42 protein-coding genes and 1 pseudogene (1 of these 43 only partly in view) are annotated in these 44,433 nt (G+C 65.3%); 23 read left to right on the plus strand and 20 right to left on the minus strand.

Translation table 11 applies throughout. The features are described 5' to 3' along the window. On the plus strand, positions 1-33 hold the 3' end of the coding sequence (locus A3M7_RS0118450) for a MarR family winged helix-turn-helix transcriptional regulator (RefSeq protein ID WP_027545257.1). Its footprint begins 411 nt before the window's first position; 33 of the gene's 444 nt are visible here — the last part of the coding sequence; the start codon falls outside the window, past its left edge; its stop codon occupies positions 31-33. A gap of 321 nt (positions 34-354) precedes the next feature. Here A3M7_RS0118450 and secA read toward each other — a convergent pair whose 3' ends face one another. Continuing rightward, positions 355-3,195, minus strand: coding sequence for a preprotein translocase subunit SecA (gene secA / locus A3M7_RS0118460; protein ID WP_027545258.1), 2,841 nt, complete (start codon positions 3,193-3,195; stop codon positions 355-357). 354 nt (positions 3,196-3,549) lie between these two features. On the opposite strand from secA, the gene A3M7_RS0118465 reads away from it, so the two are divergent. From A3M7_RS0118465 to mutT, 3 genes are all read left to right on the plus strand, one after another. Continuing rightward, positions 3,550-4,458, plus strand: a complete 909-nt coding sequence (locus A3M7_RS0118465) for a peptidylprolyl isomerase (protein WP_027545259.1) — start codon at positions 3,550-3,552, stop codon at positions 4,456-4,458. 102 nt (positions 4,459-4,560) lie between these two features. Then, positions 4,561-5,802 (plus strand): bifunctional glutamate N-acetyltransferase/amino-acid acetyltransferase ArgJ, encoded by a 1,242-nt coding sequence (gene argJ, locus A3M7_RS0118470; protein ID WP_027545260.1) that lies wholly within the window; start codon positions 4,561-4,563, stop codon positions 5,800-5,802. A 5-nt stretch (positions 5,803-5,807) separates the two neighbouring features. Further along, complete coding sequence (mutT, locus tag A3M7_RS0118475; RefSeq protein WP_027545261.1) at positions 5,808-6,218, plus strand: 8-oxo-dGTP diphosphatase MutT; 411 nt, start codon at positions 5,808-5,810, stop codon at positions 6,216-6,218. Between the two features lie 141 nt (positions 6,219-6,359). Here mutT and A3M7_RS0118480 read toward each other — a convergent pair whose 3' ends face one another. Beyond that, positions 6,360-7,226, minus strand: a complete 867-nt coding sequence (locus A3M7_RS0118480; protein WP_084302268.1) for a methyltransferase domain-containing protein — start codon at positions 7,224-7,226, stop codon at positions 6,360-6,362. Between the two features lie 90 nt (positions 7,227-7,316). On the opposite strand from A3M7_RS0118480, the gene A3M7_RS44450 reads away from it, so the two are divergent. From A3M7_RS44450 to A3M7_RS0118505, 5 genes are read left to right on the plus strand one after another with little or no spacing between them, the layout of a single operon-like run. Then, the gene (locus A3M7_RS44450) at positions 7,317-7,904 is read left to right on the plus strand and encodes a macro domain-containing protein (RefSeq protein ID WP_063629446.1); all 588 of its coding nucleotides are present in this window, start codon (positions 7,317-7,319) and stop codon (positions 7,902-7,904) included. 59 nt (positions 7,905-7,963) lie between these two features. Then, positions 7,964-8,761 (plus strand): ComF family protein, encoded by a 798-nt coding sequence (locus A3M7_RS0118490; protein ID WP_027545263.1) that lies wholly within the window; start codon positions 7,964-7,966, stop codon positions 8,759-8,761. A gap of 47 nt (positions 8,762-8,808) precedes the next feature. Continuing rightward, positions 8,809-9,084: a glutaredoxin 3 gene (gene grxC, locus A3M7_RS0118495; RefSeq protein WP_027545264.1), complete on the plus strand. Its 276-nt coding sequence runs from the start codon at positions 8,809-8,811 to the stop codon at positions 9,082-9,084. Further along, positions 9,081-9,959, plus strand: coding sequence for a carbon-nitrogen hydrolase family protein (locus A3M7_RS0118500; RefSeq protein WP_027545265.1), 879 nt, complete (start codon positions 9,081-9,083; stop codon positions 9,957-9,959). Before grxC ends, A3M7_RS0118500 begins: the two co-directional genes overlap by 4 nt. After that, positions 9,956-10,441 (plus strand): DUF1178 family protein, encoded by a 486-nt coding sequence (locus A3M7_RS0118505; RefSeq protein ID WP_027545266.1) that lies wholly within the window; start codon positions 9,956-9,958, stop codon positions 10,439-10,441. The genes A3M7_RS0118500 and A3M7_RS0118505 overlap by 4 nt, the downstream gene beginning before the upstream one ends. Here the strand turns inward: A3M7_RS0118505 and A3M7_RS0118510 are convergent. From A3M7_RS0118510 to A3M7_RS0118525, 3 genes are all read right to left on the minus strand, one after another. After that, positions 10,438-11,337 carry an EamA family transporter gene (locus tag A3M7_RS0118510; protein ID WP_027545267.1) on the minus strand — a complete coding sequence of 300 codons (900 nt, stop codon included), beginning with the start codon at positions 11,335-11,337 and terminating at the stop codon, positions 10,438-10,440. The genes A3M7_RS0118505 and A3M7_RS0118510 overlap by 4 nt on opposite strands. Positions 11,338-11,620: 283 nt before the next feature. Then, complete coding sequence (ubiG, locus tag A3M7_RS0118520) at positions 11,621-12,394, minus strand: bifunctional 2-polyprenyl-6-hydroxyphenol methylase/3-demethylubiquinol 3-O-methyltransferase UbiG (protein ID WP_027545268.1); 774 nt, start codon at positions 12,392-12,394, stop codon at positions 11,621-11,623. A gap of 14 nt (positions 12,395-12,408) precedes the next feature. Further along, positions 12,409-12,876, minus strand: coding sequence for a PH domain-containing protein (locus A3M7_RS0118525; protein ID WP_027545269.1), 468 nt, complete (start codon positions 12,874-12,876; stop codon positions 12,409-12,411). Between the two features lie 163 nt (positions 12,877-13,039). Here A3M7_RS0118525 and A3M7_RS0118530 point away from each other — a divergent pair, with 163 nt between their 5' ends. The 5 genes from A3M7_RS0118530 (at position 13,040) to A3M7_RS0118550 (ending at position 20,140) form a co-directional block, all read left to right on the plus strand. Then, complete coding sequence (locus tag A3M7_RS0118530) at positions 13,040-14,296, plus strand: aspartate kinase (RefSeq protein WP_027545270.1); 1,257 nt, start codon at positions 13,040-13,042, stop codon at positions 14,294-14,296. A 287-nt stretch (positions 14,297-14,583) separates the two neighbouring features. Next, complete coding sequence (gene ptsP, locus A3M7_RS0118535) at positions 14,584-16,851, plus strand: phosphoenolpyruvate--protein phosphotransferase (protein ID WP_027545271.1); 2,268 nt, start codon at positions 14,584-14,586, stop codon at positions 16,849-16,851. A gap of 58 nt (positions 16,852-16,909) precedes the next feature. Then, positions 16,910-17,995: a peptide chain release factor 1 gene (gene prfA, locus A3M7_RS0118540; protein ID WP_027545272.1), complete on the plus strand. Its 1,086-nt coding sequence runs from the start codon at positions 16,910-16,912 to the stop codon at positions 17,993-17,995. Beyond that, positions 17,992-18,885, plus strand: coding sequence for a peptide chain release factor N(5)-glutamine methyltransferase (prmC, locus tag A3M7_RS0118545; RefSeq protein ID WP_027545273.1), 894 nt, complete (start codon positions 17,992-17,994; stop codon positions 18,883-18,885). The genes prfA and prmC overlap by 4 nt, the downstream gene beginning before the upstream one ends. A gap of 463 nt (positions 18,886-19,348) precedes the next feature. Then, positions 19,349-20,140 carry a DUF4167 domain-containing protein gene (locus A3M7_RS0118550; protein ID WP_027545274.1) on the plus strand — a complete coding sequence of 264 codons (792 nt, stop codon included), beginning with the start codon at positions 19,349-19,351 and terminating at the stop codon, positions 20,138-20,140. 58 nt (positions 20,141-20,198) lie between these two features. Here the strand turns inward: A3M7_RS0118550 and A3M7_RS0118555 are convergent, their stop codons facing one another. Further along, positions 20,199-20,939 (minus strand): methyltransferase domain-containing protein, encoded by a 741-nt coding sequence (locus tag A3M7_RS0118555; RefSeq protein WP_027545275.1) that lies wholly within the window; start codon positions 20,937-20,939, stop codon positions 20,199-20,201. Positions 20,940-21,047: 108 nt separating this feature from the next. Between A3M7_RS0118555 and gloB the strand changes: the two genes are divergently transcribed. Both gloB and A3M7_RS0118565 read left to right on the plus strand, forming a co-directional pair. Beyond that, positions 21,048-21,815: a hydroxyacylglutathione hydrolase gene (gene gloB / locus A3M7_RS0118560; RefSeq protein WP_027545276.1), complete on the plus strand. Its 768-nt coding sequence runs from the start codon at positions 21,048-21,050 to the stop codon at positions 21,813-21,815. A gap of 51 nt (positions 21,816-21,866) precedes the next feature. After that, complete coding sequence (locus A3M7_RS0118565) at positions 21,867-22,289, plus strand: cupin domain-containing protein (RefSeq protein WP_011083055.1); 423 nt, start codon at positions 21,867-21,869, stop codon at positions 22,287-22,289. 115 nt (positions 22,290-22,404) lie between these two features. On the opposite strand, the gene A3M7_RS0118570 is transcribed toward A3M7_RS0118565, so the two are convergent. The 3 genes from A3M7_RS0118570 to A3M7_RS0118580 all read right to left on the minus strand — a co-directional run bounded on the left by A3M7_RS0118570 (position 22,405) and on the right by A3M7_RS0118580 (position 25,597). After that, positions 22,405-23,274, minus strand: coding sequence for a DMT family transporter (locus tag A3M7_RS0118570; protein ID WP_027545277.1), 870 nt, complete (start codon positions 23,272-23,274; stop codon positions 22,405-22,407). Between the two features lie 169 nt (positions 23,275-23,443). Continuing rightward, a complete protein-coding gene (gene phbB / locus A3M7_RS0118575; RefSeq protein ID WP_027545278.1) occupies positions 23,444-24,169 on the minus strand; it encodes an acetoacetyl-CoA reductase in 726 nt (241 codons plus the stop codon). Between the two features lie 249 nt (positions 24,170-24,418). Next, complete coding sequence (locus A3M7_RS0118580) at positions 24,419-25,597, minus strand: acetyl-CoA C-acetyltransferase (RefSeq protein WP_027545279.1); 1,179 nt, start codon at positions 25,595-25,597, stop codon at positions 24,419-24,421. Positions 25,598-25,903: 306 nt separating this feature from the next. Between A3M7_RS0118580 and phaR the strand changes: the two genes are divergently transcribed. After that, the gene (gene phaR, locus A3M7_RS0118585; protein ID WP_027545280.1) at positions 25,904-26,500 is read left to right on the plus strand and encodes a polyhydroxyalkanoate synthesis repressor PhaR; all 597 of its coding nucleotides are present in this window, start codon (positions 25,904-25,906) and stop codon (positions 26,498-26,500) included. Positions 26,501-26,799: 299 nt separating this feature from the next. Here phaR and A3M7_RS0118590 read toward each other — a convergent pair whose 3' ends face one another. Continuing rightward, positions 26,800-27,687 carry a branched-chain amino acid aminotransferase gene (locus tag A3M7_RS0118590; protein ID WP_027545281.1) on the minus strand — a complete coding sequence of 296 codons (888 nt, stop codon included), beginning with the start codon at positions 27,685-27,687 and terminating at the stop codon, positions 26,800-26,802. Positions 27,688-27,916: 229 nt separating this feature from the next. On the opposite strand from A3M7_RS0118590, the gene A3M7_RS0118595 reads away from it, so the two are divergent. Beyond that, entirely contained in the window at positions 27,917-28,855 is a 939-nt protein-coding gene (locus A3M7_RS0118595) for an alpha/beta hydrolase (protein WP_027545282.1), read from the plus strand. Positions 28,856-28,864: 9 nt separating this feature from the next. On the opposite strand, the gene A3M7_RS0118600 is transcribed toward A3M7_RS0118595, so the two are convergent. Beyond that, complete coding sequence (locus A3M7_RS0118600) at positions 28,865-29,113, minus strand: hypothetical protein (protein WP_027545283.1); 249 nt, start codon at positions 29,111-29,113, stop codon at positions 28,865-28,867. A 215-nt stretch (positions 29,114-29,328) separates the two neighbouring features. Between A3M7_RS0118600 and A3M7_RS0118605 the strand changes: the two genes are divergently transcribed. Continuing rightward, a complete protein-coding gene (locus tag A3M7_RS0118605) occupies positions 29,329-30,198 on the plus strand; it encodes a hypothetical protein (RefSeq protein ID WP_027545284.1) in 870 nt (289 codons plus the stop codon). 66 nt (positions 30,199-30,264) lie between these two features. On the opposite strand, the pseudogene A3M7_RS0118610 reads toward A3M7_RS0118605, so the two are convergent. The 4 genes and pseudogenes from A3M7_RS0118610 to A3M7_RS0118625 all read right to left on the minus strand — a co-directional run bounded on the left by A3M7_RS0118610 (position 30,265) and on the right by A3M7_RS0118625 (position 33,164). Further along, positions 30,265-30,824: pseudogene (locus A3M7_RS0118610) on the minus strand (carboxymuconolactone decarboxylase family protein). 110 nt (positions 30,825-30,934) lie between these two features. Then, entirely contained in the window at positions 30,935-31,522 is a 588-nt protein-coding gene (locus tag A3M7_RS0118615; RefSeq protein ID WP_027545285.1) for a peroxidase-related enzyme, read from the minus strand. Continuing rightward, a complete protein-coding gene (locus tag A3M7_RS0118620) occupies positions 31,519-32,010 on the minus strand; it encodes a CMD domain-containing protein (protein WP_027545286.1) in 492 nt (163 codons plus the stop codon). Before A3M7_RS0118620 ends, A3M7_RS0118615 begins: the two co-directional genes overlap by 4 nt. Beyond that, positions 32,007-33,164 carry a PLP-dependent cysteine synthase family protein gene (locus A3M7_RS0118625; RefSeq protein ID WP_049823521.1) on the minus strand — a complete coding sequence of 386 codons (1,158 nt, stop codon included), beginning with the start codon at positions 33,162-33,164 and terminating at the stop codon, positions 32,007-32,009. The genes A3M7_RS0118620 and A3M7_RS0118625 overlap by 4 nt, the downstream gene beginning before the upstream one ends. Before the next feature lie 87 nt (positions 33,165-33,251). Here A3M7_RS0118625 and A3M7_RS0118630 point away from each other — a divergent pair, with 87 nt between their 5' ends. The 3 genes from A3M7_RS0118630 to A3M7_RS0118640 are packed head-to-tail and all read left to right on the plus strand — an operon-like array spanning position 33,252 to position 37,019. Next, complete coding sequence (locus A3M7_RS0118630) at positions 33,252-34,232, plus strand: LysR family transcriptional regulator (protein ID WP_027545288.1); 981 nt, start codon at positions 33,252-33,254, stop codon at positions 34,230-34,232. Next, on the plus strand, positions 34,229-35,689 hold the full coding sequence (locus A3M7_RS0118635; protein WP_027545289.1) for an NAD(P)-binding domain-containing protein: 1,461 nt from the start codon (positions 34,229-34,231) through the stop codon (positions 35,687-35,689). Before A3M7_RS0118630 ends, A3M7_RS0118635 begins: the two co-directional genes overlap by 4 nt. A gap of 25 nt (positions 35,690-35,714) precedes the next feature. Next, positions 35,715-37,019: a citrate-proton symporter gene (locus tag A3M7_RS0118640; protein WP_027545290.1), complete on the plus strand. Its 1,305-nt coding sequence runs from the start codon at positions 35,715-35,717 to the stop codon at positions 37,017-37,019. A gap of 6 nt (positions 37,020-37,025) precedes the next feature. Here the strand turns inward: A3M7_RS0118640 and A3M7_RS0118645 are convergent, their stop codons facing one another. Further along, complete coding sequence (locus A3M7_RS0118645) at positions 37,026-37,490, minus strand: Lrp/AsnC family transcriptional regulator (protein WP_027545291.1); 465 nt, start codon at positions 37,488-37,490, stop codon at positions 37,026-37,028. 163 nt (positions 37,491-37,653) lie between these two features. Here A3M7_RS0118645 and A3M7_RS0118650 point away from each other — a divergent pair, with 163 nt between their 5' ends. Further along, positions 37,654-38,667, plus strand: coding sequence for a 1-aminocyclopropane-1-carboxylate deaminase (locus A3M7_RS0118650; RefSeq protein ID WP_027545292.1), 1,014 nt, complete (start codon positions 37,654-37,656; stop codon positions 38,665-38,667). A gap of 190 nt (positions 38,668-38,857) precedes the next feature. On the opposite strand, the gene recQ is transcribed toward A3M7_RS0118650, so the two are convergent. The 4 genes from recQ to A3M7_RS0118670 all read right to left on the minus strand — a co-directional run bounded on the left by recQ (position 38,858) and on the right by A3M7_RS0118670 (position 44,142). Then, on the minus strand, positions 38,858-40,723 hold the full coding sequence (gene recQ, locus A3M7_RS0118655) for a DNA helicase RecQ (protein WP_027545293.1): 1,866 nt from the start codon (positions 40,721-40,723) through the stop codon (positions 38,858-38,860). Between the two features lie 246 nt (positions 40,724-40,969). Then, a complete protein-coding gene (locus tag A3M7_RS0118660) occupies positions 40,970-41,713 on the minus strand; it encodes a polysaccharide deacetylase family protein (protein WP_027545294.1) in 744 nt (247 codons plus the stop codon). Between the two features lie 71 nt (positions 41,714-41,784). Next, positions 41,785-42,828 (minus strand): homoserine O-succinyltransferase, encoded by a 1,044-nt coding sequence (locus A3M7_RS44455; RefSeq protein ID WP_049823518.1) that lies wholly within the window; start codon positions 42,826-42,828, stop codon positions 41,785-41,787. A 12-nt stretch (positions 42,829-42,840) separates the two neighbouring features. Further along, positions 42,841-44,142, minus strand: coding sequence for an O-acetylhomoserine aminocarboxypropyltransferase/cysteine synthase family protein (locus A3M7_RS0118670; protein ID WP_027545295.1), 1,302 nt, complete (start codon positions 44,140-44,142; stop codon positions 42,841-42,843). Between the last annotated feature and the right edge of the window lie 291 nt (positions 44,143-44,433).

A 44,433-nucleotide genomic window follows, 5' to 3' on the forward strand; every position in this document is an offset into this window, starting at 1 on the left:
CTGCTGGAGAGCTTGATCGACAGCTCGAATTGAGTGTTGGTCTAGCGCACCCTCTCAACGTCGTCCCGGCCTAGTGCGCAATTGCGCACGGGGGCCGGGACCCATACCGCGAAATCTATCGAAGGCGCGCGGAGTCGTACCGCGCAGAGACGCGCAACTATCAGTCTTCGCCAAACTCAATCCTGTGGTTATGGGTCCCGGCCCCCGTGCGCAATTGCGCACTAGGCCGGAACGACGATGTGGAGAGATGCGCGCCACGCACTCGGCCGTCATCGCCCGGCTTGACCGGGCGACGACAGTGGAGATTGAGGCGGGAATGTCGCCCCTCACGCGCGCATGACGGCGAGCTAGCGGTTACGCATACCGCCCGTGGCAGTGCTTGTACTTCTTGCCCGAGCCGCACGGGCAGTCCTCGTTGCGGCCGATCTTGCCCCAGGAGGCCGGGTTCTTCGGATCGCGCTGGGCGGCGTCGGAGGCCGGCGCGCCGAGCGTGACGCTGGCGAGCGCCATCTCGTCCTCGCCGGTGTTGGGGTCGAACTTGTGCGCTTCCATCGGCGGCAGCACGGGCGCTTCCTGCTCCGGCGGGACGATCTCGACGCGCATCAGCTGCGCGGTGACGGCCTCGCGCAGGTGCGCGCTCATCTCCTGGAAGAGATTGAAGGCCTCGGTCTTGTACTCCTGGAGCGGATCACGCTGGCCGTAGCCGCGCAGGCCGATGACCTGGCGCAGATGGTCCAGCATGATCAGGTGCTCGCGCCAGAGATGGTCGAGCGTCTGGAGCAAGATGGTCTTCTCGACGTAGCGCATCACGTCGGGGCCCCATTGCGCGACCTTGGCGGCCATGTGCTCGTCGGCGCGGTTCTCGATGCGGTTGAGCAGCTCCTCGTCGGCGATGCCCTCTTCCTTGGCCCATTCATCGACCGGCAGGTCGAGATCGAGCACGCGCTTGAGCTCTTCCTTCAGGCCGGCAACGTCCCACTGCTCGGCATAGGCATGCTCGGGCACGTGCTTGGCGACGAGGTCGTCGATGAAGGCGTGGCGCATGTCGGTGACGGTCTCGGCGACGCTGTCGTCCTTCATCAGGTCGACGCGCTGGTCGAAGATCACCTTGCGCTGGTCGTTCTGGACGTTGTCGAACTTGAGCAGGTTCTTGCGGATGTCGAAGTTGCGGGCCTCGACCTTCTGCTGCGCCTTCTCCAGGGCCTTGTTGATCCAGGGATGGATGATGGCCTCGCCCTCTTGCAGGCCGAGACGCTGGAGCATGCTGTCGAGGCGATCCGAGCCGAAGATGCGCATCAGATCGTCTTCCAGCGACAGGAAGAACTTTGAGCGGCCGGGGTCGCCCTGACGACCGGAACGGCCGCGCAGCTGGTTGTCGATGCGGCGGGATTCGTGACGCTCGGAGCCCATGATGTAGAGGCCACCCGGCTTCGTCACGGTCTTGGCCGGCTTTGAGCCCTTCGCCGGCTCGATCTCGACGACCTCTTCCGCCTTCAGCACGATCTCGCGGAAGCGCTCGACGTCGGCCTTGATCTGCTCGATCTTCCTAGCCTTCTCGGCCTCGTCCTCGATGCCCGCGGTCTCCTTCGGGATGCGCATATCGAGCGAGCCGCCGAGCTTGATGTCGGTGCCGCGGCCGGCCATGTTGGTCGCGATCGTGATCGCGCCGGGAACGCCGGCTTCGGCGACGATATAGGCTTCCTGCTCGTGGAAGCGCGCGTTCAGCACCGCAAACAGCTTTGCCGGCTTGCCCGCGCGGGCCGCTGCGTAAAGCTTGTCGAGCGCGTTCTCCTTGCCGAAATCGATCTGCTTGTAGCCGTTCTTCTTGAGGAACTCGGCAAGCACTTCCGACTTCTCGATCGACGCCGTGCCGACCAGCACCGGCTGCAGCCGCGAATTGGCGCGCTCGATCTCGGCGAGGATGGCCGAATATTTTTCCTGGTGGGTGCGATAGACCTCGTCGTCCTCATCCAGGCGGCCGACCGGCACGTTGGTCGGGATCTCGACGACTTCGAGCTTGTAGATGTCGAAGAGTTCGTCGGCCTCGGTCAACGCCGTACCGGTCATGCCCGCAAGCTTCTCGTACATGCGGAAGTAATTCTGGAACGTGATCGAGGCCAGCGTCTGGTTCTCGGGTTGAACCTGGACGTGCTCCTTGGCTTCCAGCGCCTGATGCAGGCCTTCCGAATAGCGCCGGCCGGCCATCATGCGGCCGGTGAACTCGTCGATGATGACGACCTCGTCGTCGCGGACGATGTAGTCCTTGTCGCGAGTGAACAGCGTGTGGGCGCGCAGCGCCTGGTTGATGTGATGCACGACGGAGACGTTCTCGACGTCGTAGAGCGACTCGCCCTTGAGCTGGCCAGCGTCGCGCAGCAGCGTCTCGATCTTCTCCATGCCGGCTTCGGTCAGCGTCACCGTGCGCTGCTTCTCGTCGACGTCGTAGTCGGTCTTGTCGAGCTTGGGCAGGAACCCGTCGATGGTGTTGTAGAAGTCGGAGCGGTCATCGAGCGGACCGGAGATGATCAGCGGCGTGCGCGCCTCGTCGATCAGGATGGAGTCGACTTCGTCGACGATCGCGTAGAAGTGCGGTCGCTGGACCATGTCCTCGAGCCGGTACTTCATGTTGTCGCGCAGATAGTCGAAGCCGTATTCGTTGTTGGTGCCGTAGGTGATGTCGCAGGCATAGGCCGCCTTGCGCTCGGCATCGTCGAGGCCATGGACGATCACGCCGGTGGTCATGCCGAGGAAGCTGTAGATCTGGCCCATCCAGCCGGAGTCGCGGCGGGCGAGATAGTCGTTGACCGTGACGACGTGGATGCCCTTGCCGGCGAGCGCGTTGAGATAGACCGCCAGCGTCGCCACCAGCGTCTTGCCTTCACCGGTCTTCATCTCGGCGATATCGCCCTCGTGCAGCACCATGCCGCCGATCAGCTGGACGTCGAAATGGCGCTGGCCGAGCGTGCGCTTGGCGGCCTCACGCACGGTGGCGAAGGCGGGCACCAGCAGGTCGTCCAAGGTCTTGCCCTCGGCGAGCTGCTTCTTGAAGTCCGCGGTGCGAGCCTTGAGCTCCTCGTCGGAGAGCTTGATGAGCTCGGGCTCCAGCGCGTTGATCGCGTTGACGCGGGATTGATATCCCTTCACCCGCCGGTCGTTGGCGGAGCCGAAAAACTTGCGGGCGAGCGCGCCGATCATGCCTAGTTCCTGTGTTCGCGATTTAACCGCGTTGCAGCCAAGAAGTTGTCACCTGTCTGCCTATCAACTCACCGTGACGCCCGATGGCGCCAGAGCCCGGACTGCGGGGGGTCATCCGCCATATGGGTGGGAATTGGGCAAGTCTGGGTTCAACGGCCAAAAACGCAGCAAAATAAACGCCATCGCCATGGTCGCGACCGGGCAGAGATATGGCCCGGTCAGGGCCTTGTCAACGGCGGGCGCATTGCGGCTAATTCATCATTTTGACAGACTTTTCGCGTTGCCAAGCCCCCCTGAATTGGGCGAGTGTCCGCCCCGCTCGAGCAGCCCCCTGCTTCAACATAAGGATTTTCCATGACCACCTCGTTCCCGGTAACCAAAACCGGCCTGCGCTTCGGGCTTGCCACTGCCCTCGTGGGCTGCCTTGCGCTGGCGCTGATCGCGGGTCCCGGCCGGGCTGCCGACGATCCGGTCCTGGCGAAGGTCAATGGCGCGGAAATCAAGAAGAGCGACGTGGCCATGGCCGAGGAGGAACTCGGGCCGAGCCTCGCCCAGATGGACCCGGCGACCAAGGACGAGAACGTCCTGTCCTTCCTGATCGACATGAAAATCGTCAGCAAGGCTGCCGAAGACAAGAAGGTCGCCGACAGCGAGGAGTTCAAGAAGCGCCTGGCGTTCGCCCGCAACCGCCTCCTGATGGACAGCCTGCTCGCCAACGAGGGCAAGGCCGCCACCACCCCCGACGCCATGAAGAAGGTCTACGAGGAGGCCTCCAAGCAGATCACCGGCGAGCAGGAGGTGCGCGCCCGCCACATCCTGGTCGAGACCGAGGACGAAGCCAAGGCGGTGAAGGCCGAACTCGACAAGGGCGCCGATTTCGCCGAGCTCGCCAAGAAGAAGTCGAAGGATCCGGGCTCCGCCGACGGCGGCGACCTCGGCTTCTTCACCAAGGAGCAGATGGTGCCGGAATTCTCGACGGTGGCCTTCGCGCTGGAGCCGGGCAAGATCTCCGACCCCGTGAAGTCGCAGTTCGGCTGGCACATCATCAAGGTCGAGGAAAAGCGCAGCCGCAAGGCGCCGGACTTCGAGCAGGTCAAGGCCCAGATCGAGCAGTACGTCACCCGCAAGGCCCAGGCCGACTACGTCGCCAAGCTGCGCACGGAAGCCAAGGTCGAGCGGCTGGACCAGCCGGCGGCGGATGCCAAGCCGGCCGACGCGGCGAAGCCCTCCGACAGCAAGATGGCGCCCCCTGCGAAGAAGTAAGAATTCGCTGTCACTTCACGGACGCCAATAGTATCTAACGTCGCAATGGCCGGGCAAATGCCCGGCCATCTGCATATCCAGACCTCACCAAGGCGCCCCGCGATGTCCTCCTCCGTCTCTCCCCTCGCCCCGAAACACGTTCCCGACATGCCCGTGATCGCGGGCGTCCGCCTTGCGACGGCCGAGGCCGGCATCCGCTACAAGAACCGCACCGATGTGCTGCTGGCGGTGATGGACAAGGGCACCGCGGTGGCCGGCGTCTTCACCAGGTCGAAATGCCCGTCCGCACCGGTGGAATGGTGCCGCGCGAAGCTGAAAGGCGGCAAGGCGCGCGCGCTCGTGGTGAATTCCGGCAATGCCAACGCCTTCACCGGCAAGACCGGCCGCAGCTCCACCGCGCTGACCGCCAAGATCGCGGCCAAGGCCGTCGGATGCAGCGAGAGCGAGATCTTCCTGGCGTCGACCGGCGTGATCGGCGAGCCGCTGGACGCGACCAAGTTCGATGGCGTGCTGGGCCGGCTGGCCGAGACCGCCGAGCCCGGCGACTATCTCGCCGCGGCCAAGGCGATCATGACCACCGACACCTTCCCCAAGGTCGCGACCGCGACCGTCAAGCTCGGCAAGGCCAAGGTCACAATCAACGGCATGGCCAAGGGCGCCGGCATGATCGCGCCCGATATGGCGACGATGCTGTCCTTCATCTTCACCGACGCGCCGATCGCGCCGGCCGCCCTGCAAGCGTTGCTCAAGAGCGGTGTCGAGGACACCTTCAACGCGGTGACGATCGACGGCGACACCTCGACCTCGGACACGCTGCTGGCCTTCGCGACGGGCGCTGCCGCCGAGCACGGTGCGCCGAAGATCAGCCGCGCCAGCGATCCCAGGCTGAAGGCCTTCGTCAAGGCCTTCAACCAGGTGCTCGCCAACCTCGCCGAGCAGGTCGCCCGCGACGGCGAAGGCGCGCGCAAGCTGGTCGAGATCACGGTCGAAGGCGCCAAGTCCAAGGCGTCGGCGCGCAAGATCGCGATGTCGATTGCGAACTCGCCGCTGGTGAAGACCGCGATCGCCGGCGAGGACGCCAACTGGGGCCGCGTGGTGATGGCCGTCGGCAAGGCCGGCGAGCCGGCCGACCGCGACAAGCTCTCGATCTCCTTCAACGGCATCCGCGTCGCCAAGAGCGGCGCGCGCGATCCTGACTACGACGAAGCGCAGGTGTCGGAGGCGATGAAGGCGCCGGAGATCGCGATCAAGGTCGCGCTCGGCCTCGGCAAGGGCCGCGACCGCGTCATGACCTGCGACCTCACCAAGGAGTATGTCGCGATCAACGGGGATTACAGGTCATAGTCTCCATGACCACTCTCAAGCTCACACTGGTAGTGGCCTGCGCGCTTGTCGACGCCGACAAGCGCGTCCTGATCGCGCAGCGCCCCGAAGGCAAGGCGCTGGCCGGCCTCTGGGAATTTCCCGGCGGCAAGCTCGAGCCCGGCGAGCGGCCGGAGCAGAGCCTGATCCGCGAGCTGCATGAAGAGCTCGGCATTACCGTTGCCGAGCCGTGCCTGGCGCCGCTGACCTTTGCGAGCTACGGCTACGAGACCTTCCACCTGTTGATGCCGCTCTATATCTGCCGGCGCTGGGAGGGGCAGGTCACGCCGCGCGAGGGCCAGACTCTCGCCTGGGTCCGTGCCAACAAGCTGCGCGACTACCCGATGCCACCCGCGGACATTCCGCTGATCCCGCATTTGATTGATTTGCTGATGTGAGGCTTCAGCGGCGGCGCCAGGTGCTCAATCGTCATTCCGGGGCGCGCAAAGCGCGAACTATGGTGCGCAATTGCGCACCTGAGAATCTCGAGATTCCGGGTTCGATGCTACGCATCGCCCCGGAATGACGGTGGGAGTGACCTACGTCTCCCCCGCCTTCTTCACCGCCTCCGCCAGACTCGCCTTCGCCGACCCCGGCTTGAGCGGCTGCTGCTGGCTTGCATGCGGGGCCCAGCCTGAGAGCCAGATGATGTCGAACGTCGCGCGGATGCGGCCGTCGGCATCGGCGAAGCGCTCGGCATAGATCTCGGCCATCCGCAGCAGCGTCGCGCGCCGGCTCGGCGTGCGGCGGCGTTCGATCAGCACATTGGCCGCGCCCATGCGCCTGATATCCTGCATCAGCGCAAAGGCATTGGCATAGCGCACCACGACCCGATCGACGTCGGTGACCGGCAGCGCAAAGCCCGCGCGCTGCAACAGCGCGCCGATGTCGCGCAGATCGGCGAACGGCACCACGCGCGGCGACACCCCGCCCTCGCATTCGGCTTCGGCGGCAGCAAAAGCCTGGCGCAGCTCGGTCAGGCTGTCGCCGCCGATCATCGCGGCCAGCAGCAAGCCATCCGGCTTCAGCGCGCGACGGATCTGCGCCAGCACGCCCGGCAGATCGTTGACGAATTGCAGCGCCAGCGCCGAGACGACGAGATCGAGGCTGTCGGGCGTGAAAGGCAGCGCCTCCTCGCCGGTTTCGCCAAGTGCAATCCGCTGAAGTGACGGCAGCCGCGCGCGCAAGGCCGCGAGGCCCTCACCGGGCGTCCAGAGATCGGCCGGAGCGTGAAACTCCCGCATCACCGCGGCGAGCCGGTCGGACATGTCCTCGGCGACCCGGTCGAGCAGGAACCTCACGGCGCCTTGCCCCTGCGCACGGCGTTGCCGCGCGTGCAGCAAGGCACGATCGAACAAGGCGGGCGGGGTTTGCGGGGGCTGAGCCATGCCGCTGGTTACGCTCATGACCGCCACTCTGGCAACCCACGCAACAGCGAGGCAGGTGGAACAGCCAGACGCGCCATCGTATAGTCGAGCATCACTGAGGCACGGACCGTGTTCAGCATTCATCTTCGCGATATCAGCGCCGACGTTGTCGAAGCGTGGAGAGCCGCGTTTGCCGACGTGGCAAACGTCGAGGTTTCGCTCGGCGACATTTTTGCGCACGAGGCCGACGCCATCCTGAGCCCAGCCAACAGCTTTGGGCACATGGATGGCGGGGTCGACCTGCTCTATTCGCGTTATTTCGGCTGGGACCTCCAGACCAATCTGCAAGCCGTATTGGCGGAGCACCATTATGGAGAACTCCCGGTCGGCCAGGCGATCGTGCTTGCCACAGGCCACGCGCGCTTCCCGTTCCTCGTGAGTGCGCCCACGATGCGAGTCCCGGCGCGCATCGATCAGACCGTGAATGTGTACCTCGCGTTCCGGGCAGCACTAATCGCTGTCCTCACGCACAATGCCGGTGCCAACGAGGCAATCCAGTCCTTGCTGGTCCCGGGTCTGGGGACAGGCATAGGCGCGATGCCCCCTGAGCGGGCTGCCCGCCAGATGCGGCTTGCTTATGACTCGATCCTGGCGCCGGCCCCGGAGCGGCGAAGCGCCCGTACCATCCTGAGAGAGCACCACGACCTGCTTTCCTGACGCCCCCTTTTTGGCCACGGCCGCTTGAGCGCCATCGGGCGTAACGCTAGCCTTCCCCCATGGAAGCCGACGCTGCCCCTTCCCGTTCGATCACTGCCCCTCTGCGTGCCGCATGGACGGCCGGCCGTCACGCGCTGGCGCGCGCGGCACGGCTCGCGCTCGACATTGCGCTGCCGACCTTGTGCGTGTCCTGCCGTGAGCCGGTCGATGGCGAGGGCGTTTGCGCGGCCTGCTGGGCGCGACTGTCGTTCATTGAACGGCCCTATTGCCCGCGCCTTGGCATCCCCTTCGTCTACGACCCCGGCCCGGACATGCTGTCGATGGAGGCGATCGCGAGCCCGCCGGCCTACCAGCGCGCGCGAGCAGCCGTGCGTTATGACGACGTCGCACGCACGCTGGTGCATGCGCTGAAATACCAGGACCGCACCGATCTGGCGCCCGCCATGGGCCGCTGGATGGCGCGTGCGGGCGGCGAGCTGCTCACCGGGGCCGACATGCTGATTCCCGTGCCCTTGCATTGGCGAAGGGCCTGGCGGCGACGCTACAACCAGTCCGGAGCGCTGGCGCGCAGCATCGAGCGGCAGAGCGGGGTGAAAGTGCGGGGCGAGGTGCTGCGCCGGGTGCGCGCCACCGAGCAGCAGATCGGCCTGTCGCGGGCCCAGCGCGCCACCAATGTGCAGGGCGCATTCCAGGTATCTCCCGACCGTCAGGCCGAGGTGCAGGGCCGCCGTATCGTCCTGATCGACGACGTCCTGACGTCGGGGGCGACGCTGGATGCCTGCGCCCGTGCCTTGCTGCGCGCCAAAGCGGCCCAGGTGGACGTGCTGGTCTTTGCCCGGGTTGTGGAGGTCAGGTAAAGTCCCATATAATTCAATGAATTCATGACATGAGAGCGCCAGACAAGATGACCGACGCTGTCGAGATCTACACCAGGCCGGGCTGCGGCTATTGTTCCGCGGCCAAATCGCTGCTGACCCGCAAGAAGGCGACCTTCACGGAGTTCGACATCGCCAAGAACCCGTCCTGGCGCGACGAGATGTACGACCGCGCCGGCGAGGGCTCGACCTTCCCGCAGATCTGGATCGGCGGCAGCCATGTCGGCGGCTGCGACGACCTCTACGCGCTCGATCGCGAGGGCAAGCTCGACGGCATGCTCGAAAGTGTGAAGGCTGAATCATGAGCGACAACAGGACCTTCACCGCCGCGATGGTGCAGATGCGCACCGGCCTGATGCCCGAGCCCAGCCTCGCGCAGGCCACCAGGCTGATCCGGCAGGCTGCGGCCAACGGCGCCGACTACGTGCAGACGCCCGAAGTCAGCAACATGATGCAGCTCAACCGCAAGGCGCTGTTCGAGCACCTCCAGAGCGAAGAGAACGACACCTCGCTGAAGGCTTATCGCGCGCTCGCGGCGGAACTGAAGATCCACATCCATGTCGGCTCGCTGGCATTGCGTTTCTCGGACGAAAAAGCGGTCAACCGCTCGTTCCTGATCGGGCCCGAGGGCGATGTGCTCGCGAGCTACGACAAGATCCACATGTTCGACATAGAGCTGCCGGACGGCGAGAGCTATCGCGAATCCGCCAACTACCAGCCGGGCGAGACCGCCGTGATCTCTGACCTGCCCTGGGGCCGGGTCGGGCTGACGATCTGCTACGACGTGCGCTTCCCCGCGCTCTACCGCGCGCTGGCCGAGAGCGGCGCGTACTTCATCACCGTGCCCTCAGCCTTCACCCGCAAGACCGGCGAGGCGCATTGGCACGTGCTGCTGCGTTCGCGCGCGATCGAGACCGGCTGCTTCATCTTCGCCGCCGCACAGGCCGGCCTGCACGAGAACAAGCGCGAGACCTATGGCCACTCGCTGATCATCGACCCCTGGGGCGAGATCCTCGCCGAAGGCGATGTCGAGCCCGGCATCATCATGGCCAAGATCGATCCGGCCAAGGTCGAGACCGCCCGCCGCGCGATCCCCTCGCTCCAGCACGGCCGTCGCTTCGGCGTCGCCGACCCCAAGGCCGGGCCGGATCATCTGCATCTGGTACGGGGATCGGCATGATCCGCTACGCGCTTCACTGCGACCGCAACCACGCATTCGAAAGCTGGTTCCAGAGCTCGTCGGCCTACGATTCGCAGGTGAAGCGCAAGCTCGTGACCTGCCCGATCTGCGGCTCGGCCAAGGTCGAGAAAGCGATCATGGCCCCGCGCATCGTCGGCAAGAAAGGCCGCGGGCCCGCCACGCCTCCGCCGGAGCCCGCCGCCGCAACCACCACGCCCGAGGCTGCGCCATCGGGACCGACCTCGCTGATGATGGCGCAGGAGCGCGAGCTGCGCGCCAAGCTCAAGGAGCTGCGCGACCACATTGTCAAGAACGCCGACAATGTCGGCGAGCGCTTCCCCAACGAAGCCCGCGCGATGCATTACGGCGACAAGGAGCACCGCCCGATCTACGGCGAGGCCTCGCCCGAAGAGGCGAAGTCGCTGATCGACGAAGGTATCGAGGTCTCGCCGCTGCCGACGCTGCCGGAAGACAGGAATTAGGCTCCCACCAGCACCGCCACGCCGACCACGATCAGCGCGATGCCAAAGATCTCGCGTGGCGCGATCGGCTGCTTGAACGAGTAATACGCCACGCCTTGTGCGAACAGCACCTCGATGAGGGCGAGCGTGCGGACATTCGCGGCCGCGGTCAGCGCGAACGCCAGGAACCAGAACTGTGAGGAGAAGGCGCCCATGAAGCCGGCGAACAGCGACGGCTTCCACAGGCCAAGGATCGCCTGCAGGATCTTGGGCGCGCGCCAGAGCAGGTAGATCGTCAGAATCAGAGTCTGCACGAACAGGCCCAGTACCAGCGTGAAGGACGCCGCCGTCACGAAGGACACGTTCGGCACCGTGATGATGGCGCCGCGGAAGCCGACCGCGGACAGCGCGAACGCCGCGGCCGCCACAAGCCCCAAAATGGTCGGCTTCAGCTCGGCAAAACTTTTCTCACCGCCGGGCCGCAGCGCCGTGATGACGACGCCGACGGTCGCGATCACGATCGCCAGCACTTTCAGCCATGTCAGGTGATCGCCAAGAAAGACGAAGCCGAAGATCGCGGTCTGGATCGCCTCGGTCTTGAGGTATGCCGTCGTCACCACGAAGGAGCGGTCGTTCATCGCCAGCAGCATCAACCCGGTGGCGACGATCTGGCTGAGCGCCCCGAGCAGCAGCCACGGCCAGAACGCCGACGGCGGCATGCCGAGATGATCGCCGGTCGCGACCAGCACCACGCCGAGAAACAGCAGCGAGAACGGGAAGCCGAACAGGAAGCGGATATTGGTCGCACCCCACGTCCCCAGCGGCTTCGTCAGCGACCGCTGCATCGCATTGCGCGCGACCTGCCCGGACGCGGCAATGACGGTGAAGGGAATCCAGAGGCTGGTGATGGTGAGCATGGGGTGGGCGGGTGGGTGGAAGCTGGAGGGAGGTGAGATCGCGGCCAACCTGCCGATAGCGCTCAAGCAGGTCAATCACGCCCACGTCATGGGTGCGATGCTCGTGCCACAAACACGGTGTCGTCCCGGCGAAGGCCGGGACCCATAGCCACAGGAAGTAGTTTGGTGAAGACTCGTGGTTACCAGCTTCGCGCCACAACTTCTCCCTGGGGGTATGGGTCCCGGCCTACGCCGGGACGACAGCGGAGTTGTGGACACAGCTCGCGCCCTATTCGCGCCCGCTTCACACCATCGCTTCCGCCACCACCATGTAGTTCACGTCCATGTCGGAGGAGAGGGTCCATTTGTCGGCGAAGGGGCTGTAGACGACGCCGGTCTGCTCGGTGATGACGAGGCGGTTGTCGAGCAGGTATTTCGTCAGCTCGTCGGGGGTGACGAACTTGTTCCATTCGTGGGTGCCGCGCGGCAGCCAGCGCAGGACGTATTCGGCGCCGACGATGGCGAGCGCAAAGCTCTTCCAGTTCCGGTTCAGCGTCGAGACCACCATCAGCCCGTTCGGCTTCAGCATCGCGGTGCAGCGCTTGAGGAAAACGCCGACATCGACGACGTGCTCGACCACCTCCATCGCCAGCACGATGTCGAAGCGCTCGCGCGGGTCGATCTCCTCCACCGTGGTGCAGCGGTAGTCGATCGCAAGATGGCTCTTGTCGGCATGCAGTTTTGCAGCCGCAATATTGCTCTGCGAGGGATCGACGCCGATGACCTGGGCCCCTAGCCGTGACAGCGGCTCACAGAGCAGGCCGGCGCCGCAGCCGATGTCGAGCACGCGCAGGCCGCCGAGACAGTTGAGGCTGCGCACATTGCGCTCGAACTTGCGGCAGGCGGCGTCGCGGATGTAGCCGAGCCGCAGCGGGTTGATCCGGTGCAGCGGCGCCATCTTGCCCTTGGGGTCCCACCATTCCGCCGAGAGTTTTGAGAATTTCGCGATCTCGGCGGCGTCGACGGTCGAGCCCGGCTGGGCCGTGGCGGATGCGGAAGTATTTTGCTGCATGCTCATTGTTACGCGCGGTCCTACCGCGTGGTGATCGAACTACGGAAGGCGAGCGGCGAGGCGATGGTCCTGATCGTCTCGATCCCCTCGCCGACACCGCGAATGGTCACGTCGCCGTAGTTGAGAATTCGTCCAAGAATCGTCTGATCGACGTCGACGCTCTCGACCTTGTCCAGCGCCATCTCGAAGGTGCGGCGCTTGATGAACCCGGTCTTGTGCACAACCCTGAGGTTGGTGACGTCGGTCTCGGTGGTGAAGCGATGGAACCAGCCCTTCACGGTCCAGTACAGGGCGGCCAGCGCCACCAGGCCGGAGCCGAACAGGGACAGGATCATCACGCCGTAAATGTTGCTCTGCCGGGACAGGGCGAACAGGGCCAGGGCCACGATCCAGGCCATGATGGCCGGAAAATAGAAGATCCAGTGCGCATTGGTCGAATACAGCACCCGCTCGCCCGGTTGCAGGATCTCGTCGATGTAGCGCGCCATGATCTCGGTTAACCCATTACCCCCAAACCGGACCTCGAGCCTGCCCCCGCAGGAACCCGCTTGCCCCCGGCCCCGCCGCTATGTATACGCGCGGTCGGTGTCCGCGAGGCCCGTCCAGTGCGGGTCACCATACTGATCCTTATGAGGGAATGCACGCGTCGTCATGAGCCGCCTCGTGATGAAATTCGGCGGCACATCCGTCGCCAACATCGAACGCATCCGCAACGTCGCACGCCATGTGAAGCGTGAGGTCGACGCCGGCCACGAAGTGGCCGTGGTCGTCTCGGCGATGTCGGGCAAAACCAACGAGCTGGTGGCCTGGTGCACCGAGGCCTCGCCGATGCACGATGCGCGCGAATACGACGCCGTCGTCGCCTCCGGCGAACAGGTGACGTCCGGCCTCCTCGCCATCGTGCTCCAGAGCATGGGTATCCAGGCCCGCTCCTGGCAGGGCTGGCAGATCCCGATCAAGACCAGCGACGCCCATGCCTCGGCCCGAATCGAGGACATCGACGGCGGCGAGATCGTCAAGCGCTTCAGGGATCGCAAGGAAGTCGCGGTCATCGCCGGCTTCCAGGGCATCAACCCCGAGACGAACCGGATCACCACGCTCGGCCGTGGCGGCTCCGACACCTCGGCGGTGGCGATCGCCGCCGCCGTCAAGGCCGACCGCTGCGACATCTACACCGACGTCGATGGCGTCTACACCACCGACCCGCGAATCGTGCCGAAGGCCAAGAGGCTCGACAAGATCGCGTTCGAAGACATGCTGGAACTGGCCTCGCAGGGCGCGAAAGTGCTCCAGGTCCGCTCGGTGGAACTCGGCATGGTCCACAACATGCCGATCTTTGTCCGCTCGAGCTTCGACAAGCCCGAGGATATCGACCCGCATGCCAACCAGCCGCCCGGCACGCTGATCTGCAGCGAGGAGGAGATCATGGAAAGCCACGTCGTCACCGGCATCGCCTTTTCGAAGGACGAAGCCCAGATTTCGGTGCGCCAGATCGAGGACAAGCCGGGCGTCGCCGCGTCGATCTTCGGCCCGCTGGCGGATGCCAACATCAACGTCGACATGATCGTGCAGGGCGTCTCCGAGGACGGCAAGACCACCGACCTCACCTTCACGGTGCCGGCCGCCGACTACACCCGCGCCAAGGACACGATTACCGCCGCCAAGGGCAAGATCGGCTATGCCCGGCTCGATACCGCCACCGACGTCGCCAAGATATCGGTAATCGGCAGCGGCATGCGCAGCCATGCCGGCGTCGCCGCCCAGGCGTTCTCGGCCCTCGCCGGACGGAATATCAACATCCGGGCCATCACAACCTCCGAGATCAAATTCTCGGTTCTGATCGACACCGCCTATACCGAGCTTGCGGTGCGGACCCTGCACACGCTCTACGGCCTCGATCAGGCTTAGGCTAATTTTCTCTTAGCGGTCGCAGCAAACGCGAAGGTGTACACACCTTCGCGTCTGGCAGGCGTTTTGCTTGGCAAAACAAGCCCCAATTCGCTATACGGCGAACAGGGTGGGCTGCCACATACTGTGCCCCAGTTGAGGCGGTGCTGATTCGGTTCAGGCGCCAAATCTGAAGAAGATTTGGACCCGGGCCGGCGCCGGATGAGCAAATTCGTTGTTTTTCTGGATTTTCGGGCGAGCCGCCGGGGCCCCTTTCGGGTCCGGCTGACGGAGGAGACTGAGGGTACATGCGGAGCGCGTCGGGAGGTCCCCGCGTCTTGTTGAGACGGCTCCGCGAAACCATGGCGGAGCAGGTCTCGGCCCAGGAGCGGCTGGACAAGATCGTGGTGCTGATCGCCGCCAACATGGTGGCCGAGGTGTGCTCGGTCTATGTGCTGCGCGTCGACAACACGCTCGAGCTCTACGCCACCGAAGGTCTCAACCGTGAGGCTGTGCATCACACCGTGCTCAGCGCCCATGAGGGCCTCGTCGGTCTCGTCGCCAGCGAGGCGACGCCGCTCAACCTCAGCGATGCTCAGAGCCATCCGGCCTTCTCGTTCCGCCCCGAGACAGGCGAAGAAATCTACCACTCCTTCCTCGGCGTGCCGATCCTGCGCGCCGGCAACACGCTCGGCGTGCTGGTGGTGCAGAACCGCGCCAAGCGCAATTATGTCGAGGAAGAGCTCGAGGCGCTGCAGACCACCGCGATGGTGCTGGCCGAGCTGATCGCTTCAGGCGAGCTGTCGGCGCTGGCCCAGCCGGGCCTGGAACCTGCCGCCCGCCATTCGGCGCAGAAAGTCGGCGCGATCCTGTCGGAAGGCATCGCGCTCGGCCATGTCGTGCTGCACGAGCCGCGCGTTGTCATCAAGGACTACATCGCCGAGGACCTGCCGAAGGAAATCAAGCGGCTCGACACCGCGCTCGCCAAGCTGCGCGCCGATCTCGACCGCATGCTGGAGCGCGGCGACGTCGCCGAGGGCGGCGAGCACCGCGAGGTACTGGAAGCCTACCGCATGTTCGCCAACGACCAGGGCTGGTCGCACAAGCTGCACGAGGCGGTCGCGACCGGCCTCACGGCGGAAGCCGCCGTCGAGCGCGTGCAGTCCGACACCCGCGCGCGCATGCTGCGCTCGACCGATCCCTATTTGCGCGACCGGCTGCATGACCTCGAGGACCTCGGCTACCGCCTGATGCGGCAGCTGGTCGGCCAGGACCACGCACCGTCACGCGAGCAATTGCCCGACAACGCCATCGTCATCGCCCGCGCGATGGGCCCGGCGGCGCTGCTCGACTACGACCGCAAGCGCCTGCGCGGCATCGTGCTGGAGGAAGGCACCGCCAACTCGCACGTCTCGATCGTGGCGCGCGCGCTCGGAATCCCTGCGGTCGGCGAGGTTCCGAACGCGCCGGGAATCGCCGATCCCGGCGATGCCATCATCGTCGACGGCACGTCGGGCTCGATCTATGTGCGCCCGTCGCAGGAGATCGAGGCGGCCTTCGCCGAGCGCGTGCGCTTCCGCGCCCGCCGCCAGGCGCAGTACCTCGCGCTGCGCGACCGGCCCTGCGTCACCAAGGACGGCCAGAAGGTCGAGCTGATGATCAACGCAGGTCTCGCCATCGACCTGCCGCATATCGAGGACACCGGCAGCGCCGGCATCGGCCTGTTCCGCACCGAGCTGCAATTCATGGTCGGCCAGAGCCTGCCGCGCACCAGCGACCAGCTCGCGCTCTATCGCACCGTGCTGGATGCGGCGGGCCCCAAGCCCGTCACCTTCCGCACCCTCGACATCGGCGGCGACAAGGCGCTGCCCTATATGGAAGCGGTGATCGAGGAAAATCCGGCGCTCGGCTGGCGCGCGATCCGGCTCGGACTCGACCGTCCCGGCCTGCTGCGCGGCCAGATCCGCGCGCTGCTGCGCGCCGGCGGCGGCCGCGCGCTGCGCATCATGTTCCCGATGATCTCGGAGGTCGCCGAGTTCGATTCGGCGAAGGCGCTGGTCGAGCGCGAGCTCACCTATCTGCGCCAGCATGGCCACACGCTGCCCGAGCGCATCGACATCGGCACCATGGTCGAGGTGCCGGCGCTGCTGTATCAGCTCGACGAGCTGCTGAAGAAGGTCGATTTCATCTCGGTCGGCTCCAACGATCTGTTCCAGTTCCTGTTCGCGGTCGACCGCGGCAATGCCAAGGTCTCCGAGCGCTTCGACACCATGTCGGCGCCGATCCTGCGTGCGCTCCGCGACATTGCCCGCAAGTCCCATGCGGCGCAGAAGCCGCTGTCGCTCTGCGGCGAGATGGCGTCCAAGCCGATCGGCGCGCTGGCGCTGATCGCGATGGGCTATCGCTCGCTGTCGCTGTCGGCGACCGCGCTCGGCCCGGTCAAAGCGATGGTGATCGATCTCGATGCCAAGAAAGCCGAGGCGATGCTCGGCCCGTTGCTGGACGCGCCAAGCGGCAGCGTCTCGATCCGGCAGAAGCTGACGGAATTTGCCGAGGCCGAAGGCCTGGCCTTGTAGCGGGCCTGTCGCCCGCGTCCGCCGCCTCGCCGCCTTCCGCCATTTGAGACTTTACCCGATGTCGTCACTCCCTGAAGCCAAACTGGACGTCCTGCTCGCGCATCACGCTTCGCTCGAGGCCGAATCGCTCGGACAGCTCGCCTCCGAGCGCTACGTGCAGATCACGCGCGAGCTCGCCGAGATCACGCCGCTGATCGAGGCGGTCAAGACTTACCGGTCCGCGGTTAAAGAACTCGCCGACACCGAGGCGCTGATCGCCGATCCCGCGACGGATGCGGAGATGCGCGGCATGGCGGAAGCCGAGCGCGACGAGCTGACTCCAAGGATCGAGGATCTCGTCCAGAAGATCCGCGTCGCGCTGCTGCCCAAGGACGCCATGGACGACCGCAACGTTGTGCTGGAAATCCGCGCCGGCACCGGCGGCGACGAGGCCTCGCTGTTCGCCGGCGACTTGTTCCGGATGTACGAGCGCTTCGCGAGCCTGCAGGGCTGGAAGGTCGAGGTCATCTCGGCGAGCGAAGGCACCGTCGGCGGCTACAAGGAAATCATCGCGGAGGTGCAGGGCCGCGGCGCGTTCTCGAAGCTGAAGTTCGAGTCCGGCGTGCACCGGGTGCAGCGCGTGCCCGACACCGAGACGCAAGGGCGCATCCACACCTCGGCCGCCACCGTCGCGGTGCTGCCCGAGGTCGAGGATGTCGACGTCGAGATCAAGAACGACGATCTGCGCATCGAGACCATGCGCGCGCAGGGCGCCGGCGGCCAGCACGTCAACAAGACCGAATCGGCGATCCGCATCACCCACATCCCGACCGGCATCGTGGTGATGATGCAGGACAGCCGCTCGCAGCACAAGAACCGCGCCTCGGCCATGAACATCCTGCGCTCGCGCATCTACGACGCCGAGCGGCAACGCGTCGATGCGGCACGCTCGGCCGAGCGCAAGGAAAAGGTCGGCTCCGGCGACCGCAGCGAGCGCATCCGCACCTATAATTTCCCGCAAGGGCGCGTCACCGACCACCGCATCAATCTGACGCTCTACAAGCTGCCGCAGGTGATCGCGGGCGAGGCGCTTGGCGAATTGACCGACGCGCTGACCACCGAGCACCAGGCCGCACAGCTCGCCGCGCAAGGCGCGGCGGCGTGACGCCCCGCGTGAGCGACCGCTTCACCGGACAATCGATCGAGGGCGCACGGCGCGCACTGGCGGCGCAGCTGCGATCGGCGCAGCTCGACGAGGCCGAGCTCGACGCCCGCATCCTGCTCGGTGCTGCGCTCGGCCTCGATCTCACCGGCCTGATCGCGCAGGCCGCCCGGCTCCTCACGGACGCGGAGGCCTCGCGGCTCGCGCAGCATGCGCAACGCCGGATCGCGGGCGAGCCGGTGGCGCGCATTCTCGGCACGCGCGAATTCTGGGGCCTGCCGTTCCGCCTGTCGGAAGCAACCCTGGTCCCGCGCCCCGACACCGAAACGGTGGTCGAGCGTGCGCTCGAACTTTTCCGCGAGCAGGAGGCAATCCACCAGCCACGCATCGCCGACATCGGCACCGGATCCGGCGCAATCCTGCTGGCGCTGTTGCACGATATTCCCGGCGCCTTCGGCGTCGGCACCGATCTCAGCCCGAACGCGCTCGAGACCGCCAGGGGCAATGCCGCAGCCCTCGGCCTTGCCGACCGCTCCGCCTTCGTCGCCTGCTCCTATCTGGCGGCGCTCAGTGGTCCGTTCGACCTCATCGTGTCGAATCCGCCCTATATCCCCTCCGCCGAAATTCCGAAATTGAGTGTCGAGGTGCGCGAGCACGATCCGCACCTGGCGCTCGACGGCGGCAATGACGGATATGACGCCTACCGCGCCCTGATCCCGCAGGCGGCCGAGCGTCTCGCGCCCGGCGGAGCGCTGATCGTCGAGGCCGGACAGGGCCAGGCCCGAAATATTGAAACCCTGATGACGGCTGCGGCGTTAGTGGTGGACAGGCCGGCCAAGGCCGATTTGGCGGGTATCCCGCGGGCCGTTTCGGCCCGAAAAATGCCCCCATAAAAGCCGGATTGGCCTGCAAAAACCTCTTGGAATATCCCTTGGGACCGACTACCTTCTACTCAACACATCGGTGTCGGCCCCGTACGCCTACGGGCGAAAGCCGGGCTCTCGAGCGAGAGCTTCACTGATTTTAGGTTCCAAGCCGCAGGTCCTGTTAAGCGCGATGGCCCATTGAGGTGCGCAGCTTTCCGACCGCAAAGTGAACGAAAGCCTGATATTGCGCGCGAAGACTAACGCAAGAAACCAGGGCTTGTTTTGGCAGGCAAAATGAATGGGTTCGCTGGCGATGAATGCTGGCGGGTGGGGAACGCGTCTTTGTTGAACGCGACGGTCGACGAACATTGGCAGGGTTCAAGCCGCTTCTCGCGTGCGATGCGTGCGAGCGATGTGAACCGCTGTCATCAGGTCACTCCTAGCAATCAGTAATGCGTGCAACCTTTAGGGCTGGAATTAAAGGCAGGACATGAGAAACGGTCAGAACAAGCAGCGGATGCGCAACCGCAACAACAACAACAATAACAACAACCGGCGCGGCCAGAACCCGATGACCCGGGTCTACGAGTCCAACGGACCCGATATCAAGATCCGCGGCACGGCTTCGCATATCGCTGAAAAGTATCTCCAGCTCGCGCGCGACGCGCGCTCCTCGGGCGATCCCGTTGCAGCCGAGAACTACTACCAGCACGCCGAGCATTATTTCCGCTTGATTGCGGCCGCCCAGGAGCAGTTCCGCCAGAACCAGCAGCCGCGCGGCGACGAGCCCATCAGCAGCAATAGCGACGACAGCGAAGACGACGGCGAGAATTTCTCGAATTTCGGCCAGGAGCCGGGCTTCGTCCCGCAGCCGCAACAGCAGCAGCCCTTCATGCGCGACCGCGACGGCCAGCGCGATCATCAGCAGCGTGATCACCAGCAGCGCGACAACCAGCCGTCGTACCAGCGCGACAACCAGCAGCCGCGCGAGCACCGCGAACGCGACCATCGTCCGCAGCCGCCGCAATATCAGCCGCAGCCAATGCCGCCGAACCAGCCGCAGCCCGTCATCGCCGATGCCGGCAGCGTCGATCGCCTGCCCTCCTTCATCACCGGCGCGCAGCCGCAAGTGAATGTTGGCGGTCAGGGCGGCTTCGAGGGCGGTGGTGGTGGTGGTGGCGGCGAACGCTTTCCGCGCCGGCGGCGCCGGCCGCATGGCCCGCGCCCCGAGCGCGAAGCCGCTCCGGCCGCGTCCAGCGACGATCTGGCGCCCGGCGAGTAAAGTTCTTCTGATTTTCTGATCTGCATCGTCCCGGCCCCCGCGCCGGGACGATTTGTTTTCAGCTGCGCGTCACCGTCGAGGACGGCACCAGCACCGGCTTCAACGATGGAATCAGCCGCGCCCGCTCGCGCTTGGCGGGGATCGCGCGATAGACCTGCTTGGTGGCCTCGACGATGTGCACGCCGGCAAAGGGCAGCGACAGTGCCGCCCCGGCGCGCTCCCACATCTGCGCCGATTTCAGCACCCAGCCGCCCGCATAGGGCGGCATGAACAGCGCCTCGCCCCAGGCGGTCGGCGTGAACCAGGTCTGCCGCAGCAGATCGGTGATCTGCGAGCGCGAATAGGGCCGGCCGTGGCCGAACGGCGTATTGTCGCTGCGCGTCCACACGCCGCGCCGGTTCGGGATCACAGCAATGACGCGGCCGGACGGCGACAGCACGCGCCACACCTCGCGCAGTAGCGCGGCCGGGTCGTCCGACATCTCCAGCGCGTGGACCAGCAGGATGCGGTCGACCGCGGAATCGGGAAGCGGCAGCGAGAATTCATCCACCAGCGAGGCCAGCGCCGGCCGCCCCGTAGGCCATTTCAGGACGCCCTGGGCCGCCGGCATGAAGGCGAGGCAGCGCTCAGCGTCCTCGCGGAACAGCCCGAGATAGGGCGTGGGATAGCCGATGCCGAGCACGCGCTGGCCCTCGGCGCGCGGCCAGCGCTCCCTGATGCCGCGATTGATCATTTTCCGCGCCACAATCCCGAGGCGACGGGAATAGAACTCGCGGAGGTCGACGACGTCGATGCTCATGACGGCAATGTAACATGCGCAAGGCCGCGGCTGCGCGCCGAATATTGCATTGCCTGCGCAACGTTAACGCCATATTTGTCTGCCGGGGCTGAGCGCGAAGGAGATGTCATGGCTGCCGAAATTCGTACTTTCAGCTGTTTAAACGACAATTTCGGTTACCTGATCCACGATGTGGAAACCAAGGCGACGGCGTCGATCGACGCGCCGGAGGCCGGCCCCATCCTGAAGGCGCTGGAGCACGAGGGCTGGCAGCTCACCGACATCCTGATCACCCATCATCACGGCGATCATGTCGGCGGGGTCGCCGAACTCAAGCAGAAATATAATTGCCGCGTCGTCGCGCCGCACGACCAGACCACGAAAATCGCCAACGTCGACCTGCGCGTGGCCAATGCCGACGTGGTCAAGATCGGCAACCTGCTGGCGCGCGTCGTGGAGACGCCCGGCCACACGCTCGACCACATCTCCTACGTGTTCGACACCGAGAAGACGGTGTTCGCCGCTGACACGCTGTTCTCGATCGGCTGCGGCCGCGTCTTCGAGGGCACCTACCCGATGATGTGGGATTCGCTGTTGAAGCTGCGGGCCTTGCCCGACGATTTCAAGCTCTATTGCGGCCACGAATACACCGCCTCCAACGTCAAGTTCGCACTCACCGTCGATCCCGACAATGCGGCGCTCCAGGCGCGCGCGGCGGAGGTGACCAGGCTCCGCGCCGAGAACAAGCCCACGATCCCCTCACTGCTTGGTGACGAGAAGCGAGCAAACGTGTTCCTGCGTGCCGATGACCCGGCGGTCGCAGCCAGGCTACACATGAAGGGTGCGGATGCCGCCGCGGTGTTCGGCGAGCTGCGCGAGCGCAAAAACAAATCTTGAAGAACAAATCCTGAAGAAGAAGTCCTGAAGAGCAAATCCTGACGGGGATCGATGCCGACCGCAGCCGAGATCATCGCGCGCCTTGAGCTCCGACCGCACCCCGAAGGCGGGCACTATCGCGAGACGTTTCGCGACCAGACCACGGACGCCAACGGACGTTCGCGCTCGACCCTCATTTACTTCCTGCTTGCGCGCGGCGAGCGCTCGCACTGGCATCGCATCGATGCCGTCGAGATCTGGCATTATTATGCCGGCAGCCCGCTAATGCTGCGCATCGCGCATGAGGGCTGCTCCCAGCACGAGGTCCGCCTCGGCACGGATCTCGTGAGCGGCGAACGACCGCAGGCCATCGTGCCGGCCGATGCATGGCAGATGGCCGAGACAACCGGTGAATGGACACTGGTCGGCTGCACCGTCGCGCCGGCCTTCGAGTTCGCGAAGTTCGAGCTCGCGCCGAAGGGCTGGGAGCCATAGTTCCACACCGTCATTCCGGGGCGCCGCGCAAACGGCGAACCCGGAATCTATCTCGCCACCATTGACGCGGATAAATGGATTCCGAGTTCGTACGTCGTGCGCCCCGGAATGACAGTCACCGTTTCCTGAGCACCATGTCCTTCGCCGCGATCAGGCCGCCGCCGGCGATCAGGACCGCGGCGATGGCGATGTTGGCACTGGCCTTGGCGAAGCCGGCGGCGATGAGGAAGCCGGTCGACAATAGCGGCGTCGCATAGGAGGCGGCGCCGAGCACGCGGATGTCGCCGCGCTTCATCCCGATGTCCCAGGCGTAGAACGCGGCACCGACGGGGCCAATGCCGAGTGCGACGACCGAAAGCCACTGCACCGTGGTCTCGGGCCACACGGTGGTTTCGAGCGCACCGTGCATCAGTGCGGCGAGCACTGATGTGGCGAGGCAGAAGCCCGCGACCGCGTCGGTCGGCACCGCCTTCAATCGGCGCGACAGCACCGAATAGGTTGCCCAGACGAAGGCCGCGATGAAGGCCGCGATCAACCCCGGCACCGCCCCCGGCGCGAAGCCGGAGGTATTGCCGGCGAACAGCAGCACAGTGCCGACGAGGCCGAGCACGGCGCCGACGATGTGATGCACGGCCAGCCGCTCGCCCGGTAGGAACGACGAGAACAGCACGATCAGCAGCGGCCAGAGATAGTTGAGCAGACCGGCTTCAGCCGGCGGCGCGAAGCGCAGCGCGAGGAAATACAGCGCGTGATAGCCAAACAGGCCGCCAACACCGACCACCCACACGACCAACGGCTGGCGCAGGCTTTTCGCCGCCTCACCACGGCCGATCCAGGTGAGGAGGCCGACGAGGCCGCCGATCGCGAAGGTCATCGCGGCGAGCTGGAACGCCGGGATTTTTCCGGTCGCCACCGTCATCACTGACAGCAGTGACCACATCAGGATCGCGGTCAATCCGATCAGCGTCGCGGTGCGGGGAGCCATTTAAATCGCCTCGTCATTCCGGGGCGGCTCGAAGAGCCGAACCCGGAAATCTCGAGATTCCGGGTTCGCCGCTATTGCGGCGCCCCGGAATGACAGTGCATGGACAAATGCCCGGGACAAGCCCGGGCATGACGACGTCGTCGATATCAGCCTGCGTGATGCGATCGCATCACACCATGTACTGACCGCCGTTGACCGTCAGCGTCGAGCCGGTGATGGCGCCGGCCTCGTCGGCGGCGAGGAACACGACCGCGCGCGCAATCTCCTCGGGCTCGCCAAGGCGGCCGATCGGGATCAGCGGCAGGATGGACTTTTCCAGCACGTCCTTCGGCACCGCCTGCACCATTTCGGTGTTGATGTAGCCGGGGCAGATCGCGTTCACGGTGACGCCGCCCTTGGCGTTCTCCAGCGCCAAGGCCTTGGTGAAGCCGATCTCGCCGGCCTTCGCGGCGGAATAGTTCACCTGGCCGAACTGGCCCTTCTGGCCGTTGATCGAGGAGATGTTGATGATGCGGCCGAACTTGCGCCCGCGCATGCCTTCGATCACCTGGCGCGACATGTTGAACAGCGAGCCGAGATTGGTGCCGATCACGGCGTTCCATTGCTCGAGGCTCATCTTGTGGAAGGCGCCGTCCTTGGTGATGCCGGCATTGTTGACGAGCACGTCGATCGAGCCGACCTCGGCCTCGACCTTCTTCACGCCCTCGGCGCAGGCGTCGAAACTGCTGACGTCCCATTTGTAGACGGCGATGCCGGTCTCGGCCTTGAACTTCTCCGCCGCCGCATCGTTGCCGGCATAGCTAGCCGCGACCTTGTAGCCCGCCGCCTTCAGCGCCTTGCTGATCGCAGCTCCGATGCCCCGCGTACCACCCGTCACCAATGCAACACGTGCCATATCGTATTCCTTCCCTTGGACTCTTCGGACGTTTCTGAGTGATCGTTTTAGATGCGGATTATGCGGGACGTTTGACGGACATCAAGAACAAAACGCCCGGCGTGAGCCGGGCGTTTCTCTTTAGTCGAGGCTAATACGGTTGCGAAGAATATTTGATTTGCAATCGCCGCCTTTTTAGTCGCGTGCAACGCACTCACTTATGTGTGCAGCGCACGCGCAAGATCCACGTAAGCTGCGCGTCAGCTATCTTCAGTCGCGCGCCAGACACATCGCGATACCCATGCCGCCGCCGATGCACAGCGTGGCAAGGCCCTTCTTGGAATCGCGCTTCTGCATCTCGTGCAGCAGCGTCACCAGCACGCGTGCGCCGGAGGCGCCGACCGGGTGGCCGATCGCAATCGCGCCGCCGTTGACGTTGACCTTGGAGGTGTCCCAGCCGAGGTCCTTGTTGACGGCGCAGGCCTGCGCCGCGAAGGCCTCGTTGGCCTCGATCAGGTCGAGGTCGCCGACGTTCCAGCCGGCCTTCTTCAGCGCGGCGCGCGAGGCCGGGATCGGGCCCGAGCCCATGATCTTCGGATCGACGCCGGCCTGAGCCCAGGACACGATGCGCGCGAGCGGCTTCTTGCCTTCCTTGGCAGCCTGCTTCGCGGTCATCAGCACCACGGCGGCAGCGCCGTCATTGATGCCGGAAGCAGAGCCTGCGGTGACCGTGCCGTCCTTCTCGAAGGCGGGACGGAGCTTGGCCATCGCATCGAGCGTTGCGCCATGACGCGGATATTCGTCGGCGCTGACGACCACGTCGCCCTTGCGGGTCTTGATGGTGACGGGGACGATCTCGTCGTTGAACTTGCCGGCCTTCTGCGCGGCCTCGGCCTTCTGCTGCGAGGCGACCGCGAACTCGTCCTGCTGGGCGCGGGTGATCTGCCACTGGCGCGCAACGTTCTCGGCAGTGTTGCCCATGTGGTAGCCGTTGAAGGCATCCCACAGGCCGTCCTTGATCATGGTGTCGACGAACTCGAGCGCGCCCATCTTGACGCCGCCGCGCAGATACTGGGCGTGCGGGGCCATGCTCATGGATTCCTGGCCGCCGGCGACCACGATCTCGGAATCGCCGTTGAGCAGCGCCTGGTAGCCGAGCGCGACCGTGCGCAGGCCCGAGCCGCAAAGCTGGTTGACGCCCCAGGCCGGGCTCTCCACCGGAATGCCGGCGGCGATCGAGGCCTGGCGGGCCGGGTTCTGACCCTGAGCCGCGGTCAGGATCTGACCCATGATGACTTCGGAGACCCGCCCGGGCTCGATGCCACCACGCTCCAGCGCGGCCTTGATGGCGACGGCGCCGAGATCATGGGCGGGAAGGGTCGCGAACGCTCCGTTGAAGCTTCCGACCGCGGTGCGGGCGGCGCTGACGATGACGACATCGTCTGACATGGGCATCTCCTGGGGTTGAATGGGGGCAGACGGGGCTGGGGAAACGGCTCGCCAGTCTCGGACGGCATCCTGTTAACGTCATTGCGGCATGTCAATCGGCGGGTGGCCGAATTCATGCCGCGACGCATTCAAAATAGCGTTCTTGGCGCTTTCGCAAGCACGTTTTTGCTGCCCGATTAACCGTGGCGCACAAAACGGTAGCGTGACCCCTTTGAAAATGCTTATTTTGTTGCGTTGCGTACTCTTCCCGCCCTGCGGCATTGGCCCGCCGGGTTCCCGTTCTCAGCGTCTTGCAAGTGAGAGCCCATGGCGAAATCAGACCAACCCACCACCATCAAGAAATACGCGAACCGCCGGCTCTATAACACCGGAACGAGCACCTATGTGACGCTGGAAGACCTCGCCGCCATGGTCAAGGATGGCGAAGATTTCCTGGTCTACGACGCCAAGACCGGCGACGACATCACCCGCTCCGTGCTGGCCCAGATCATCTTCGAGCAGGAGAACAAGGCCGGCCAGAATCTGCTGCCGACCACCTTCCTGCGCCAGCTCATCCGCTTCTACGGCGACAGCATGCAGATGGTGGTACCGAAATATCTGGAACAGTCGATCGCGACGCTGACCCAGGAGCAGGAGAAGTTCCGCAAGCAGATCGCCAACACGCTGTCCGGCACGCCCTTTGCGCCGCTGGAGGAACAGGTCCGCCGCAACATGGAGCTGTTCCAGCAGACTTTCTCGATGTTCAAGCCGTTCGCGCCTGGCGCGGTCCGCCCGGCGGCTGCGCCAGAGCCCGAGCCCGATGCGAGCGCCGAGCCGGCCAAGGACAGCAACATCGACGATCTGCGCCAGCAGATGAAGGAAATGCAGGAACGCCTCGAGCGGATGTCGAAGAAGGAAGAGTAGCTTCTTCGTTTGCGCCGGCGCACCTAGCGCTCTGCCTGCTATTTCTTCCGATGCTGCCACTTGCTCCGCTGTCGTCCCGGCCTAGTGCGCAATTGCGCACGGGGGCCGGGACCCATACCCCCAGGGAGGAGTTGCGGCACGACGCAGGTAACCCCGAGTCATCGCCAAACCACATCCTGTGGTTATGGGTCCCGGCCCCCCGTGCGCAATTGCGCACTAGGCCGGGACGACGTTGGGGAGATATTGTGCTTCCGCATCATTATTGCGAGCGCAGCGAGGCAATGACGGGACAGGCGGCCCTACGCCGCCAGCTTCACCGCATGCGCAAAGTCCCAATAGAGCTTGCGTGCCTTGGTGTAGAGCGGGCCCGGCTTCAGCTCGCGCTCGTCGATGCGAATCACGGGCGCGACCTTGGCGAAATTGCCGGTTGAAAAGATCTCGTCGGCGGCGAGGAAGTCGGCATAGCGCAGCGTCGTCTCGATCACGGTGACGCCGTCGGCGCGAAGCAGGCCGATGACGCGCTGGCGCGTGATGCCGTTGAGGAAGGTGCCGTTCGGCACCGGCGTGAACACCACGCCGTCCTTGGCCATGAACACGTTGGAATTGCCGAACTCGGCGACATTGCCGAGCATGTCGAGCATCAGCGCGTTCTGGAAGCCGCGCGCAGCGGCCTCCGCCAGCGCGCGCGAATTGTTGGGATAGAGGCAGGCCGCCTTGGCCTCGACCGGCGCGCATTCGGCCGTCGGCCTGCGGAACGGCGACAGCGTGATGGCGTTGCCGACGGGTTTGGGCATCGGCGCCTCGTAAATGCACAGGCACCAGTTGGTGGTCTCGGGGTCGAACAGCACGCCGCCGCCCGCCCCGTTCTGCGCCCAGTACATCGGACGGACATAAAGCTCGGCATTGTCCGCGAAACGCGCGATGCCTTCGTTTGCGAGCGTGAGCCAGGTGCCGGCATCGACCACCGGCTTCAGGCCAAAGTTGACCGCGGATTGATTGGCTCGGGCGACGTGACGGTCGAGATCGGGTGCGACGCCTTCGAACGCGCGCGCGCCGTCGAACACGACCGAGCCGAGCCAGGCCGCATGCGTGCGCGGGCCCATGATCGGCACATTGCCGTCGTGCCATTTGCCCTCGAAGAAGGTCCAGCTCGGCGAATATTCGATGGGTTTCTTGATCTCGGCCATGACCGGCCTCCCCTTGGCGTGATGCCGCAATATGGCACGACTATTGGGGCCAAATTCTAAATGATTCCCTGCGGGGAAGCGGTGAGTTACCCTCTCCCCTTGTGGGAGAGGGTGGCTTCGCGCTAGCGAAGCCGGGTGAGGGGTCTCTATCCGCGATCTCATCTGCCGAGAGAACCCCTCATCCGGCGCTTCGCGCCACCTTCTCCCACAAGGGGAGAAGGAAAGGTCCATGCCGCTCGATCCGCTCGCGAAGCGTTTGTTGACCATGATGGCTGCGGCAGGGCCGCAGGCGCGAAGCCGGCCAAGCGTCGAGGCGCGGCGGCAGTCGCTGGCGAAGCTGATGCAGTTTGCGCGCGCTGACGCGCCTGACGTGACCGCCTCCGACGGCACACTGCTCGGCCCCGGCGGAGAGGTTCCCTATCGGCTGTATTCGCCCGCAAGCGCCAGCGAGCGCGCGCCGGGCTTCGTGTTCTTTCACGGCGGCGGCCTGGTTGCCGGCAGCATCGCCACGCACGACCGCATCGCGGCGGCGCTTGCGCATGCCACCGGCTGCCGCCTGGTCTCGGTCGACTACCGCCTCGCGCCGGAGCACAAATTCCCCGCCGCGGTGGACGACGCGATCGCCGCCACCGAATGGGTCGCGCGTGAAGCGTCGTCCCTCGGCATCGACGCCGAGAGGCTCGTGGTCGGCGGCGATTCCGCCGGCGCTACGCTCGCCGCGATCGTGTGCCAGGAGGCGCTGCAGAACGCCGGCCTCTCCATCGTCGCGCAATGCCTGATCTGCCCGGTGCTGGATTTCGAGGAGACCTCGCCTTCGCGCGAGGCGTTCGCCGAGGGCCATCTGATCGATCGCATTACGATCGAGGCCGATCTCGCCGACTACCTGCCCGGCAGCAACATCGATACCGCCGATCCTCGCATCTCACCGCTGCGCGCGACCCGCTTTGCGGGCCTGCCGACCGCGATCATCCATACCGCCGAGTTCGACCCGATGCGCGACGAAGGCAATGCCTATGCGCGCAAGCTGCTCGCCGCAGGCGTCGCCGTCGAGCATGTCTGCCATGACGGCATGGTCCACAATTTCCACGCCATGGGCGCGATCCTGCCGCAGGCACAGCTCGTGCTGTCGCAGATCGGCGAACAGGTGCGGCGGGCGGTGGAGACGTAAAAGCGCGAATCACACGCGCGCGTCGAGCACGGCTCTGGCTGCCACGACATATTCGGGCCAATGCGCATCCGCATAGCGTTCGGCCTGCCGCACGCAGGTGACATTGGGCGCATGGGCGGCCGCAATCGTGCGCGCGAAGCGCTCTTCGGCTACCGTCACGTCGTCGGGCTCGGGCGACGGTACGGCAGCGGCCACGGCAGTCGGGGCCACGGCGAGTCCCGCCAGACCGGTGAGCAGGATGCGGCGTGACGTATTCATGGCTGTCGTCCTTCAATTGTCCGGCCTGCACTCCGGCCGGCGCGTGTGTCGGTGCGATCACGGCAGAGTAACCGCGTGCATCCGTGCAGTCCATCGCTTGCGGATAGCGCTTGACCCCACGAACGATCACGTTCCATCTAACAACGGTTCCACCATTAAATCGCCACGCGTCGGATTGTCACGTGCCTCATCACCGCCGATCGGATCTTCAGGCCTTGCGCCCTGCTGCGTTGGGACTGTTGTGCCTGACGATGTCGGTGGGCGCTGCCTTTGCCGCTGACGAGAAGGACGAATCCGCAAAGCCTGATGTCCCGAACCTCTATCTCGATCTTCGAACGACCTATGCGACGATACCCGCTGGCACGCGCGGGATCGGCTTCGGCAACACGTCCTTGTCGGCCGCGTTCCAAGCGCTGGCGGCGAGCAGGGGCACGACGCTGCCGAACGGCCTGCCCGCCGCAAAATCCATTGCCGTCGACCTGCCGCTGACGGTCGATGTCAGTGATCGCGTATCGCTCTATGGCGGCGTGTCGGGCTCGACGACGGACATCGGCGGCGGCTGGTCGGCATTCGACATCACAAGCTGGAACATCGGCGTGCAGGCCGACCTTTATCAGCAGAACGGCGGAAAAATCCCGACCATCACGCTGCAATCGACCCTGACGCAGTCGGTGCCGAACGAGCAGGGCATGACGACTTCGTTCAACAACATCCTGGAATTCGACTACGCGCTCGACGAGGACGAAACGCGGGGCTGGCTTGCCGGCGTGCAATACACCCACACCGATATCGCGAGCCAGCTCGCCAGTATCCGGCCAAACACGATCCTCTATGCCGGCGGTTATTACCAATGGCCGAGCAATTGGAAGTTCACCGGACGGCTCGGCGTGCAGTCGTTCGGCGGCGCGCAGATCGCAGGGCGAACGCTGGCGGAGTCCTTCACCCAACCGATCCTGCGGCTCGATCTCGACCGCATGGACGACAACGACAACCGCCTGTTCGGCATCACCGCGCAGATCGCGTGGATGCCAAAGCCGTCCTACCAGCTGACACTGCGCACGCCGCTCTACGCCGTACGGAATTGAGCATGATCCGGAAAAGTGTGCAGCGGTTTTCCGAAAAGATCATGCTCGAACAGAACAAGGCGCCGGCTACTCCGGCACCGGCACGTCGAAGGTGTTGAGCGTGACCGAGACCATGCAATAGAGCCGACGAGATAGGACAGCTCGGCCGCGCCATGCTCGCCGAATTCCTTGACCGCGGCACGCCAGGTCAGTTCCGGCAGCACGCCGCCGCTCACGAGCGCCGATGCAACATCGTAGGCGACCGCCTCCTGCTTGGTGAGATCCACCGGCCGCTGCCCGGCGACGATGGTCGCGAGCTTCTCGTCGGAGAGGCCGCGCTGCTCGGCCACCAGCACATGGGCATAGAGCTCGTAGCCGGAACGGAAATGCGAGCCGGTGACGAGGATCGCGACCTCGCGCACCGGCGCAGGCAGCAGCGGGTTTGACGCGATCGCCTTGACCAGCTCCCACACCGGCTTGCCGAAGCGCGGCTCGCGGATCCAGGGATTCCAGGGCCCGAGCAGCGCGCCGTCGTCGCGCATGTTCACAAAGCCTTTGAAATGGTCCTTGATGCCGGCTCGCATGTCGTCATAGAGCGGCTTCTGTTCGTCGGTCAGATCCTTCGGATCGAGAATGGGAAGGCGCACGGCAGGATCTCCTCGTTGAGACGCCGCGAAGCTCGCCCGCACGCGTGTGCATGGCAAGTGAAGTTGCCGTGACATTCGGTCCGGGGCCGGTCACCGCCCGACGGCGTCGGTTACGGCGCCTCCGAGCGCGCCAGCGGCTCGCCCAGCGTATGCATCAGCCGGTTAGCCCAGCCGAAGATCGCGGCCGACAGCACCAGGTCGAGCTGCTCGAGCTCGCGCAGCCCGGCCTCGCCGAGTGCGCGCGCGTCCTCTGCAGTGGCTTCGATCGGCGTCGTCGAGAGCTTTGTAGCGAAATTGAACAGTGCCTGCTGGCGCGCCTCCAGCGTGGCATCGCGCTCGTCGGCGAAGATCTCCTCGACGACGTCGTTGCGTCCGGAGTAACTGATGAAGCGTGAGGCGTGCACGGCGGCGCAATAGATGCAGCGGTTGACGACCGAGGCACTCAGCGCGCCGAGCTCACGTTCGGCCGCGGACAAGCCGTCCTTGCCATACATGATGAGGTTGAACAGCGGCGAGCGCACCGCGAGCGATTCCGGGTCATGCGCCAGCGTCAGCACGTAAGGCGAGACGCCCTTGTTGGAGGGCGTGACCTTCATCGCCGCGAGCTGCTCTGACGTCGCCGAGGCGAGCTCGACCGGCGTGACATAGGGCGACCAGGTCGGGATCGTGGCGGTGAAGTTGTGGACGACCTCGCTCATCGGGCTTCGACCTCTTTCAGGAGCCTGAGGCCGGCCAGGACCCGCAGCTGGTAGTTCACGAAGGCGGCAAGCTCGGACAACCGCACGATATCGGCCTCGCTGACGCCGGCCGTCTTCAGCGCCGCGATGTCCTGTCGCGTCGCCTCGCGCGGCGACAGCGTCAGCAGGTCGGCATGGCGGGCCATGGCGTCGTGCAGGGAATCGCCACACACGCCGCCGGGCCATGCGAGGGCGGCCAGGTCGAGATCGCTCGCATGCGCCAGATAGGATTCGTAATGCGCGGTCAGCGCCTCGTCGCCGACGTGCCGGCACATCCGCGCCGCGAGCGCCGCCCGCAGGCCGTGGCTCAGCCCGCCGGGTTCGCGCGGCAGCAGCACCGCGTCATGGGCAGCTTCGCTGAGGCGCAAAATCTCGGCGCGGGCGTTCAGAGTCTGGCCGAGCGGTGACGCCGCGCGCACGCCGGCAATGGTTTCGATCAGCGTGGTCAAGCAACACTCCGCGGGCTCTGTGGATTGACAACATCCTCGACGGCGAGCGCCAGCGGCTGCGCCGTATCCAAAAACGACGACAGGGCAGTCTCGAATGGCGTTGGATCGAGGCCGCGTGCTTTCAGCCATGCGGGGTCATAATAGGTCTGCCGATAGCGCTCGCCGGAATCGCAGATCAGCGTGACCAGCGATCCGGTTTGGCCGGCGCTACGCATCTCCGAAGCAATGCGGCACAGCGCCAGGAAATTGGTGCCGGTGGACCCGCCGACGGATCGACGCAGCCGGCGCGACAGTACGTTCATCGCCGCAATCGTTGCTACGTCCGGGATCTTCATCATGCGGTCGACAACGCCTGGCACGAAGGACGGTTCGCAGCGCGGCCTGCCGACGCCCTCGATCAGCGAGGGCCGCTCGCAAACGCGGGAGCGGTCCTGCGAACGGAAGCAGTCGAAGAAGGCGGAATGCTCGACATCGGCGACGCAGAGCCGCGTAGGATATTGGCGATAGCGCAAATAGCGTCCGATGGTGGCCGAGGTGCCGCCGGTGCCGGCGCCCATCACGATCCAGTCCGGCAGCGGGCGCGGCTCGCCCTGCAATTGCGTGAAGATCGATTCGGCAATGTTGTTGTTGCCGCGCCAGTCGGTGGCGCGCTCGGCGAAGGTGAACTGGTCCATGTAGTGGCCGTTCAGGCGGGTGGCGAGCGCAGCAGCCTCGGCATAGAGCGCGCGGCCGTCGTCGATCAGATGGCAGTTGCCGCCATAATGCTCGATCGCGGCGATCTTCTCCGCCGAGGTCGTGCGCGGCATCACGGCGTAGAAGGGCACGCCGATCATCTGCGCGAAATAGGCTTCCGACACCGCGGTCGACCCCGACGATGCCTCGACGACGGGCGTGGCTTCACCGATGTGGCCATTGCAGAGCGCGTAGAGGAACAGCGAGCGCGCCAGCCGATGCTTCAGGCTGCCGGTCGGATGCGTGGACTCGTCCTTCAGATAGATATCGATGCCTGATAGCGCGGGCACGATCAGCCGGATCAGATGCGTGTCGGCCGTGCGGCATTGGTCGGCCTCGATCGCAGCTACAGCCTCGTCGACCCAGCCGCGCCGGTAGGCCGGTCCGGCCGGATTGTGGTGGCGAAAGGGGGTTGGCTCCATCGGCATGACAAGAATCCTCTCATAATACTTCTTGCACATCAAGAAATATTGTTCATTCTATATCCACATAATGTAGGCGACATGGCCATGAACCAGGACGTTATCGACATCCGCCTTCTCGAGGCCTTCGCCGCCGTGATGTCGGCCGGCAGCATCACCGGCGCGGCGCGGCTGCTCGGCCGATCGCAGCCGGTCGTGACGCGTCAGATCCAGGATCTCGAAGCTGACGTCGGCTATCTCCTGTTCACCCGGAACGGCCCGCGCATCAGCCCGACGCCAAAGGGCGTGCTGTTTCATGCCGAGGTCGAGCGGCTGCTGATGGGCTTGAAGCACATCCGCCAGCGCGCCAACGCGATCGGTGCGGGTGCGCTTCCCGTGCTCAGCCTGGCGGCAATCCCGGCGCTGGCGGCCGGCTTCGTCCCGGCTGCGCTCGCAGCGCTCGAACGCGAGTTGCTGCCAAGCCAGGTCCACGTGCAGGCGCTCTCGGCCGAGAACGTCGTGCAATCGGTGCTGTCGCAGTCGGTCGATTTCGGCCTTGCGAGCCTGCCGATCCAGCATCCCGGGCTCGACGTACAGTGGGTCTGCGAGGTGCCCTGCGTCGCGTGCCTCGCGATGGATCATCCGCTGGCGAAGAAGAAGGTCATTCGCCTGAAGGATCTTGCTGGCGTCCGGCTGCTGACGATGGCTAACCCCTACCGGCTTCGCCGCCGGGTGGAGGAGGCGCTGGAGCGTGAGGGTGTCGTGCCCGCTGAGGTCATCGACACCAACGCTTCGCTGACGGCGATCGCCATGGCCAAGCAGTCGCTCGGCATCGCCGTGGTCGAGCCGGTGCTGACCTCCAGCCTGCCGGTGGAGGGTGTCGTCACCCGGCCCCTGGACGTGTCCATTCCCTTCCTGTTCGCCGCGATTGCGCCGACCGGGCGCGAGCTGACGCCGACGGTCGCCGCGCTCAACGACGCACTGCGCGCCGCGGTCGCGCTGATGCCTGGCGCAAGGCTGCATAGCGGCGCCGCCGCGCTGGCCGAGGCCGGCGATGAAACCAGTGAATTCGAGAAAGCTCCCTCATGACGACGATGACACCTGACGTGGCGGGCCTCGCGGCGCTTGAAGCGCGCCTGAAGCAGGATCTGGCCTGGCTCGAACTGCCGGCCAAGTCGTGGGTGCCGCGCCGCGTCGTCGATGGCGAGAGCGTCATCGACGTCGTCATCGTCGGCGCGGGCATGGCCGGCCTCGTCGCCTCCGCCATGCTCAGGCGTCTCGGCGTCGACAACCAGCTCGTGCTCGATCGCGCGCGCGTCGGCGAGGAAGGTCCCTGGGTCACGTTCGCCCGGATGCGGACGCTGCGCTCGCCCAAGGAATTGACCGGCCCTGCGATGGGCATGCCGGCGCTGACCTTCCGCGCCTTCTACGAGGCGCAATATGGCAGGCAGGCCTGGCAGGCGCTTGACCGCGCGCCGCGCACGATGTGGATGGATTACCTGATCTGGTACCGCAAGGTGCTGGGCCTGCCGGTCCGCAACGGGGTTTCGGTCGAGCGAATCCACGCGCGCTCCGATGAACTGTTCACACTCGAAATCAGCGAAGGCGGCACGTCGCGGCAAATTCTCGCGCGCCACGTCGTGCTGGCGACGGGGCGCGACGGCCTCGGCGGTGCTTACGTGCCGCCGCTGTGCGACGGCATCGACCGACGTTTCTGGGCGCATTCGTCCGCCCCCATCGACTTCGAGAGACTTCGCGGCAGGCGTGTTGCCGTCGTCGGCGCGGGCGCATCCGCGATGGACAACGCAGCGATGGCGCTGGAGGCGGGCGCAGCGCGGCTCGACCTCTTCATTCGGCGCGCGGACATCCCGCGCGTCAACAAGTTCACCGGCATCGGCAGCCAGGGCGTCGTCCACGGCTTTGCCGGCCTGTCGGATGACTGGAAATGGCGTTTCCTCGATCACACGCTGAAGGCGCAGACGCCGCCGCCGCGTCAAAGCGTGCTGCGCGTCTCCGCCTATCCGCAGGCGCATTTCCATCTCGCAAGCCCGATCGATGATCTCGTCGTCGCGGGAGACCATCTCATGGTGACGACGCCGAAGGGCCGCTACGCGACCGATTTCATCATCTTCGGCACGGGCTTCAAGGTCGACCTCGCGTTGCGCGACGAGCTTGCCGAGTTCGCGCCGCATATCCGCTTCTGGTGCGACCGCTTCCCGGCACCTGACGGCATGGACAATGCCGAGCTGGAGAACTCGCCAGACCTCGGCGACAGCTTCCAGTTCCTGGAGAAAGAGCCCGGCGCCTGCCCCATGTTGGCGCGGCTGCATTGCTTCAACTATCCGGCGACGCTGAGCCACGGAAAGCTCTCCGGCGATATCCCTGCGATCAGCGAGGGCGCCGACCGGCTTGCGCGCGGCATCGTCCGTCGCCTGTTCGTCGAGGATCGCGAGATTCATTTCGCCAACCTCAAGGCCTTCGCCACGCCGGAACTCTCCGGCGACGAATGGCAGGATGCCGACGTCACCCATCAACCCGCCGAATAGGCGCAACCGGACAGGCAAGCGAGAGATGCAGACGAACAGGAAAGCCATCGCGGCCGCGATCGCCGGCAATGCGCTGGAGTGGTACGACTTCACGGTGTTCGCGCTGATGACACCGATCATCAAGAACCTGTTCTTCCCGGTCGACCCGAAAATTCCGGGCAGTGAGATCAACGCGCTGCTGCTGACCACCGCGCTGTTCGGCACCGGCTTCTTCATGCGGCCGATCGGCGGCCTCGTGCTCGGCTATTTCGGCGATCGCAAGGGGCGGAAGGCGGCGATGACGCTCGGCATGGGCATCATGGCCGTGTCGGTCGCGCTGTTGGCGTTGACGCCGACCTACGCCACGGCCGGCATTGCGGCGCCGCTGATCGTGCTGCTGGCGCGGCTGTTGCAGGGCTTTTCGGTCGGCGGCGAGTTCGGCACCTCGACCGCCTATCTGATCGAAGCGGCGCCTCCCGGCCGCACCGGCTTCTATGGATCGTGGCAGATCGCCGGCCAGCTCATGGCCAACGTGCTCGGCGCAGTGCTGGGCGCCACCCTGACGCTGGCGTTCACGCAGGAGCAGCTTGCCGCCGGCGCCTGGCGCATTCCCTTCTTCGTCGGTCTCGTGATCGTTCCGATCCTGCTCTATATGCGCGCCAGCGTCATCGAGCCCGAAGCTTCCCGGCGCAGCATGGCGACGGTGCACAAGGACAATTTCATCGCCGCGCTGAAGAATCCCGGCCGCAATTTCCTGATCGGCATGGGCATGGTGGTGGCGAGCGCCGTGTCGTTCTACGTCACCTTCGGCTACACCGTGACCTACGCCAAGGAGGTGCTGAAGCTGCCGCTGATGCAGAGCTTCCTGGTGCAGATGATCGCGGCAATCGTGATGGTGATCGTCGTGCCGATCGCGGGCGCCGTCTCCGACCGCTATCCGCGCAGGCCGCTGTTGCTGGTCTCGTTGATCGGCTATTTCGTCTCGCTCTACCCGCTCTATGCCTGGGTGATCTCCGAGCCGTCGATCGCAAGGCTGCTGGTCGCCCAGGTCGTCATCGGCTTCTTCAGCGCCTTCTTCCTCGGCGTCTACTGCACCACGCTGGTCGAGCTGTTCCCGATCCGCATTCGCTCGACCGCGCTCGCGATCGTCAACAACGTCGCGGTGCTGGTGTTCGGCGGCTTTGCCCAGTTCTTCGTGACCTGGCTGATCGCGCTCACCGGCTCCCCGCTGGCGCCGATCTTCTATGTCATGATCGGCGTCGGCCTCGGGCTGATGGCGGTGATCGCGATGCGGCCGGAGGACGCAGAGCGGGAGCAGGTCGCGGACGGCGTCGTCGAACAGGCATCGTGAAGCCGCTCAAAACTCCAGCGGCGCGTTGTCGACGACTTCCTTCATCACGAAGAAGGTGCGGGTCTGGCGCACGCCGGGCAGCGCGATGAGCTGCTCGCCATGGATGCGGTTGAAGTCCTCCATGTCGCCGACGCGGATCTTGAGGAAATAGTCGAAGTCGCCGGCGACGAGGTGGCAGTCGAGCACGAATTTCAGCTTTGCGATCGCCTGCTCGAAGATGGCAAAGCTTTCCGGCGTCGAGCGGTCCAGCACGACGCCGACCATGACCAGGGTCCCCTTTGCCACCTTCTTCGGGGCAACCATGGCGCGCACAGTGGCGATGAAGCCGTCCTCGAACAGGCGCTGGGTGCGGCGATGGCAGGTCGCGGGGCTGATTGCGACGGTTTCGGCCAGCTCGGCATTGCTGAGCCGGCCGTTATTTTGCAGCAATCTCAAGATCTTAAGGTCAACGCGGTCTAGCCGGGACGACATGGAAGAAGCTTCCGAGATTGGAGCATTTTCTGAAAGAAATATTACCTCATTTGCCAATCGCCGCAAGATAACATGCAATACGGGCGCAGCATTCGAGAGCACATTCCTTATCACCTATGCTAGTCGCTGCGGCCAGCTCAACACCAATCGGGATGACCTGACCATGCTGGAAAAATTCGCGCGCTATCCGCTGACCTTCGGCCCGACGCCCATCGAGAAGCTGGAGCGGCTGTCGAAGCATCTCGGCGGCAATGTCGAGATCTATGCCAAGCGCGAGGACTGCAATTCCGGTCTCGCCTATGGCGGCAATAAGCTGCGCAAGCTCGAATACATCATCCCGGATGCGATCGCCTCGAACGCCGACACGCTGGTCTCGATCGGCGGCGTGCAGTCCAACCACACCCGCATGATCGCCGCCGTCGCCGCCAAGATCGGCATGAAGTGCCGCCTGGTGCAGGAAGCCTGGGTGCCGCACGAGGACGCCGTCTATGACCGTGTCGGCAACATCATGCTCTCGCGCATCATGGGCGCCGACGTGCGCCTGGTCGACGACGGCTTCGACATCGGCATTCGCAAGAGCTGGGAGCAGGCGATCGAGGAGGTGAAGGCCGCGGGCGGCAAGCCTTACGCGATTCCCGCCGGCGCCTCCGTGCACAAATTTGGCGGGCTCGGCTATGTCGGCTTCGCCGAGGAAGTGCGCAAGCAGGAAGCCGAGCTCGGCTTCAAGTTCGACTACATCGTGGTCTGCACCGTCACCGGCTCGACCCATGCCGGCATGCTGGTCGGCTTCGCCGCCGACGGCCGCGCGCGAAAGGTGATCGGCATCGACGGGTCGTTCACCCCGGCGCAAACCAAGGCGCAGGTGCTCTCGATCGCCCAGAACACGGCCAAGCTCGTCGAGCTCGGCAAGGACATCGTTGCAGACGATGTCGTGCTGATCGAGGACTACGCCTATCCCGCCTATGGCGTGCCGTCGGAAGAGACCAAGGAAGCGATCCGCCTCACCGCTCGTCTCGAAGCCATGATCACCGACCCCGTCTACGAGGGCAAGTCGATGCAGGGTCTGATCGACCTGACGCAGAAGGGCTATTTCGAGAAGGGCGCGAAGGTCCTCTACGCGCATCTCGGCGGCGCGCCCGCGCTCAACGGCTACGGGTATGCGTTCAGGAATGGCTGAGGTTGCCCGCCTCGCGCCTCATTTACAGCTGTCGTCCCGGCGAAGGCCGGGACCCATAACCCCAGGGAGCAGTTTGGCGAAGAACGTCGTCGCGCCTGCCCCAAGACAAATCACGCGGTATGGATCCCGGATCTGCGCTCCGCTTCGCTGCGCTTGTCCGGGATGACGACGTGGAGGGATGCTCGCCCCCTTACCGCGTCCTGATCAGCCGCAGCAGCTCGTCGCCGTAATGCTCGAGCTTCTTGTCGCCGATGCCGGGCACGTTGCGGAGCTCGTCCAGCGTCGTCGGCCAGGCCCGCACGATGCCGTCGATGGTGGCATCGTGCAGCACCACATAGGCCGGCACGCCGCGTTCGCGCGCGACGTCCGAGCGCCAGGAGCGCAGCCGCGCGCGCAGCTCTGGATCGACGTCGCCTTGCGGAGCGCTTGCGGCAGGCGCGAGATCGCCGCGGCGGGATTTGGCGCGGCTGGAACGGATGCGGGCGCCGGGCGCCTCCTCGCGCAGCCACACCTCGGTCTCGCCGCGTAGCACGCCGCGTGCGGAGTCCGTCAGCTTCAGCGCGCCATAGGCTTCACTGTCGCTCTGCAAATGGCCCATCGCCACGAGCTGCCGCAGCACCGTGCGCCACTGCTTTTCGTTGAGCTCGCGCCCGATGCCGAATACCGACAGCTTGTCGTGGCCGAACTGCGTGACCTTCTCGGTCAGGCGGCCGATCAGCACGTCGATCAGGTGCATTGCGCCGAAACGCTGGCCGGTGCGATAGACGCAGGAGAGCAGTTTTTGCGCCAGCACCTTGCCGTCGCGCATCTTCGGCGGCGTCAGGCAATTGTCGCAATTGCCGCAGGTTTCGCCGTGCACGATCTCGCCGAAATAGGCGAGCAGCCGCCTGCGCCGGCACTGCGCGGTCTCGGCGAGCCCGACCAGCGCGTCGAGCTTGCCGATCGACACGCGCTTGAAATCGTCGGAGCCGCTGGACTCGTCGATCATGCGGCGCTGCTGCACGATGTCGGAGAGGCCATAGGCCATCCATGCCGCGGACGGCTTGCCATCGCGGCCGGCGCGTCCCGTCTCCTGGTAATAGGCCTCGATGCTCTTGGGCAGATCGAGATGGGCGACGAAGCGCACGTCGGGTTTGTCGATGCCCATGCCGAAGGCGATGGTCGCCACGATGACGATGCCGTCCTCGTTGAGGAAGCGATCCTGGTTGCGCGAGCGCACGCTGCTGTCGAGCCCGGCGTGATAGGGCAGCGCGGCAATGCCGGCATCGTCGAGCGCGGCGGCGACCTCCTCGACCCGGTTGCGCGACAGGCAGTAGACCACGCCGGCGTCGCCCGCATGGCGCTCCCGGATGAACTCCTTGAGCTGCGACACCGCATTGCGCTTGTCGACGATCTCGTAGCGGATGTTGGGGCGGTCGAAGCTGGAGACGAATTGCGGACTGCCCCCAAGCTGGAGCCGTTCGACAATTTCCTTCCGCGTCAGCTCGTCGGCGGTTGCGGTCAGCGCGATGCGCGGTACCTCGGGGAACCGCTCGGCGATGATGGAGAGGCCGACATATTCGGGGCGGAAGTCGTGGCCCCATTGCGAGACGCAATGCGCCTCGTCGATGGCGAACAGTGCGACCTTGGCCTGTGCCAGCATCGACAGGCAGCGCGGCGTCACCAGCCGTTCCGGCGCGACATAGAGCAGGTCGAGATCGCCCGCGATCAGGCGCCGCTCGATGTCGGAGGCCTCCTGCGGCGTCAGCGACGAGTTCAGCGCCGCGGCGTTGACACCGGCCTCGAGCAGGCCGGCGACCTGGTCGCGCATCAGCGCAATCAATGGCGAGACCACGATGCCGCAGCCTTCCCGCAGCAACGACGGCAGCTGGTAGCACAGCGACTTGCCGCCGCCGGTCGGCATCAGCACCAGGCAATTGCCGCCATCGGTGACGTGCCGGATGATCTCGCCCTGCGCGCCGCGGAACCCCGGCAGGCCGAACACCGAATGCAGCACCGACAGCGCGTCGCGGCCGTTGGCCGGCGCGGGCAGCGGAGCGATGGAAGGGACGTTCATGGGTGTGTCGGAGGCCGTGGGATTCGTCACAAGGCCAGTCGCATGCTGGCGCGGGCGTGGCAAGGCCGTTCGCGCGGCAAGGCCGAGTCTTCCCCTCTCCCCTTGTGAGAGGGTGGCTCGCCGCGTAGCGGCGAGACGGGTGAGGGGTTCTCTCGACGGATTCGATAGAGGTTGATTCGCTGAAACAGACCCCTCATCCGGCGCTTTGCGCCACCTTCTCCCACAAGGGGAGAAGGAAGAAAGACGCTACGCCCCGATCCTTCGCAATGCCTCCGCAACGGTCACGATCGGCATGTCGCGCTTGCCGGCCGCCTCAAGCGCATGGCGCATCAGCTGCGGCGTGCAGCCATAGGGGCTCGGCGCGTTCGCGACGTCATGGCCGTAGAAGATGAGCCATCCACCGCTCTCGACCGCCTCGTCGAAATAACGATCGACGCCCGCCGTATCGATCTCGCAATCGACCAGCGGCGAGGCGCGCAGGAATTGGAGGTCGATGACGTCGCGATTGACGCCGGGCAGAATGCCGCGTGCCGAGCGAAAGGTTCTTGCGAGCTGCGGCTTGCGCCAGACCGAGGCGAGGCCGTACGGATAGGCGAAATTCTCCAGCGTGATCGAGGAATCGATGGCGCGGAGATGGCTCCGGTTCCGTTCGATCTCGCGGGTCATGGCGGCCTCGTCGAGATCGACCGCGCACTGGTGCGAAAAGGTGTGGCATGCAATCTCGTGGCCGGCACGGTGAAGCCGCACGATCGCGTCGTTCGACAGCCCATGCCAGTGATCCGACGGCCGGTCGATCAGGCTGCCGGCGATGTAATAGGTGCCGCGGCCGCCATGCGCTTCGAGGAGCGAGGCGCCCTCGCCGGCGGCACTATCGGGGGCATCGTCGAAGGTAAAGCTCACCATCGGCGCATGCGCGGGCAGCCGGTGCGGCGCGGCACGGAAGTGCCGGGCGAGCCGATTGCTCACGCGTCCCTGGAGTGCCGACCACACGACTGCGTTTCCTGTGATTCTGTGTTTCCGTATTTCTCTACTGAAACATTCGCGCGCCGGTTGAGGCAAGCTTAACGCTTGGGTAATCCTAACGCGGAACCAACGCCCTTGGGCTGGCGCGCAAGGACCGCGGCCTCGGCTTCCGCACCGAGATACTGCAGCCAATTGCGGAATAGGGCCGCCGCCGCGCTGCCGGCGGCGATATCAGCGCGCAAGTTCAGCGCCGGCAGGTCATTGGTCAGCGCCGGATGGCGCTGGTGCCTCGCCTGCTTCTCGAAGCGCACAAGCTTCTCTTCCGTCGCTGCGTCAAAATAACTCACGGGCAAATGCGGATAATTCTCGCGCTCACGCGCGAGGTAGCGGCCGACGTCGCGCAGATATTCGCGCTGAAGCGACAATGCGTCATATTCGGGGTGGCCCTGGAAGAACACGAAGCGGCTGGCATATTGGCGGACGAAGACGTCGACGCCGGCCAGAGCCGACCGGGTCAGCACCCGATAACCGGCCTGATCGAGGTCGCTCTCGACAATCTCATTCAGGCGCGAATGCGAAACCTTGAGCGGCGCAGGCACGGCATGCGTCAGCGGATCGGTCGTGACGGCCTCGCAGTCGAAGATGCCGTGACACTTGGCCGGCAACCGTTGCCGCGCAATGCCGTCGAGGTGCAGGACTGCGGCATGCGCGGCAAGGCATGACCAGATCGTCGAGCGCGTGTTGGCCTTGGCCCAGTCGACCAGATCGGTGAGGTCGCGCCAGTACGGCTCCTGGTCGAGCTCGGGCGCGACCGGCTCGGCGCCGGTCACGATCAGCCCGTCGAATCGCTGACGCTTGAGATCCGCGAGATCTGAATATTCGCTCTCGACGTGCCATTTCGCTTCGGGCGAGCGCTTGACCGAGGGCAGCGAGAAACAGTGGAAGCGGATGCGGCGCGGGCCCGCGGCGGCCTGGAGCAGCTTCATGAACTGCCGCTCGGTCGCCTTCAGCGCCGGATCGGGCATGTTGTTGATCAGCCCGATGGTGAGCTCGGCGCCGGCATGATCGCGCGCCAGATCGCCCTCAGCCGGCACCAGTGCCGGGCTCGATATCCCATGATCCCTGTTGATCAGGATCGTCATCGGGGCCGTCGCCTACTCCGCGGCCTGGAGGCGCGACGACGGACAGGCTTTCTCCAACGCCTGGTCGATGTCCTCGATGATATCGGCGGCATGCTCGATGCCGATGGACAGGCGGATCGTCTCCGGCAGCACGCCGGCGACGCGCTGCTGCTCCGCCGACATCTGCCGGTGCGTGGTCGAGGCCGGATGGCAGGCCAGCGACTTGGCATCGCCGATATTGACGAGGCGCGTGATCAGCTTCAGGGCATCGTAGAAGGCCTTGCCGGCTTCCATGCCGCCCTTGATGCCGAAGGTGAACAGCGAGGAAGCGTTGCCGTCGAGATATTTCTGGACCAGCGGATAGTAGGGGCTGTCCGGGAAGCCAGTGTAGTTGATCCAGGCGACGCGCGGGTCGGTGCGGAGGAATTCGGCGACCTTGCGTGCATTCTCGACGTGGCGCTCCATGCGCAGCGCCACGGTCTCGATACCCTGGAGCAGCAGGAAGGCATTGAAGGGCGAGAGCACCGAGCCCATGGTGCGCTGATAGACGCTGCGCGCGCGCTCGATATAGGCGGTCCTGCCGAAGCGCTCGGCATAGACGAGGCCGTGATAGGAAGCGTCCGGCTTGTTATAGGCCGGAAAGCGGTCGGCGTATTTCGCCCAGGGGAAGTTTCCGGAATCGACGATGGCGCCGCCGAGCGTGGTGCCGTGGCCGCCCAGGAACTTGGTCAGCGAATGCACGGCGATGTCGGCGCCGTAGTCGAACGGCTTGAGCAGGATCGGGGTTGCGACCGTGTTGTCGACGATCAGCGGCACGCCGTGGGCGTGCGCGATCTTCGCCAATGCCTCGATGTCGCAGACATTGCCGGCGGGATTGCCGATGGTCTCGGCGAACACCGCACGGGTGTTCTCGTCGATCAGCTTCTCGATTGCATCCGGCTTGTCGCTCTCGGCGAAGCGGCCTGTGATGCCCTGGCGCGGCAGAATGTGCGAGAGCAGCGTGTGCGTGGTGCCGTAGAGCTGCGGCACGGACACGATGTTGCCGCCGTGATCGGCGACGTTGACGAAGGCGAAATGCAGCGCCGCCTGGCCAGTCGCGACCGCGAGCGCACCGACGCCGCCTTCGAGCTGGCTGATGCGCTTCTCCAGCACCGCGCTGGTCGGATTGGCAATGCGGCTGTAACGGAAACCCTCGGCCTCAAGATTGAAGAGGGCCGCGCCGTGATCGGCGCTGTCGAAGGCATAGGCCGCGGTCTGGTAGATCGGCACGGCAACCGCGTGCGTGGTGGCTTCGGGCTCATAGCCCGCGTGAATAGCGATCGTCTCGTTGCGCATCGTGCCACCTCCGCGTGGAGCGGGCCGCACTTATTGGCCTGTATGAGGCATGTGCGTTGTCCGCCGTCCTCGTGTTAGAGGCGGGTGGTAAAGCGGGCAATAATTCGCCTAGAGATCGAGGAAGTAACCCTAACGGTTATTGGTGAATTGGCTAAAATACCAATCAAATTGGATTAACGAATTTGGTGCGCGCCTTGCTGCGCCTCGTGCCGTGCTTACCCTTCTCCCCTTGTGGGCCTGTTGCGTAATTCGTCAATTGTGATTCCCTAGGGCAAAGCCTTGGAGGGTAGC

This window comes from Bradyrhizobium sp. WSM2254 (assembly GCF_000472645.1).
Taxonomy (GTDB): domain Bacteria; phylum Pseudomonadota; class Alphaproteobacteria; order Rhizobiales; family Xanthobacteraceae; genus Bradyrhizobium; species Bradyrhizobium niftali.

Bases quoted from the DNA above. Each gene is read 5' to 3' on its own strand.
- secA (WP_027545258.1), bottom strand. From the start codon at position 3,195: ATGATCGGCGCGCTCGCCCGCAAGTTTTTCGGCTCCGCCAACGACCGG.
- A3M7_RS0118465 (WP_027545259.1), top strand. From the start codon at position 3,550: ATGACCACCTCGTTCCCGGTAACCAAAACCGGCCTGCGCTTCGGGCTT.
- argJ (WP_027545260.1), top strand. From the start codon at position 4,561: ATGTCCTCCTCCGTCTCTCCCCTCGCCCCGAAACACGTTCCCGACATG.
- mutT (WP_027545261.1), top strand. From the start codon at position 5,808: ATGACCACTCTCAAGCTCACACTGGTAGTGGCCTGCGCGCTTGTCGAC.
- A3M7_RS0118480 (WP_084302268.1), bottom strand. From the start codon at position 7,226: ATGAGCGTAACCAGCGGCATGGCTCAGCCCCCGCAAACCCCGCCCGCC.
- A3M7_RS0118490 (WP_027545263.1), top strand. From the start codon at position 7,964: ATGGAAGCCGACGCTGCCCCTTCCCGTTCGATCACTGCCCCTCTGCGT.
- grxC (WP_027545264.1), top strand. From the start codon at position 8,809: ATGACCGACGCTGTCGAGATCTACACCAGGCCGGGCTGCGGCTATTGT.
- A3M7_RS0118500 (WP_027545265.1), top strand. From the start codon at position 9,081: ATGAGCGACAACAGGACCTTCACCGCCGCGATGGTGCAGATGCGCACC.
- A3M7_RS0118505 (WP_027545266.1), top strand. From the start codon at position 9,956: ATGATCCGCTACGCGCTTCACTGCGACCGCAACCACGCATTCGAAAGC.
- A3M7_RS0118510 (WP_027545267.1), bottom strand. From the start codon at position 11,337: ATGCTCACCATCACCAGCCTCTGGATTCCCTTCACCGTCATTGCCGCG.
- ubiG (WP_027545268.1), bottom strand. From the start codon at position 12,394: ATGAGCATGCAGCAAAATACTTCCGCATCCGCCACGGCCCAGCCGGGC.
- A3M7_RS0118525 (WP_027545269.1), bottom strand. From the start codon at position 12,876: ATGGCGCGCTACATCGACGAGATCCTGCAACCGGGCGAGCGGGTGCTG.
- A3M7_RS0118530 (WP_027545270.1), top strand. From the start codon at position 13,040: ATGAGCCGCCTCGTGATGAAATTCGGCGGCACATCCGTCGCCAACATC.
- ptsP (WP_027545271.1), top strand. From the start codon at position 14,584: ATGCGGAGCGCGTCGGGAGGTCCCCGCGTCTTGTTGAGACGGCTCCGC.
- prfA (WP_027545272.1), top strand. From the start codon at position 16,910: ATGTCGTCACTCCCTGAAGCCAAACTGGACGTCCTGCTCGCGCATCAC.
- A3M7_RS0118550 (WP_027545274.1), top strand. From the start codon at position 19,349: ATGAGAAACGGTCAGAACAAGCAGCGGATGCGCAACCGCAACAACAAC.
- A3M7_RS0118555 (WP_027545275.1), bottom strand. From the start codon at position 20,939: ATGAGCATCGACGTCGTCGACCTCCGCGAGTTCTATTCCCGTCGCCTC.
- gloB (WP_027545276.1), top strand. From the start codon at position 21,048: ATGGCTGCCGAAATTCGTACTTTCAGCTGTTTAAACGACAATTTCGGT.
- A3M7_RS0118565 (WP_011083055.1), top strand. From the start codon at position 21,867: ATGCCGACCGCAGCCGAGATCATCGCGCGCCTTGAGCTCCGACCGCAC.
- A3M7_RS0118570 (WP_027545277.1), bottom strand. From the start codon at position 23,274: ATGGCTCCCCGCACCGCGACGCTGATCGGATTGACCGCGATCCTGATG.
- phbB (WP_027545278.1), bottom strand. From the start codon at position 24,169: ATGGCACGTGTTGCATTGGTGACGGGTGGTACGCGGGGCATCGGAGCT.
- A3M7_RS0118580 (WP_027545279.1), bottom strand. From the start codon at position 25,597: ATGTCAGACGATGTCGTCATCGTCAGCGCCGCCCGCACCGCGGTCGGA.
- phaR (WP_027545280.1), top strand. From the start codon at position 25,904: ATGGCGAAATCAGACCAACCCACCACCATCAAGAAATACGCGAACCGC.
- A3M7_RS0118590 (WP_027545281.1), bottom strand. From the start codon at position 27,687: ATGGCCGAGATCAAGAAACCCATCGAATATTCGCCGAGCTGGACCTTC.
- A3M7_RS0118595 (WP_027545282.1), top strand. From the start codon at position 27,917: ATGCCGCTCGATCCGCTCGCGAAGCGTTTGTTGACCATGATGGCTGCG.
- A3M7_RS0118600 (WP_027545283.1), bottom strand. From the start codon at position 29,113: ATGAATACGTCACGCCGCATCCTGCTCACCGGTCTGGCGGGACTCGCC.
- A3M7_RS0118615 (WP_027545285.1), bottom strand. From the start codon at position 31,522: ATGAGCGAGGTCGTCCACAACTTCACCGCCACGATCCCGACCTGGTCG.
- A3M7_RS0118625 (WP_049823521.1), bottom strand. From the start codon at position 33,164: ATGGAGCCAACCCCCTTTCGCCACCACAATCCGGCCGGACCGGCCTAC.
- A3M7_RS0118630 (WP_027545288.1), top strand. From the start codon at position 33,252: ATGAACCAGGACGTTATCGACATCCGCCTTCTCGAGGCCTTCGCCGCC.
- A3M7_RS0118635 (WP_027545289.1), top strand. From the start codon at position 34,229: ATGACGACGATGACACCTGACGTGGCGGGCCTCGCGGCGCTTGAAGCG.
- A3M7_RS0118640 (WP_027545290.1), top strand. From the start codon at position 35,715: ATGCAGACGAACAGGAAAGCCATCGCGGCCGCGATCGCCGGCAATGCG.
- A3M7_RS0118645 (WP_027545291.1), bottom strand. From the start codon at position 37,490: ATGTCGTCCCGGCTAGACCGCGTTGACCTTAAGATCTTGAGATTGCTG.
- A3M7_RS0118650 (WP_027545292.1), top strand. From the start codon at position 37,654: ATGCTGGAAAAATTCGCGCGCTATCCGCTGACCTTCGGCCCGACGCCC.
- recQ (WP_027545293.1), bottom strand. From the start codon at position 40,723: ATGAACGTCCCTTCCATCGCTCCGCTGCCCGCGCCGGCCAACGGCCGC.
- A3M7_RS44455 (WP_049823518.1), bottom strand. From the start codon at position 42,828: ATGACGATCCTGATCAACAGGGATCATGGGATATCGAGCCCGGCACTG.
- A3M7_RS0118670 (WP_027545295.1), bottom strand. From the start codon at position 44,142: ATGCGCAACGAGACGATCGCTATTCACGCGGGCTATGAGCCCGAAGCC.